Below are 55,360 nucleotides of genomic sequence, written 5' to 3' on the forward strand. Positions count from 1 at the left end.
CAACCGCTCGATCTCGATCTGCCCGAGCGGCGCATCGAGCTGACCCCCGACGGGCGCGTGAAATCGGTGAATTTCCGCGAGCGCTATGACGCGCATAAGCTCATCGAAGAGATGATGATCCTCGCCAATGTCGCGGCGGCCGAAGAGCTGATCAAGCTGCGCCGCCCGCTTCTGTTCCGCGTCCATGAAGAGCCCTCGCTCGCCAAGATCGACGCTTTGCGCGAAGTGGCCGAGGCCTCGGGCTTTACGCTCGCCAAGGGGCAGGTTTTGCAAACGCGGCACCTGAACCGCTTGCTTGAACAGGCGCAGGGCACGGATTTCGACGAGCTGATCAACATCAGCGCGCTTCGCTCGATGACGCAGGCCTATTACTCGCCCGAGGGCTTGGGCCATTTCGGTCTGGCGCTCAAGAACTACGCGCATTTCACCTCGCCGATCCGGCGCTATTCCGACCTGATCGTGCATCGTGCGCTGATTGCCGGGCACCATTGGGGCAAGGATGGCCTATCGCCCGAGGATGTCGAAAACCTCTCGACCACGGCCGAGCATATCAGCGAGACCGAGCGCCGCTCGATGGCGGCGGAGCGCGATACGACCGACCGTTATCTCGCGGCCTATCTGTCGGATCGGATCGGTTCGGAATTCGCGGGGCGGATCAGCGGCGTGCAGCGCTTCGGCGCTTTCGTCAAGCTGGACGAGACCGGCGCCGACGGGCTGCTGCCGATCCGCGAGATCGGCAATGAATATTTCATCTATGACGCCGACAGTCAGACGCTGATGGGCTCGGAAACCGGGATGGAGGTCTCTGTCGGCCAGCGCGTGACGGTGCGGCTGAAAGAGGCGGTTCCGGTCACCGGCGGCCTGATGCTCGAACTGATCGAGCTTGAGGGCAACAGCGTGACCCATGGCCCGAAGGCGCGCGGCAAACGCGGCCCGCGCAAGCTGGCGGTTCAGGCGCGGTTGAAAGAGATCAAGCGTGCCAAGAAGCGCAAACGCGCCCGGGTCTGATCGCCCCAGCTGACAGCTCAAAGGGCGGCTTTCGGGCCGCCTTTTTCATGGCTCGGCTGATCGTGCTTACGCAGATGCACTGCAAAAGGAAAAGGCGGGGACCAGCCCCGCCTTTCCTGTCTGTCACAACGGCTCGGCTCAGCCGATGGCTGCGGCCTTCACATCCTCGTCGATCTTGTCGGCATATTGCGCGAAGTTGTCGCTGAACATGCCAACCAGCTTTTTCGCCTGCGCGTCATAGGCGGCTTTGTCCGCCCAGGTCTCGCGCGGGTTCAGAAGCTGGCTGTCAACGCCCGGAACCGAGACCGGAACCTCGAAGCCGAAATTCGGGTCCTTGCGGAATTCGACCGTGTTGAGCGACCCATCAAGCGCCGCCGCCAGAAGCGCGCGGGTCGCCTTGATCGGCATTCGCGTGCCGGTGCCGAAGGCGCCGCCGGTCCAGCCGGTGTTGACGAGCCAGCAATGCGCGCCCGATTCCGCGATGCGCTTTTGCAGCAGCTTGCCATATTCCTCGGGACGACGCGGCATGAAGGGCGCGCCGAAGCATGTCGAGAAGGTCGGCGTCGGCTCGACGATGCCGACTTCCGTGCCCGGGGTCTTCGAGGTGAAGCCCGAGAGGAAGTGATACATCGCCTGTGCCGGGGTCAGACGCGCGATCGGCGGCAGGACGCCATAGGCATCGCAGGTCAGCATGATGACGTTTTTCGGCTGGCCGCCAAGGCTGTCTTCCGACGCATTCGAGACATAATCGAGCGGATAGGCCGCGCGCATGTTGTCGGTGATCGAATTGTCGGCGAAATCAAGCTCGAGCGTGTCCGGATCATAGACCATGTTTTCGATCACGGTGCCGAACATGCTGGTCGTGGCATAGATATCGGGCTCATGCACCGGCGACAGGTTGATCGTCTTGGCGTAGCAGCCGCCTTCGAAGTTGAAGACGCCGTCATTCGACCAGCCATGCTCATCATCGCCGATCAGCGTGCGCGAGGGATCCGCCGAGAGCGTGGTCTTGCCGGTCCCCGAGAGGCCGAAGAAGATCGCGACATCGTTCTTGTCGCCATGGGCGTGGTTGGCCGAGCAATGCATCGGCATGACGCCTTTTTCGGGCAGCAGATAGTTCAGAAGCGTGAAGACGCCCTTCTTGTTCTCGCCCGAATATTGGGTGTTGCCGATCAGGATCAGCTTCTTGTCGAAGTTGATCGCGATCACGGTTTCAGACCGGCAGCCATGACGCTCGGGATCGGCCTTGAAGCTCGGGCAGTTCACGATGGTGAACTGGGGCAGGAAGTTTTCCAGCTCGGCCGCTTCGGGGCGACGCAGCAGATGGCGGATGAAGAGGTTGTGCCAGGCGAGCTCGCTGACGACGCGAACATCCAGACGCAGGGCCGGATCGGCGCCGCCGAAGAGATCCTGGACGAAATAGTCGCGGCCCTTCATATGCTCGAGCATGTCGGCATAGAGGCGGTCAAAGGCCTCGGGCGCCATCGGCTTGTTGTTGTCCCACCAGATCGAATTCTCGACCGAGGGCGTGCGGACCACGAATTTGTCCTTGGGAGAGCGGCCGGTATGTGCGCCGGTGGTGACCAGAAATGCCCCGCCAAGACCCAGCTTGCCCTCGCCGCGCTCGACCGCAGCGTTGATCAGCGCAGGTTCCAGCAGGTTATAATAGACATTGCCGAGCCCCGTGATCCCCTGGTCTTCGAGACGGCAGTTCGGATTTACGCGCGGTGTGGCCATAGTCATTGCTCCTGCATGTATGAGACCGACCAAAGTCGGGCCTTGCCGGGGATATAACATGGCATTTCGATGAAGGAAGGGCGCAGTTTGGGCAGTTAGCGCAACCACAGGTGTTTAGCGCAATCATTTTCATTAAGATTTACTGAAGGTGGTCTTCAGGAATGCCGAAGCGAAAAAATCGCGGAATACCACTGTATGCAAAGGACTGATTCGCCGAGATGAACCTTCATGCCTCTGCCGTGGCCTTCGAGAAAAAGGCCGTGCTGATCCTTGGCCCCTCGGGGTCGGGCAAGTCGACTTTGGCGCTGGGGCTGATCGCTCTTGGCGGTCAGCTGGTCGCCGATGACCGCTGCCTGCTCTCACTGCGCGGGGGCGCGCTGTTTGCCGAGGCACCCGAGACGCTTTCGGGCAAGATCGAGGCGCGGGGCTTTGGCATCCTTGCCGCGACGCCCGCCGAGGCCACGGAAGTCACACTTGCCGTCGATCTTGCCGCAAATGAGACGGAGAGGTTGCCTCCCTTCCGCGAAACCGCTTTGCTCGGCGTGACCCTGCCTCTTGTGCTCGGCCCGCTGCGACCGGGGTTCGAGGCGGCGGTCCGGCAATATCTGATGGCGGGACGCCTTTTGTAACTGTGAGCAGGGATGATTGATCAAAGTGACACGGCGCAACGTCTGGTGCTGATCACCGGGCCTTCGGGGGCCGGGCGATCGACCGCGATCAATGTGCTCGAAGATCTCGGCTACGAGGCGATCGACAACCTGCCGCTGACCCTGATCCCGCGCCTTCTCGACGGCCCGGCGCGGCCGGTGCCTCTGGCCTTGGGGCTCGATGTCCGCAACCGCGATTTCTCGGCGGCGGGGCTGATCGAGCTGATCGACCGGCTGACCCGACGGCCCGATTACCTGCTCGAAGTGCTTTATCTCGACTGCTCGACCGAGGTGCTGCTGCGCCGCTACAGCGAAACCCGGCGGCGTCATCCGCTGTCGAGCGACGGCGATCCGGTCACCGGCATTCTGGCCGAGCGCGATCTGTTGGCGCCGGTGCGCGCGCGCGCCGATGTGCTGCTCGACACGACCGAGCTCTCGCCCCATGATCTCAAGGCCGAGCTGTCTTTGTGGTTCGAGACCGAGCCGGGCAAGCGGCTGACGGTCTCGGTCCAGTCCTTTTCCTATAAGCGGGGCGTGCCGCGTGGGGTCGACATGATGTTCGACTGCCGCTTCCTCGACAATCCGCATTGGGTTCCCGCTTTGCGTGCAAAGGATGGCCGCGATCCCGAGGTCCAACATTTCGTCATGTCTGATTCGCGCTATGCGGAATTCTTTACCCGCGTGCGGGATCTTGTGCTTTTTACCCTGCCTGCCCATCTGAAAGAGGGTAAGGCACACCTCGCTATCGGCTTTGGATGTACCGGAGGGCAACACCGTTCCGTCACTTTGGCAGAGAAGATGGCCGATTCACTTGCAGAAGCTGGCTGGCAGGTGTCTAAACGTCATAGGGAACTTGAACGCCGGGAACCGGCGCAGGCACCTGTGGACGAGAGCGTCCGCGATGTGTCCGCGAAAGGGTGATCGGCTATCGATGCGTGGTAGGTCGAGTTGATCGGAATTGTCATCGTGGGCCATGGTGGCCTTGCGCGTGAATATCTTCTTGCGGTTGAGCATGTGGTCGGACCGCAAAGCGGCATTCGCGCGGTTACAATCGAAGAGGACCATGACCGCGGCCAGAAACAGGCCGAGATCTGTGCCGCCGCCGATGCGGTCGATACAGGCGACGGCGTGGTGGTGGTGACAGACCTGTTCGGGGGCTCGCCCTCGAACCTGTCGCTTCTGGCCTGTACGGCCAAAAATCGGGCGATCCTTTACGGCGCGAACCTTCCGCTGCTCGTCAAGCTCGCCAAATCCCGACACATGCCCTTGGCCGATGCGCTCTCCGCCGCCAAAGATGCAGGTCGCAAATACATCAACAGCTATAATGTCGATCCAGCCGAAGTCGTGCCGATCAACAGCCGGGCGGTCTCATGACCGGGGCCGTCACCCAAACTCTCCAGATCATCAATGAAAAAGGTCTCCACGCCCGCGCCAGCGCGAAGTTTGTGGAAACGGTCGAGCGTTTTGATGCCGATGTCACCGTCGAGAAAGACGGGATGGAAGTCTCTGGCGATTCGATCATGGGCCTTCTGATGCTGGCCGCGCCGCGCGGCAGCTCGATCACGGTGACCACCGAAGGGCCGCAAGCGGCAGAGCTCGGGCAGGCACTGGCCAGCCTTGTCGGCGATTATTTCGGCGAAGGCATGTAAGGCCGGGCGGTGGCGCGCGGCAGCTATCATCACGGCAATCTGAAACAGGCTCTGGTCGAGGCCGCGACGGAGGTTGTCGCGCATCGCGGCCCCTTGGCCTTCACCCTGTCGGAGGTCGCGCGTTCGGCGGGCGTCTCGGCGGCGGCGGTTTATCGGCATTTCTCGGGGCGCGACGAGCTTCTGGCCGAGGTCGCCCGGCAGGGCTTCGTCATCTTCTGCGACCGCCTGCGCGCCGCGCGTGACTCGGTCCCGGCAGAGAGCGAGCATCTGGCCCTTGAAAAGCTGTGGCGGGTCGGGACGACCTATCTCGAGATGGCTACCGAAAATCAGGGCTTTTACCGCGCCATGTATGCCTCGGGGCTCGATCACGGCACTTACACGGCCATGGCCGCGGCGGCCGAGGGCGCCTATAGCCTGCTGTTTCTGACCGTGCGCGAGGTTCTGGCCACCTTGCCCGAGGCCCGCAGGCCCGATCCGATCATGGTCTCGAACCATCTCTGGGCGCTCACCCATGGCGTGATCGAGCTCTTCAGCGGCGCGACGAGCTTTGGCCTCGGCCTCGAGGCGATGACCGCGCTGTTGTATCAGGGTGGGCTAACCTATCTGCGCGGCCTTGGCATCTCGGACCTGCCCGAGCTGCAAGCGCCGTCCGCCTAGCAAACGAGCCTCGGCAGGATCTCTGGACCGGGACAGCAAAAGAGCCCCGAAAGGGGCTCTGATGGGATCAATCGGGGCAGGGGCTCAGCGGCGCGGGCGCGGATCGGCGACCAGACGCCCGGGCTTGTTGCCGTTGAGACGCGGTGCGGGCTCGCCATAGCCATCCTCCAGCAGATCGGTCTCGGCGAAATCGGTCGACGCGCCTTGCGCCGCGCGCAGCTTGGGCATCCCGCGACCGCTGAAGACACCACTGCGCGCCTGAGCTGCCGCGTCTTGCTCGGGGGCGAGATCGTCATAGGCGGCGCGGGACGGGTTGCGATCCTCGGCGTAAAGCTCGTCCTCATAGCGGTCATCGGCCAGCGGCTCGACCATCTGGCGCGGCTGGGCATAGCGCGGCTCGGCAACACGCGGTTCCGAGACCCGGGGTTCGGCCATGCGCGGCTCGGCCACGCGAGGTTCAGTAACACGCGGCTCGGCAACACGAGGCTCTGCAACACGCAGTTCAGACAAACGCTGCTCAGCGCGGCGCAGGCCCGACTGGGCGGCCGGTTGCGCGGCGGGCTGGGTCTGGGCGCGCACCGAAGCCGCAAAGCGCGAGATCCGGCGCGGCTGGCTTTCTTCGTCGAGCGGGGCCTCTTCGACCTCGCTCGGACGCGCACGGGGCAGATCTTCGGCGCTGCGGGTTGCGACCAGCGGCTTGGCCGCACGGCCGCCGCTTTCCAAAAGCCGCACCATCCGCCGCGAGTTCAGCCGGATGTCGATCGCGAGATAGGCGATCCCCGCGACCGCAAACAGCAGAACGAACCCACCAAGCAACAGCAGAAGCGCGCGCAACAGCACCTCCGGATTGCCCTGAGCCTCCAGCGCCATCCGACCGGACAAGGCCAGAATCGCCAAACCTGTCAGCACCACCAGAACGTTCATCGCGCGTTCCAGCGAGGTGATGAAGAACTGCCTCATGTTTTGCCCCTTAGTAGCTATACTCCGCATAAATGCGGGTCAGGTCCTTTGACCATTCGCCATTATACTTATGAAGCAGTTCATCGGCCGGAACGCGGCCGCTGTCCACGCTTTCCAGCAGGGGATTAAGGAAATGTGATTCATCGGCGCCATTGGCGTCCAGGCGCGCGCGCGCCGTCAGACCGGCCTGCGAAATCCCCACGACCTCGCGCGCGAGATCGCGCATCTTGATGCCCCCGGCCTCTGCCTCCAGCGCCAGCCGCGACGCACCGCGACGCAGCCCCTCGCGGGTTTCGGCGTCCCAGCCCTTGACCAGATCCCAAGCGGCATCCAGCGCCGATTGATCGTAGAGCAACCCGACCCAGAAGGCGGGCAGTGCATTCAACCGCGCCTCAGAGCCGCCGTCCGCGCCGCGCATCTCGATGAACTTCTTGACGCGGGCCTCGGGGAAGACGGTGGTGAGATGGTCGGCCCAATCCGACAGCGTCGGGATCTCGCCCGGCAGCGCCGGCAGTTTGCCCTTGAGGAAGTCGCGGAAGCTCTGGCCGAGCGCGTTGATATATTGGCCGTCGCGGTAGACGAAATACATCGGCACATCGAGGACGTAATCGACCCAACGCTCATAGCCCATGCCGTCCTCGAAGGCGAAGGGCAGCATCCCGGTGCGGGCATCATCAAGGTTTTGCCAGATATTCGCGCGCCAGCTTTTCATGCCGTTGAGCTTGCCGTCGAGGAAGGGCGAATTGGCAAACAGCGCGGTGGCAACGGGCTGCAGGGCCAAAGCGACGCGCAGCTTCTGGACCATATCGGCTTCCGAGCCGAAATCGAGGTTCACCTGAACCGTGCAGGTCCGATACATCATGTCCTGACCCATCGTGCCGACGCGGGTCATGTAATCGGTCATCAGCCGGTAACGGCCCTTCGGCATCATCGGCATCTGATCGAGCCGCCAGATCGGCGCGGCGCCGAGCCCAAGATAGCCAATGCCACGCGGCGTGGCGATCTCGGCCACTTCGGCCAGATGCTGCGACAGCTCGGCGGCGCTTTCGTGGATGGTCTCCAGCGGCGCCCCCGACAGCTCCAGCTGCCCGCCGGGCTCAAGGCTCACATTGGCGCCATTCCGGGTCAGGCCGATCAGCGCGCCCGCCTCAAGCACCGGCTCCCAGCCGAAGCGTTGCTCGAGCCCTTCGAGCATCGCCTTGACCGAGCGCTCGCCCTCATAGGGCAGCGGCAACAGATCGTCGGTGGTATAGCCGAATTTCTCGTGCTCGGTGCCAATCCGCCAGCTCTCACGCGGCTTCTCGCCCGAGGCGATATATTGGGAAAGCTGTTCGGGATGCTCGATCGGGCCGCCGCCCTGTTGAGGAATGGACATCGGTGGCCTTTCATTTGCCTTCTAGCGCTCACAGGTGGCAACTCGTCGCGGTCAAGTCAAGCGGGCGCGATCAGGTCTCGACCAAACTGTCTGAACTGTCACATCGCTGGCGCGCAAAGCGGCGGAAATCCGACCCATATCGACCCCGGGCAGCGAGGCGAAGGCATCGGCAAGCTGCGCCGCACCTGCCGCATCGACCGGAATGAGCAAAGCCTGACCGTCCAGCGACTTCAGCCGCCAATGCGGCCGCCCGGCCAGCGACAGCAGGCGGATCTCGCTCAGATCGCGCAGCGGCAGCTCGCCGCCAAGGGCGCGGGCCGCGAAATAGCGGATCGCCCCCTCATCGACCTCGACCAGCCCCGGAGCGCCGATCTCGCGCTGAAAGCGCATCTGGCGCCGCGCGGTCACCCCCCAGATCGCCGCCAAAACGATGATCAACCCGCCGAGCGGCTGAAAGAAATAGCCGCCCTTGAGAAAGATCCAAAGCCCGAAAAGCCCAAAGGCGGTCGCGGCCAAAACCTCACGCCAGGGCTGAAGCTGCCGTAAAAGATCGGGCCGGATCATGCGAAATCCAGAACCATATCGCGGTGAGGCAGGCCCGCATCGAGATATTCCGGCCCATAGGCAGAGAACCCGAGCCGCTCGTAAAAGCCGATCGCATGGCTCTGCGCGCCAAGTTTGGCGCGCTTCACGCCGGGCATGGCCCGCAATTCCGCCAAAGCGCCCCGGATCAGGGCCGCGCCCAAACCCGCGCCGCGCCATTCGCGCAAAACCGCCACGCGCCCGATCTTGCCGGTCTCGCCCTCGATCAGCAGACGCGCAGTGCCGACCGCGCGGCCCTCGGCCCGGACCAGCAGATGGATCGCCGCGCCGTCGCGCCCGTCGATCTCCTCTTCAACCGAGATCGCCTGCTCTTCGACGAAAACCTTGTGGCGCAGCGCCTGACATAACGCGAGATCTTGCGTTTTCTCTATCACGAAAAATACCCATCGAGGACGGAACGGTAAATCCGGGCGAGTTGGCGCACCTGCTCGGCAGGTACACGCTCGTCCACCTCATGCATGAAACGACCCACCAGCCCATATTCAAGGACCGGGCAATGATTTTGGATGAAGCGCGCATCCGAAGTGCCGCCGCTGGTCGAGAGTTTCGGGGTGATCCCGGTTTCGCGCGCGACGACGGCGCGGACCAGATCGACGAAGGGGCCGGGCTCGGTGACGAAGCTCGTGCCCGAGCAATCGGCCTCCAGCGTGAAGCTCACGCCGGTCTCGGCCTCGATGGTCGCGGCCAGATCGGTCAAGCGGGTCACAAGACTTGCCTCAGAATGGGCATCGTTGAAGCGGATGTTCAACAGCGCGGTCGCACGCTCGGGCACGATATTGGTTGTCTTGTTGCCGGTGTCGATCGAGGTCACCTGCAGGCCCGAGGGCTCGAAATGCGCGGTGCCCTGATCGAGCGGCTCGGCGGTCAGCACGCCGAGGTAACGGATCAGCGCATGAAGCGGGTTCTTCGTCAGATGCGGATAGGCGGCATGGCCCTGCACGCCCTTGGCGGTGATCTTGAAATTGATCGAGCCGCGCCGGCCAATCTTCATCATCTCGCCCATTTTCGTCGGGTTCGAGGGCTCGCCGACGATGCAGACCGACATCTGTTCGCCCTGGGCCTTCATCCAATCCAACAGCGCGACCGTGCCATCCTTGCTCGGGCCTTCTTCATCGCCGGTGATGGTTAGGATCAGCGCGCCGTCGCCGGGCAGATCCTTGGCCATGTCGATTGCGGCGGCGGTAAAGGCTGCGACGCCCGATTTCATATCGGTGGCGCCACGCCCCCAGATCACGCCATCGACCTCGACGCCCGAGAAGGGCGGATGGGTCCAGCTTGCCTCATTGCCCGGCGGCACGACATCGGTATGGCCGTTGAAGCCAAAGGTCCGCGCCGCGCCCTTGGCACCTTTGCGCGCGAAGAGATTGGGCGTGCCATTGCGATCGACGCGGTGGGTCTCGAACCCGGCTGCGCGCAAAAGCCCCTCCAGCAAGACCAGCGCGCCGCCTTCCTCTGGCGTGACCGAGGGGCAGCGGATCAGTTGGGCGGTGAGGTCTGCGGCATCGATGTTCATGGCGGGCTCTGATTGGGACTGATTTTCCAAAGCGATACACTTTGGCTGGCCGCCTTTCCATCCCGCCAGCGGGTGGCGGCAAAAGCGCCTCATGCGAAAGTCATATTAATGCTAAAATGGCAATCGCGGCGCATGATAGTTGCGCCGCATTGTCGGACAGGCTAGGAATTGCTGCAACGCCGCAAGGGGTGGCCGCAACGGATGGCCGTAAGGGATGCCGCAAGGGATGACTGACATGAACGAGATTTCCGCCGATACGCTCGCCCAAGCTCGACTGGTTCTGCCCGAGATCGAGGCGCTGCAAGCCAAGGCCACCGCTGCATTGCAAAAAGTGGTCGCGCCCTCGGGCAAGCCCGATGCCGGGCTGATCGAAGAGCATCAGCATGCCGCTCATGCGCTCTCTTGGCTCGCGACCTATGTCGAATCGATTCGCCAGCTCGCCGCCTGGGCCGGGCGTCTGGACGAGCAGGGCACGCTCGGGCGGATGGAAAAGCTGATCCTCCAGATCGGCACGGCTGAATATCTGACCCAGATCGCGGGCGGCATCCCGATGAGCCAGACCGAATTCGCGCGTCTGTCGGATATGGGCGTCGAGTGGCAGCCCTCGGATCAGGCGCGGCGGCTAATGAAGGGCAATACGCCCGAGGCGCGGGCCGAGCTGGTCAAGCTCATGCAGGGCAACCACGGCCGCGCGACCTTCGGCGCAACCGGGCTCGACGAGGATCTGGAAATGATCCGCGACCAGTTCCGCCGCTATGCCGAAGAGCGCGTCGTGCCGAATGCCCATGAATGGCACCTGAAGGATGAGCTCATCCCGATGGAGATCATTCAGGAACTGGCCGAGCTCGGCGTCTTTGGCCTGACCATCCCCGAGGAATACGGCGGGCTCGGGCTCTCCAAAGCGTCGATGGTGGTCGTGTCTGAGGAGCTTTCGCGCGGCTATATCGGCGTGGGCTCGCTTGGCACGCGTTCGGAGATTGCGGCGGAACTGATCATCTGCGGCGGCACCGAAGCGCAGAAGGCGAAATGGCTGCCCGCGCTCGCCTCGGGGGAGATCCTTCCGACGGCGGTCTTTACCGAACCCAACACCGGCTCGGATCTCGGCAGCCTGCGCACCCGCGCGGTGCGCACCGATGAAGGCTGGGAGGTCACCGGCAACAAGACCTGGATCACCCATGCCGCGCGCACCCATGTGATGACGCTGCTCGCGCGGACCGATCCCAATACGACCGATTATCGCGGCCTCTCGATGTTCCTCGCCGAAAAGACGCCGGGCACCGATGAGAAACCTTTCCCGACCCCCGGCATGACCGGCGGCGAGATCGAGGTTCTGGGCTATCGCGGGATGAAGGAATACGAGCTTGGTTTTGACGGCTTCAAGATCAAGACCGAGAACCTGCTGGGCGGTGTTCCGGGGCAGGGCTTCAAGCAGCTGATGCAGACCTTCGAATCGGCCCGCATCCAGACGGCGGCCCGCGCGATCGGCGTGGCGCAATCGGCGCTGGAAATCGGGATGCGCTATGCGATCGACCGCAAGCAGTTCGGCAAATCGCTGATCGACTTCCCGCGCGTCGCCGACAAATTGGCGATGATGGCTGTCGAAATTATGATCGCGCGGCAATTGACCTATTACTCGGCGTGGCAGAAAGACCACGATCGCCGCTGCGACCTCGAAGCCGGGATGGCCAAGCTTCTGGGCGCGCGCGTGGCTTGGGCTTCGGCCGATAACGCCTTGCAAATCCACGGAGGAAACGGTTTCGCGCTGGAATATACCATCAGCCGTGTGCTCTGCGACGCGCGGATTCTGAACATTTTCGAGGGCGCTGCCGAGATTCAGGCTCAGGTGATTGCGCGCAGATTGTTGGGATAACTGGATTCTTCGGCACTTTCATGTGAACCTGCGCCACCCCCGCGGCGTTGCCGCAAGATCCAGACCTAACGGAGCCTAAAATGAGCCGCTTTCACGCTTTTTCTGCTGCCGCCGCAGCGCTTCTGAGCCTTGCCGCCTGTGAGCCTACCGCGAAAGGTGGTGTGGGCGCGGGGACGGCGGGCGCTGTGCCGACGGGGGACTTCGTTCTGGTGGGCATCGGCGCGGATGCCGTGCCGACCCGCGACGTGCTGCTGACGATTGGCAAGGATGGTTCGCTCTCGGGGCAGGGGCCGTGCAACAGCTATAGTGCGGCGCAAACCGCCGCGCCGCCGGCCTTTGCGATCAGCGGTGTGAACTCGACGCGCATGGCTTGCCCGGCGCATAAGGGTCTGGAAGGCCGCTACTTCCAAGCGCTCGAAAGCGCGACCGGGATCGAATACGCTGGCCGCGTGCTGAAGATCACCGGCCCGACCTATCTGACCTTCGAGCCGGGCCGCCCGGCCAGCATGGTCGCGGCGGGTCAATCGGCGGTCAACACCACCGCCGCTGCGGTCGATGCCGCAACCGGCGCCGCGCGCTAAGGTCTTCGCGCCAAATCTGTGACCCTTGCTTCGGGCTGAAATCTCGGCCCGAAGACCACCTAGAGTTCGGCGCGCAGCAGCCGGGCAATCAACCTGTCCCTCGCCGGGGGCAGGTTTCGCGCTGCATGGGCCTCGGCGAGCTGGGCTCGCAGGAAATGGCCGGTGATCGCGAAAGCATCCACCATCCCGCCATTGCCGGTGCCGCCCAAAAGCGAGGGCAGGGGCAGCAGTTTCGCCGCCCAGTCGCCCGCCCCCGCGCGACTGACCGCACGCCCGGTTTTGGGGCTGACATAGGCCAAACCCTCGCGGCTGCCGGTCACCGCACATCGGGTCAGATCAAGCCCGAACCCCATCTCATCAAGCAATTGCAGCTCCCAGCCGAGATAGGCATGGGCCCAATCCGCGCGGCTGCCCTGATCCATCCGATCCAAAAGCGCCTCGCTCGAGTCATGCAGACGCGGATGCGGATCGCGCTCGGGCAAGGCAAAGGCCAGAAGCGCGGTCACCGCATTGACCCCGGCCAGAGCATCGCCATCCGCCAAAAGCCCGGGCCGCATCCGTTGGGGTTCTGCCGCGAAAGTGCCAAGCTGCCCTTCGATCCGCGCCCGCCAGCGCAGCGAAAGGATGCTGCCCGGCTGGATCATCGCGGCGCGTTTGGCGCTGGCGCCGCCCGGTAGCGCCCCCGAGATGATCCCGACCTCGCGCGCGAACGCGGTCAGGATCACTGCATGTTCGCCATGCTTGCGGGCCGAGAGAACCGTGGCGGCGCCCGACCATTCCATCAGTCGGGCAGGGTCAGCGCGCCGTCCTCGGAAAGCGGCCAGAAGGGGTTGGTGGCGATTTCCCAGACATGGCCGTCGGGATCGGCGAAATAGCCCGAATAGCCGCCCCAAAAGACCTTTTCGGGGCGTTTGAGCAAAGTCGCCCCGGCGGCCAGTGCGGCCTCGAAGACGGCGTCGGTCTCGCTGTCATCGGCGCAGTTTTGCGCCAGCGTCACCGCGCCCGTGCCAAGTGCGGCGCCCGGTCGGCCCTGATCTTCGGCCAGAGCCTCAAGCCCAAAGAGGCCCAGGACCGCGCCATTCATCTGATAGAAGGTGACGCCCTCGTTCGAGGAGGGATGCGGCGCCCAGCCCCAAGCGGCATAGAAGGCGCGCGCGCGCGGCAGGTCGCGGCTGCCAAGGGTGACAAGGGTGATGCGTTGGCGCGGGTGGCTCATGGGTCTTCCTCTGTCGCGGTCGAGAGCGGTCCCTCGCGCGAGATTTCAAAATAACGGGCACGGGGGCCGAAGGCCTCGAAAAGCTCGCGCCCGGTGCCGGTCAGAAAGCTTTGCGCGGGCAGGGCCGTGATCTCATCATATAGCGCGGCGCGGCGCGCGGCGTCGAGATGGGCCGCGACTTCATCCAGAAGCAGCACCGGCCCCTCGGCGCTGAGCGCGCGAGCATTGGCGAGGATCAGCGACAGCAAAAGCGCCTTCTGCTCGCCGGTCGAGGACAGCGCGGCGGGCATGTCCTGCGGCCCCCAATGCGCGCCAAGATCGGCGCGGTGCGGCCCGGTCAGACTGCGCCCCGCCGCCATATCACGACCGCGCATCGAGGCGAGGCGCTCGGCGATATTCACCGGATCGGGGTCATCGGCAAAGCCCTCGCCGGGCAGCAAGGTGAGGGTCGCGGCGGGAAAGGCGGTGGTGGCGCCTTGCTGCGACGCCATGATCTGGGCAATCGCCTCATGGCGGTTGCGGGTCAGCGCCGCGCCTGCCTCGGCCATCTGAGCCTCGATCGCGCGATACCAGCCCGCATCGGCGATCTGGTCGCGCAGCAGGCGATTGCGCTCTCGCATGGCCTTGTCATAGGTCAGCGCCTCATCGGCATGGGCGGGGATGAAGCTGAGCGTCACGCGGTCGAGAAAGCGCCGCCGCACCTCGGGCGCATCCGTCCAGAGCCGGTCCATCGCGGGCGTGAGCCAGATCACCCGCATCAGCCGTCCCAAAGCGACCTGCGGCGCGGGCTTGTCGTCGATCAGAACCTCGCGCGAGCCCATGGGTTTGGCGCCGGTCTGGATCTCGCTCTCGCCGATCCGCGCCCGGATGCGCCAGCCCGCATCCGGCCCCTGACGGGCCTGATCGCCGGGCAAAGCGCCGCGCAGCCCGCGCCCGGGCGAGAGCATGGAAATCGCTTCGAGAATATTCGTCTTGCCCGCGCCATTCAGCCCATGAAAGGCCATGGGCCGCACGTCGGGATCAAGCTCAAGCCGCGCCCAGCTGCGAAACTGGGCAAGCGTCAGGCGCGAAAGCCTCACACGCGCATCGGCATGACGACATAGACCGCGGAGGTGTCGCCGCCTTCGCGGATCAGCGCGGCATCGCCCGAGCCGTTGAAGAGGAAGACCGCATTCTCGCGCTCGATCTGGCTCGCGATCTCATGGAGATATTTCGCGTTGAAGCCGATTTCGAGCGGCTCATCGGCATAGGCCACCGAGAGCTCTTCCTCGGCCGCGCCCGAATCCGGGGCATTGACCGAAAGGACCAGCCGGTCCTCGTCGAGCGCAAGCTTCACGGCGCGCGACCGCTCGCTGGAAACCGTGGCGACGCGGTCGACCGCTTTGGCAAAATCACCGGCATCGACTTCGAGCTTGCGGGTGTTGCCCGAGGGAATGACGCGGGTGTAATCGGGGAAGGTCCCGTCGATGACTTTCGAGGTCAGCGTCAGCGTCGGCGTGGCAAAGCGCACTTTGGTTTCGCTGACCGAAACCGCGATTTCCGCCTCGTCATCGTCGAGAAGCTTGCGCAGTTCATTCACGGTCTTGCGCGGCACAATCACGCCCGGCAAAGCCTCGGCCCCTTCGGGCAGAGCCGCGTCGATCCGGGCCAGACGGTGACCGTCGGTCGCGACGCAGCGCAAAGCCGGGCCGGTTTCGGTCTGGGCGACATGCATATAGACGCCGTTCAGGTAATAACGGGTCTCTTCATTCGAGATCGCGAATTTCGACTTGTCGAAGAGCCGGCGCAGCGTCGGCGCGGGGGCCTTGAAATTCGCGGTATATTCGGTTGTCGACATCACCGGGAAATCTTCCTTGGGCAAGGTCGCGAGGCTGAAGCTCGACCGTCCGGCCTGCACCGAAAGACGCCCCGTGGCGCTTTCGAGGCTGATCGAGACCAGCGCGCCATCGGGCAGTTTGCGCGCGATGTCATTGAGCATCCCCGCCGAAACCGTGGTCGCGCCGGGGCGCTCGACCTGCGCGGGCGCGCGATCGACGACCTCGGTGTCAAGGTCGGTCGCGCGGAAGCTGACGCCATCCTCGGTCGTCTCGATCAGGACGTTGGCAAGGATCGGGATCGTATTGCGTCGCTCGACAACGGATTGCGCCTGCGAGACGGCTTTCACAAGAATGGCGCGCTCGATCGAGAATTTCATGGTCAGATCCCTGTCCGTCGGCCGTAGGTCGCGGCTCGTTTGTGGTGGGCTGCAATTTCGATGGAAAAGCGCCCGGGGTCAAGCTCCGGGGGCCGGTTTCCCTCAGGCTTCGAGCAGACGGCGCAGCATGTCGAGATCTTCGGCCACGCTGCGGTCCGAGCCGCGCAGCTCTTCGATCTTCTTCACGCCATGCATGATCGTCGTATGGTCGCGCCCGCCAAAGCGGCGCCCGATTTCGGGCAGGCTGCGCGAGGTCATCTGCTTGGCGAGATACATCGCGATCTGGCGCGGACGGGCGACGGTGCGCACGCGTTTCGGCCCGATCATATCCGAGAGGCGGATGTTATAGTGCTCGGCAACCTTGCGCTGAATTTCCTCGATCGAGACCTTGCGATCCGACGAGCGGAGGATGTCCGTCAGACATTCCTGCGTCATATCCAGCGTGATCTCGCGGCCCATCAGGCTTGCGAAGGCAAAGAGCCGTTGCAGCGCGCCTTCGAGAACGCGGACGTTCGAGGTGATGCGATGGGCGAGGAATTCGAGCACGCCCGGCGCCATGACCAGATCGGGCTGGGTGTTGCGGAACTGCTCGGTCTTCGATTGCAGGATCGAGAGGCGCAGCTCGTAATCGGTCGGATGCAGATCGACGATCAACCCGCAGGACAGGCGCGATTTGATCCGCTCTTCCATATCCTTGATCTCGCCCGGCGCACGGTCGGCGGAAATCACGATTTGCTTGCCCTGATCGACCAAGGCATTGAACGTGTGGAAGAATTCTTCCTGCGTCGAATCCTTGCCCGCGATGAATTGCACGTCATCGACCATCAGGACCGAGACGGTGCGGAACATTTCCTTGAAATCCATGATCGAGCGATCGCGAAGCGCCTGAACGAAGCGATACATGAATTGCTCGGCCGACAGGTACAGCACCCGCGACTCGGGTTGGCGGATTTGGATTTCGCGTGCAATCGCGTGCATGAGGTGGGTCTTGCCAAGACCGACACCGCCGTAAAGGAACAGCGGGTTGAAGGTCACCGGACCGCCTTCGGCGACACGGCGGGCGGCGGCATGGGCGAGCTCGTTCGGCTTGCCGACCACGAAATTGTCGAAGGTGAAGCGGCTGTCCAGCGGCGCTGCCAGATCATCCTCGCCCCGGATCGCGGCACGGGCCGGATTGGCGGGCCGGGCGGCGGGAGCAGGGGCGGCTGGGCGCTCGGCGGGCATGGCCGCGACCTCGAAGGAGAGGCGCTGCACAGGATTGCCCACGGTCTCCAGCGCCCGCATGATGTCGCTGCTGTAGTGGCGCGCGACCCAGTCCGACAGGAACCGCGTCGGGCAGGCAATCAGCGCAATATCCGTGTCCAGCCGGATGAGCTTTAGCGGCTCGATCCAGGTCGCAAAGCTGTCGGCTCCCACCGCTCTTTCGAGTTCCGCACGTGCTTGCCCCCAAATCCTGTCCATCTTGCCCCAATTCCATTCTCTCTGGCCCCGACCCCCGGTTCGGCGGGGGCGACGAATCACAATGGCACCAGAGGGGCATCGTTGCGGAACAGAAGGCCCTGACATTCACCCCAGGCTGGGGGAATGTTCGGGGCCGTCCTGCGGCCGAATGATGTTCAGACAGGAAACAAATCAAGCCGGTGGCAGCCGGCTTGCCGTGTTTCGCAACCAAAGCCCGTTGATCCGGTCTTTTGGCCTGTCCCGAGCCGGTGGCAGACCGGCGGCGGAACGATGTCCCCCAGGCGCGACGATGAATCGCAAGGGGCAAGCTAGCAACAAGGCCCCAAGGGTCGCAACTGATCTTCATGCTTGACAGCACTATTGCCTCTCCGAATCTCGGCAAGGCGTGACATTTAACTGACACTTGGAAAAACCTCCTGAAAACAAAAGCTTAACGGGATGTTCTGCGACAAGGCGTCAAAAAAGGGCACGCTCTGACGAGCGTACCCCCGAGATTCACAAACTGTTCCGAAGTGGTGGAACTTGGCCGCTTATGCGGCCGAAAGGGCTTTAACGCGAGCCGAAAGACGCGAGATCTTACGGGCAGCGGTGTTCTTGTGGACGATGCCTTTGGTCACGCCACGCATCAGCTCGGGCTGAGCGGCGCGCAGGGCGTCGCGGGCTGCGTCGGCATTACCGGTCAGCAGCGCTTCTTCAACTTTGCGCAGGAACGTGCGGATGCGCGAGGTGCGCGACTTGTTCACTGCGGTGCGGCGCGCGGTTTGGCGGGCGCGCTTCTGGGACTGGGGCGAGTTAGCCATGTCGATCTGGTTCCGATTTCGGTAGGTTGTGAATCTCTTGAAGCCGAGCTTCTACGTCCGGCTTTTGTGCAAGTCAACATCCGGGGGCCGGATTCTGCCCTGCGGCAGCGGCCTTTTCCCCGGATTTTCCGCCTATTTGTCGCGGAATTGCGGCTGGCGCTTCTCGAGGAAGGCGGCCATGCCCTCTTTCTGGTCCTCGGTGGCAAAGAGCGCGGCAAACGAGCGGCGCTCGAAGAGAATCCCCTCGGAGAGCGTGGTTTCATAGGCGCGGTTGACGCATTCCTTGGCGACCATGACCGAGAGGATCGACTTTTCAGAGATCTTCTTGGCGATGGCGAGAACCTCGGGAATCAGCTTGGGCGCAGGCACGACGCGGCTGACCAGTCCCGAGCGCTCGGCTTCGGCCGAATCCATGAAGCGGCCGGTCAGGATCATGTCCATCGCCTTGGATTTGCCGATGAACCGCGTCAGGCGCTGCGAGCCGCCGATGCCGGGAATCACCCCGAGATTGATCTCGGGCTGGCCGAATTTCGCCGTATCGGTGCAGATGATGAAATCGCAGGCCATGGCCAGTTCGCAGCCGCCGCCGAGGCAATAGCCCGAGACCGCTGCGATGATCGGCTTGCGCGTGCGCAGGATCTTGGCAATCTCGGCGCCAAAGAGATCCGAGGTGAAGACCTCGCCATAAGATTTCGTCGACATCTCCTTGATGTCGGCACCCGCGGCAAAGGCTTTTTCCGAGCCGGTCAGAACGATGCACCGCACCTTTTCATTGCGCTCGGCTTCCTCCATCGCTGAGCCGAGCTCGGTCAGCAGTTCGGAGTTCAGCGCATTGAGCGCCTCGGGGCGGTTGAGCCGGATCAGGGCGACATAGTCGTCGATCTCGACCGTCAGGGTCTGGTATGCCATCGGGACATTGCCTTTCCACAAAATGCCGGCCGGATTGCTCCGGCCGCTCGACAGCGGTCTGGCAGGACCGCAAAACTTCGCGCGAGTCCTAACAGCAGCGTGATAAATTGGCTAGCGCTGGCAAATCGGGCAGAAAAAGCTGGACCGGCCGGACTGGGTGATGCGTGCGATCACGCCGGTACAGCCGGGGGTCGGGCAGGGCTCGCCCTCGCGGCCATAGACGCGGAAGGCGTGCTGGAAATAGCCAAGCTCGCCCGTCGCCTGCCGGTGATCGCGCAAGGACGAGCCGCCTGCCGCAATCGCCTCGGTCAGCACATCCTTGATATGGCCGACCAGCGCCGCGACCTGCGGGGCCTTGAGCGCGCCCGACAGGGTGCGCGGGTCGATCCCGGCGCGATAGAGCGATTCGGAGACATAGATATTGCCCAACCCCGCCACGATACGCTGATCCAGAAGCGCCGCCTTGATCGGGGTCGAGCGCCCCGAAAGCGCAGCAGCCAGAACCGCGCCGGTGAATTCGTCGGTCAAAGGCTCGGGGCCGAGACCTGCGAACAGCGCCTCTTCCGCGCCGGGGCGGATCAGATCGACCATGCCGAATCGACGCGCATCATTGAAGGTGATGGTGGTGCCGAGGTCGTTTTCAAAGACGACATGATCGTGACGCGCGAGGATCGCATGATCGCGGTGGACATCGGCCATGCCGCGCCCCTCGACCACCATGCGGCCCGACATGCCCAGATGGACCAGCAACGTGCCGCGGTCTTGCAGATCGGCGAGCAGATATTTCGAGCGCCGCCGCAGCGTCAGCACCCGCGCACCTGTCAGCACCTGCACCAGATCCGGGGGCAGGGGGCGGCGCAGGTCGGGGCGGCGGGCCTCGGCGCGGGTGATGATGCGTCCCTCAAGATGGGGCAGAAGCCCGCGACGGACGGTTTCGACCTCTGGCAGTTCTGGCATTCTTTCCTCATTCGTCGCATGGTGCGGCGCGCAGTTCTCCATTAACTGGGCGCGAAAGCAGCGAACGGCAAGCAAGATGACCAAGAACGACCGCGAGAATGACCGCAAGGAAACCCATTTCGGTTTTCGCACCGTCGCCGAGGAAGACAAGGCCGGGCTGGTCCATGGCGTCTTCTCCAGCGTAGCCTCGCGCTATGATGTGATGAATGATGCGATGAGCATGGGCATTCATCGGCTGTGGAAGACCGCGCTGATGGATTGGCTGGCCCCGCGCGACGGCCAGAAACTGCTCGATGTCGCGGGTGGCACCGGCGATATTGCCTTCCGCTTCCTGCAACGCGCGCCCGGTGCCAGCGTCACCGTCTGCGATATGACCGAGAGCATGTTGGTCGAGGGCCGCAAACGCGCCGAGGCCGGGCGGCTCGCCGATCGGCTGTCTTGGGTCACGGGCGATGCGATGGCTCTGCCGTTCCCCGACAACAGCTTTGACCGCTACACGATCAGCTTTGGCATCCGCAACGTCACCCGGATCCCGGATGCGCTGAAGGAAGCCTACCGCGTCTTGCGGCCCGGCGGGCGGCTCGTCGTGCTCGAATTCAGCCAGATGCCGGTTCCGGCCTTGCAATGGGCCTATGATCGCTATTCCTTCAACGTCATCCCCGAGATGGGTCGGATGATCGCGGGCGACCGCGAGAGCTATCAATATCTCGTCGAATCGATCCGCAAATTTCCCGATCAGGACACGTTCGCCACGATGATCCGCGAGGCCGGTTTCGGGCGCGTGCAATGGCGCAACCTCTCGATGGGGATCGCCGCGCTGCACAGCGGCTGGAAGCTCTGATCCATGCGCGGACCGCATAATATCTGGCGCCTGATCCGAACGGGCGCGACCTTCGAGCGGACCGGCGCGATGAAAGTCGCCCTTGATGCGATGAACGCCCCGGCGAGCCTGCGCATTGCCGCGCGGGTTCTGGGCTGGCCTTTCGCCTGGCTTGGCTACAAGGGCGATCCGAACTTGCCGTCGCTGACGCGCGCGATCACCGCGCTTGGGCCGGCCTATATCAAATTCGGCCAGATCATGTCGACGCGGCCCGATGTCGTCGGCGTCGAGCTCGCCGATCAGCTGCGCATGTTGCAAGACAGCCTCCCGCCTTTCCCGACCGAGATCGCCAAAGAGACGATTCTGGCCGAGATCGGGATGCCGGTCTCGGAACTTTATGCCGAGTTTTCGGCCCCCGTGGCTGCGGCCTCGATCGCGCAGGTCCACCGCGCGCGCCGCGCCGACAATGGCCGCGAGGTCGCGGTGAAGGTGCTGCGTCCGGGCATTGAAGCCGCCTTCCGGCGCGACATCGACGCCTTCCATTTCGCCGCCAGCGTCATGGAGATGCTGCTGCCCGCAAGCCGTCGTCTGCGGCCGCGCGATGTCGTCAGCCATTTCGAATCGGTGGTCAATGGCGAGCTGGATTTGCGGCTTGAAGCGGCCTCTGCCTCGGAATTCGCGGAACATGTCGCCAAGGACAAGGGCATTTCCGTGCCGCTTCCCGCCTGGAGCATGACCGCGCGCCGCGTCCTGACCAGCGATTGGGCCGAGGGCCTGCCGATGGGCGATATCGCGGCCCTGCAAGCGGCGGGCCATGATACCGCGGCGATCGGCCAGCGCGTCCTGCAGATGTTTTTGACCCATGCCCTGCGCGACGGCTATTTCCACGGCGATATGCATCAGGGCAACCTCAAGGTCGCGCCCAATGGCGATATCATCGTCTATGATTTCGGCATCATGGGCGAGATCGACGCCTATGCCCGCCGGGTCTATGCCGAGATCCTGATCGGCTTCATCCGCCGCGATTACGATCTCGTCGCCCGCGTCCATTTCGAGGCAGGCTATGTCCCCGCCGACCGTGACCGCGACGAATTCGCGCGCGCGTTGCGGGCCGTCGGCGAGCCGATTTTCGGGGCGGATGCCAGCCGGATCTCGATGGCCAATCTTCTCGGCCATCTCTTCGAGGTGACCGAGCGTTTCGGGATGCAGACCCGCACCGAGCTGATCTTGCTGCAACGCACCATGGTCGTGGTCGAGGGCGTCGCGCGCTCGCTCGATCCGCAGATCAATATGTGGCAGGTCGCGCGTCCGGTGGTCGAGGCCTATGTGAAGGACAATCTCGGGCCGCGCGCCATGCTGCGCGACGGCATCCGCGTGGTGCAGGCTTTGGGGCGCTATGGCCCATTGATTCCCGAGGTGGTCGAGCGGCGTCTGGGCGAATTGCTGCGTGCGGGTCCGCAAGAGGCGCCGCGCGAAACTCTGCGCCCGAAACTCGCGCTTTTGCTTTCGGGGGCGGCGATTGCTCTCGCTGGAGTTGCGGTCGGGGTCTGGCTCGGCTGATTTCCAGCCCGACCGGCGCACTCTCATGCTGGCGGGGGTTGAGCGGATCTTGCCTTTGGCCTAACGATTTCCGAATGAAAATTCTCTATTTGGGCGATGTGATGGGCCGCGCCGGGCGCCGCGCCATCACCGAAGGGCTGGCCGGCCTGAAGCAAGAACTTCGGGTCGACTTCACGATAGTCAACGGCGAGAACGCCAGCGGCGGCATGGGGCTGACGGGCGGCCATGCCAAGCTGATTCTCGAGGCCGGAGCCGATTGCATCACGCTTGGCGATCATGCGTTCGATCAGAAAGAGATGCTCTCTTTCATCGAGACCGAGCCGCGCATCATTCGGCCGCTGAACTTTGCCAAAGAGGCGCCAGGCCGGGGCTTTCGCGTCTTCGAGGCGACACAGGGCCGCAAGATCCTGGTCACGCAGGCGCTGGGGCAGGTCTTTATGAAGCGGCCCTTCGACGATCCGTTCTCGGCACTCGATACGGTTCTGCGCGCCCATCCTTCGGGCGGGCTGGTGCAGGCGGCGGTGGTCGATATCCATGCCGAGGCGACCAGCGAGAAAATGGCGATCGGGCATTATTGCGACGGACGCGCCAGCCTTGTCGTCGGCACCCATACCCATGTCCCGACGGCGGATGCGCAGATCCTGCCGCGCGGCACGGGCTATCTGAGCGATGCGGGCATGTGCGGCGATTACGACAGCATCATCGGCATGGACAAAGCCGAGCCGATGCGTCGCTTCCTGACCGGCATGACGCGCGAGCGCTTCTCTCCGGCGGAGGGCGAGGCGACGCTGTGCGGTGTGCTGGTCACGACGAATGACCGCACCGGGCTTGCGACCTCGATCCAGCCGGTGCGGCGCGGCGGACGGTTGCAACAGGCTCCGGCGCTCTGATCGGGATCGGGCCGTTCGCGGCCCGCCATCCGCTTCTGGTCAGGCTTTGGCTTTGGGATCGGGCAGAAAGCCGCTGCGCACTGCAGCCTCGGCTTTGGCCGACAGCGTCTTGCGGCTTTCTCCGGCGACCGGGATCGGCGGATGCAAAATCACCGTGACCGCGCCCTGACGCGGTCGCGACAGCACCGCCAGCAGATGCGGCCCGAGCTCAAGATTGCCCCACCAGCCATAGAACCGCGGATCCTCGCCCGGCGGCGCTTGATAGCAGGCGGTGACGGGCTGGATCGCCAGATCGGGCGGCAGGGCCGGGTCGAGAAAGCCCTGAAAGAGCGTTGGTTTGAAGGGCAGGACGCGCTGGCTGTCGCTGCTCGTGCCCTCGGGAAAGAAGAGCAGGCGATGCCCGGCGCGGGTGCGCTCGGCGAATTCCTCGGCCTGCTGGCGCGCGAGTTTCGGATCGCGGGTCACGAAATGGGTATTGGTGACGCGGGTCAGGATATTGATCCCCGGCCAGCTCGCGACCTCGGATTTCGAGACGAAGAAGACCGGCATCGCGGCATTGAGCACAAGGATGTCGAGCCAGCTTGCATGGTTTGCGACCGCCGCGCCTGCGCCCTTCATCGGTCGGCCAACACGCCGCCAGCGCAGCCCCATGAAGAACAGACAGATCCGGCAGACGCCCTGCACCCAAGGGCCCGTCACGGGACGGCGCGGCCCGGTGAACAGCCGCTCGATCAGGCGCAGCGGCAGCAGAAACAGCACGCCCAGCACAAGCGTCAGGATGATCGGCAGGCCACGCAGCACGACCAGCGCCCAGCCAAGCGCCGAGGGGCGCGGCAAGGGCGCGGGCTGGTCGTCGCCCAACCAGGTTGCGGCGGTGCGGGGGGCCTCGCTCATCCCTGCGTGCGACCCTCGTAGAAGCGGCGATGTTTCACCGACATGGATTCCGTGTCCACGACCAAAAGCACGTCGGTGGTGTTGAATTCGTGGTCAAGGAAGGCACCTTCGCCCACCGTCCCGCCCAGACGCAGATAGGCCTTGAGCAAGGGTGGCAACGCCAGCATCGCGCTGCGTCGGTCCAAATCGGCGGCAGGCAAAAGATCCATGCTCTGATAACCCGAGGCCAGTGCGACCGGGCGCAGCCCTTCGGGCGCGAGATGGTTGTGATGCAGCCAGCTCAGCGGTTGCGCTAAGGCCTGCGCGTCAAGGCCGTGGAACGAGGCCACGCCGAACAGCAGCTCGATCTGGTTGCGCAGCACATAATCGGCCAGCGCATTCCACATCAAAAACATGCCCGAGCCGCCGCGATAATCGAGATCGACGCAGGAGCGGCCGAGCTCGAGCAGCGGACGCCCCGAGGCGCGTAGCGAGGACAGGTCATATTCGCTATCGCAGTAAAAGCGCCCGAAAGCCTCGGCCCGCGCCCCGGGCAGCAGCCGATAGACGCCGACGATATGTTCGAGATCGGCCTCCGAGCGGCGGCGGTCGATCAGCACGAGGTGATCGACGATCGGATCGAATTCATCGCGCTCAAAGCGGTTCGTGTGATCGACCATCAGCCCATCCGCGCCGAGCTCTTCGACGAAGACGCGGTAGCGCAGGCGTTGGGCGCCCAGAAGATCGGCCTCGGAGGTGGCAAGCCGGGTCTCGAAATACGAAGTGTCAGGCGTCATCGGCTTGTGGTCTTCCGGTCAGGGGTGAAAGCGCGGCGGCATTGGCGAGTGTGACATTTCAACCTCACAGATGTTTTCGTGTTGAAGTTGATAACATTCAAATTGACTATCCCGTGAGGTGAAATCACGCTTAAGTGATGGAATATCATGGGGTAAGCGAAATGAGGATGAGTGTGACGCGGCTACCGTCGATGACTCTTTTTCCAACATTTTCAAAATTTACCGTCACGCGATCTCCAACCCTCGATTGCACTTGCCCGATTCCCCAGTCAGGGGCAGCGGGATGCCGGACCAGCATGCCCGGTTCCAGTATCTCATTCATCTATCTGCCCCGTCCGTTTGATTTTCAAGATTTAGAGCGTAAAGGAGTATGAGACAATGTCAGCCGGGACGATCTGCAAACAGGCCGAAGAGGGTCTGTCGGAACATTTTGCAGCTCTTGTCGGTTCTCGCCTGTGTCACGATCTGATCTCTCCCCTCGGCGCTATTGGCAATGGGGTAGAGCTTTTGCAGCTGTCTGGTGAATTTCCGGGCATCGGCCAAAGCTCGGAGTTGCAGCTCATTTCGGAAAGCGTAGATGCGGCGCGAAACCGCATTAGCCTGTTCAGGATGGCTTTTGGCCACACCTCTTCGGAACAGCGCATTGGTCGCAACGAGCTTGCGAGCCTGCTTGAAACCTTTGACCGCAACGGTCGTATTCGAATCCGCTTCGAGGCTGAGGGCGATTTGCCGCGCACCGATGGCCGGCTTATTATGCTGGCGCTGATGTGCTTCGAGACGGCGATGCCTTGGGGAGGGCGTGTGCTGATCTGTCGCGCCGCCTCGGGGTGGCGGCTGGTCGCCGAGGCGACGCGGATCAAGACGGATCCCGCGCTCTGGGCCTGGCTCGATGGCGGAAAATCCCATGCTCTGCCCATGTTGCAGCCGCCTGATGTCCATTTCGGGCTCATGGCGAGCTTCGCCCATGAGGCGGGACGCAATCTGATGTGGGAGCTGGACGAGAACGGCGGAGAGATCTCGTTCTGAGCAAAAACCGCCCGGTTTTGCCCGGGCGGTTCCTGCGAAGGGATCAGGCGCGGATCGTGCCATCGCCGGTGACCAGATATTTGAAGCTGGTCAATTGCTCGGCACCGACCGGGCCGCGCGCATGCATCTTGCCGGTGGCGATGCCGATTTCCGCCCCCATGCCGAACTCGCCGCCATCCGCGAATTGCGTCGAGGCATTGCGCATCAGGATGGCGCTGTCGAGCCGCTTGAAGAAGCGGTCGCCGGTCGCATCATTCTCGGTCAGGATCGCCTCGGTGTGACCCGAGCCATAGCGGCGGATATGGTCGATCGCCTCATCGACGCCATCGACCAGTTTTGCCGCGATGATCATATCGAGATATTCGCGGCCGAAATCCTCGGGGCTGGCTTTCACCGTGCCGGGGATTTTCGCAAGCTCACCCTCGGCACGAACCTCGACACCGGCGGCCAGCAGATCCTCGATCAGCACGGCGCCATGTTTGGTGTAGAACTTCCAGTCGATCAGCAGGCATTCCGCCGAGCCGCAGATCCCGGTCCGCCGCGCCTTGGCATTGACGATCACGCGCCGCGCCTTTTCGAGATCGGCGTCGGCGTCCGCATAGACATGGCAGATGCCTTCGAGATGGGCAAAGACCGGCACGCGGGCCTCGGCCTGAACGCGTCCGACAAGTCCCTTGCCGCCGCGCGGCACGATCACGTCGATCAACCCCTGCGCGCGCAGCATCGCCCCCACCGCCGCACGGTCGCGGGTCGGGATCATCTGGATCGCGGCTTCGGGCAGTCCGGCCTGACGCAGGCCCTGCATCAGACAGGCATGAATTGCGGTCGCCGAGTTCAGGCTTTCCGAACCGCCGCGCAAGATCACGGCATTGCCGGATTTCAACGCCAACGCCGCCGCATCCGCCGTCACATTCGGGCGGCTTTCATAGATCACGCCGATGACGCCAAGCGGCGTCGCGACGCGCTGGATATGCAGCCCGTTCGGACGGTCCCATTCCGCCAGCACCTTGCCGACCGGATCGGGCTGTTCGGCCACCGCGCGCAGACCCTCGGCCATGGCGCGGATGCGCGCGGGGTCAAGCTTCAGACGGTCGATCATCGCTGGTGGCAGACCCTTTTCCTCGCCAAACACGAGATCCTCGGCATTTGCATCGAGAATCGCATCTTCGGCCGCTTTCAACGCATCCGCCGCCCCGATCAGGGCTGCATGTTTGCGCTCGGCGCTGGTTTCCGCCAGCACCGCCGCGGCCGCGCGCGCATCTGCACCAAGCTTGGCGATCAGCGCATCGGCATCGGACTGGGTCAGGTCATTCATCGTGGTTACTCCTATGGCCCCTGAAATAGGCGGGGCGCGCCGCGAAAGCCAGAGAAAAGGCAGCAGCAAAGGGGACCAGCGATGAGAGGGGAAGGTGCAGGATTCTGTTGCCAGGCTCCTGCGGGCCCCGCCTTACGCGGCTAAGCGCAAGGACTTAAGTTTCGATCTCTCGAACTGCTTACGCAGCCAGAGCGACCGGAGCACGGTTGTCGTTGGCAACTGTACAATTTGCACCGATGACGGTGGTAGCTCACCGAGACAAAGCTTACATCTTTAGACGTTCGTCGATCCTGTTTCGACCCCATTTGCCCCCAACGAGGGAGTTTTGGTGGAGTCGCCGGGTACCGCCCCCGGGTCCGATCCGCTTATTACATGCGCGTTTATGCCCATAGTCCGAGCAAGCCCGAACAGGTTGAATATAGGACGGAGTTTTCGCGGCTGCAAGATCGCCCGGCGGGATTTTGCGGGCGGGGAGGGCCCGCAGCGCGACACCGCGCCGGGAGAGCTCACGGCTGGGGCGGCAGATAGCGCTCAAGGAAGGCCAGCATCTCGTCCAAGGCCTGCTGCGTGGCTTTCTGGGTCTGCGACGGGTCCGAGCCCGAGAAATTATGCCCGACGCCTTTGATGATCGTCACCTCATGGTCGATCCCAGCCGAGGCCAGCGCACCCGCGAATTCAAGCGTTTGTGCCGGGGGCACGACCTTGTCGCTGTCGCCGGCCACTAGCTGCATCGGCGGGGCATCGAAGCTGAGGCTTTGCATGGCGCTGGCGGTGGCGATTTTCTCGGGATTACAGCCCTCGCCCATGCAACCCAGCAGCCGCCACTCGGGCGCGCCGGGATCTTCGCGCGACATGGCGCCCGCCAGCCGGGCCTGCGCGGTCAGGGTGGACATGTCATAAACGCCATACCAGCCAATCGCCGCCTGCACGCAATCATGGTTTGACACACGCGTGCCGGGGGCGGGCGTCGCATCGGTGCTGGCCTGAGGCGGCGGCGGTGGCAGCTCGGGCAGATATTGCCCGGTCGGTTGCAGCTCGCTGAGCCCGCAGGTGGTGGCGGCGACGGCGGCAAGCTGGCCGCCTGCCGAGAGGCCCCAGACCGCAAACCGCGCAGGGTCAACGCCGTAAAGGCCCGCTTTCGCGCGCAAAAACCGGATCGCCGCCTTGATGTCTTGCGCCTGAGCGGGCCATTTCGCCTCATTGCTCAGACGGTAATTGACCGCCGTGACGACATAGCCGCGCGCCGAAATTGCGGCGAGAAGCTCGGGGAAATCGGCAATCGGATTGCTGTAATGCGAATTCCCGCCAATCCAGCCGCCGCCGTGAATGAACATCAGCATGGGCCAGCCGGTCTTGGGCCGCGGCACCTCGGGCGGGGGCTGGTAGATATCCATCGTCAGCGGGCGGAACCCCTGCGGCGACCAGAAGGTCACATTGGGCAGCACCCGCACGCCATTCGGGAAATCGGCATGGATTTCGGGGAACATGTCGCGGCTGATGTCGGGCCCGCCGATCACGACCTGAGGGCGTGATTGCGCGACAGCGCCAAACGCGCTGAGGCAAAGAAGAGCCGCGGCGTAAAGGGCCAGCCGCCGGGCAGGGGTCTCGGGATGGGGCATCGGGCTCGTCGCGCGCGCAGGGTCGCGCAAAAGGGGCGGAAACGCAGGCCCCGCCACGTCAAAGTGGCGGGGTGCAGGGCGGGACGGGCTCAGAAGCCCGCCTTGATCTTTTCGAATTCGGCGAGCTGGCGCTGGCGCTGCTCGGGCGAGTTCGGCGTCTGGGCGAGGATCGGCGCGTCGATATCCGAGAGGCCCTCTTTCACCGCAGGCTCATCCTTGATCGTCTCCATGGCGACGGTCGAGGTATGGCCATAACCGATCGTGTCGAGCAGGCCTTTCGCCGAGCGCGGCTCGAGCCAGGCATTGATGAAATCATAGGCCTTTTCGCTTTTGCCGGTGCCGTTCTTCAGCTTCACATAGCCGCAGAAGAAGGTCGACGAGCCCTCTTTGGGGGCGCGCTGGAAGCCGACCGGATAATTGTCGTTTTGCAGATAGACGACGCCGTCATTCCACGACCAAGCGACATCGACCGCGCCCGAGGCCATGAGCTGCGCCTGCTCCGAGGGATCGGCCCAATAGGCGGCGACGTTCTTGTTGGCCTCGCGCAGCCAAGCGGCGGCCTTGTTGAACTGCTCGTCGGTGACATTGGTCCAATCGGTCGTGCCGGTCGCCAGATAGCCAAGCGCCCAGACATCATCCGAGCTGTTCGGCAGCGAGGTCCGGCCCTCGTATTTCGGGTTCACAAAGACCTGAAGCGTGCTCACATCCTCGGCCGGGACCTTGTCCTTGTTATAGGCGATCGCGGTCGCGCCCCAGTCGGTCGGGATATACCAGACGCCCTGATCGTCCTTGAACACTTTGGAATCGAGGAATTTCGGGTCGATGTCCTTGAAGGCCGGGATCTTCGACGTGTCCCAAGGCTCGATCAGCCCGGCATCGCGGTATTTCGAGACCATCTGGCTGCAGGGATGGGCGACATCGGCCTTGAAGCCCGAGGCGATCTTCTGGAAGGCCTCGTCATCCGCGCCATAGAAGGCGAAGGTCGGGGGCTGGCCGTATTTGTCGATATAGCCCTGGAAAATCACGGGCTCTTCGAAACCCGCCCAGTCAAAGACGGTCAATTCGGGATCTGCTGCGAATGCCGGTGCCGCGAGGGCAAAGAGCAGGGCAGTGGAGCGAAGGAAGGTCATGGGCGAGGGGCCTTTCAGAGCAAGGGATCGCCTCGAACGCTACCCCCCGCCATGACAGCTCGCAAGCCGGTTTCACGACCTTTGGGGTGACCTTTGGGTCAGCCCATGCGCAAGGCGCCGTCCAGCCGGATGACTTCGCCGTTGAGATAGGCGGTTTCGATGATCGTGCCGACAAGGCGGGCAAACTCGACCGGCTCGCCCATGCGGCGCGGATAGGGGATGTCGGCGGTCAGATCCTGCTGGACCGAGCCCGGCAGCCCCCGCATCGTCGGCGTGCCAAAGACGCCCGGCGCAATCGCGCAGACCCGGATGTTCTGGGCCGACAGATCGCGGGCGAGGGGCAGGGTCATGCCCGCTACAGCCGCTTTCGAGGCGGCATAGGCGACCTGGCCCTTCTGGCCCTCGTAAGCCGCGACCGAGGCGGTGTTGACGATCACGCCGCGCTCGCCGGTGTCGCGGTTCGGACGGTTCGCGGCCATCTCGGCGGCGGCAAGGCGCAGGGTGTTGAAGGTGCCGACCAGATTGACCTCGATCGTGCGGCGAAAGACCGCGAGATCATGGGCCGCGCCTTGGCTGACCGTTTTGGCGGCGGTCATAATCCCGGCGCAATTGATGCAGACATTGATCTGGCCCATCGCCGCGCGCGCGCCGCGCATCGCCGCCAGCGTGCTGTCTTCTTGCGTGACATCGGTCTCGAAAAAGGCCGCACCGATGATCTCGGCGAAATCGGCGCCGCGCGCATCACGATCAAGGATCGCGACCCGCGCTCCCGATTTGCGCAGATATTCGGCCGTGGCCGCGCCAAGGCCGGATGCGCCACCGGTGACGATGGCGCAAGTTTCGGACAATCGCATCGATTTCCCCTTGATCCGCTTTCCTGATCCGGCGGCGAACCGGCTGACGCGCAGTAAAGCCGCGCGGGCCGCGAGGTGCAACCCGATAGGGGAGCGGAAGGAATGCGCGGCCCGCAAGGCAGATCCGCGCGGTGCGCCTTGGCAGGGCGGGAGGCCTTGAGGGCAGGGCGTCAGTCGAGCAGCTTTTCCGGGCCGCCGCAGATGCTGCGGTCGGGCTGGCCGATGACTTCGGGGTCCTTGCCCTTGTAGTCGATCGCATGCAGCACCGACTGGATCGCGGCGATGCGGGCGCGGCGCTTGTCATTCGAGAGAATGACGGTCCAAGGCGCAAGCCCGGTATGGCTGCGGGTCAGCGTGTCGCGGATGGCGCGGGTGTAATCGCCCCATTTGCCAAGCCCCTGCACGTCGATCGAGCTAAGTTTCCATTGCTTGAGCGGCTCGCGCTCGCGGTCGAGGAAGCGGCGCAATTGCTCGCCGCGCCCGACCTCGAGCCAGAGCTTCACCAGCACGATCCCGTCCGAGACCAGCATATCCTCGTAATGGGGCAGCTGTCGGAAGAAGAGATCGCGCTGATGCTCGGTCGAGAAGCCGAAGACGCGCTCGATGATGCCGCGGTTATACCAGCTGCGGTCGAAGAGCACGATCTCGCCCCCCGCCGGCAGCCATTCGGTATAGCGCTGGAAATACCATTGCGTCGCCTCGCGCTCTGACGGTTTGGGCAGAGCCGCGATATAGGCGGCGCGCGGGTTGAGGTTCTCGCGCACCCGCTCGATCGTGCTGCCCTTGCCCGCCGCATCGCGGCCCTCGAAAACCACGGCAAGGCGCTTTCCGGTCGCGACGAGATCATACATCATCTTCGCGAGCTCTTGCTGGAGCACCTCCATCCGGGCGTCATAGTCCTTGGAGGACATGACCTCGCGATAGGGGTAGGACGGGTCGATGATGTCTTTCGGCCCCGCCTTCTCGATCAGCTTGCGCAGGGCTTTCGGCGCGTCTTTCTCGAAGTAATCGGTGATCTGGCCAACATAGGGCACAGCGTCGTTCTTGGGGGCCTTCTGCATCTCTATCCCTGTCCTTTCCCGATATCATTCATGTCGAATGGGGTGGTCTGGTAGATCTCGTTGATCCAGTTGCCGTAAAGCAGATGTGCATGGCTGCGCCAGCGGTTGGTCGGCGTCCGGCTTGGATCATCCTCTGGATAGTAATTCACCGGGACCTCAATCGGTTTCCCGGAACCGACATCGCGGTCATATTCGTCTTTGAGCGTCGTGCTGTCATATTCAAAATGGTTGAAGACATAGAGTGCGCGATGGCCGGCATCCTCGACCAGACAGGGTCCGGTTTGCTTCGAGGCAATCAGCGTGCTCAGCGCCGGGCGGGTGTCGATGTCGGATTGACGAACCTCGGTCCAGCGGCTGACCGGGACCAGCACATCATCGGAAAAGCCGCGCAGATAATGGCTCGCAGGGGCAAGGTTGTCGTGGCGGAAACAGCCGAAGGCCTTTTCGGTCAGCATATGTTTCGGGAGCCCGTGGAAATGCCAAGCCATCGCCATGCCTCCCCAGCAGACGCCGAAGGTCGAATGAACATGGCTTTGCGTCCATTCAAAGACGCGGGTCAGCTCTTCCCAATAGGTCACATCCTCGAAGGCCAGATGCTCGATCGGCGCGCCGGTGATGATGAGCCCGTCGAACTTTGTCCCCGCCGCCTCGACCTCGGCAAAGGTGCGGTAAAAGGCCTCCATATGATCGGCGCCGGTGTTTTTCGATTCGTGATCGGTCATGCGGATCAGTTGGAAATCCAGCTGGAGCGGCGTCGCGCCGATCAGCCGGGCGAACTGGTTTTCCGTCTGGATCTTCTTCGGCATCAGATTGAGCAGGCCGATCCGCAAGGGCCGGATATCCTGCATCGCGGCCCGCCCCGGCGACATGACCATGACGCCCTCATCCGACAGGATGCGGTAGGCGGGCAGGTCTTCATGGAGCGTGATCGGCATCAGCTTTCCTTTCGATCAATGGCTCGGGCGATCAATTGGGCAAGATCGTCTGGGGTGTGGATTTCGGCGACTTCCTCGGCCAGAAGCGTGACCCCGCGCCGCGCCATCGCCTCGTAGCGGGGCTGGCGATGGGCAAGCGCGCGGGCATAGGTCCAGCGGATGAAGTCATCGGGATTGACCTCTTCCTCGGTCAGCCCGTGTTCAAGGCGGTATTCGGTCCAGGCGCGGTCGAGGAATTCGGGCTGGTAATACATCGGCTTCGGCGCGCGGTCGAAACGGCGGACGAGCTCGGCGGTATGCGCCTCAGAGCCCCTGATCCAGACCATCAGGAGATTGCTCTCCAGCGTATCGAGCACCTGATCCCTCTCGGCCCAGGGATCGACGACCTCGCAGATCGAGCCGCCCGAATCGCAGACGAAATGCGGGATGTTGTAGATGTCGAGCGCGCGGCGGATGAAATGGGGCGTATCGAGCAGGGCCGAGATCTCGGCGCTGCGATGCTCGTTCTGGCGGCGCATATATTCGGCAAAGGGCAGGCCGCCCTTGGTCACGCTGCCGGGCTTGCCCAGATAGGTGGACAGCGGCGCGAGATTTTCAAAGGCGATGTTCGAGCCGATATAGACCGAATCCGACAACAGGAGCTCGCGCAGGAAGGGAACCTTCATCGCCTCGCGCTTGAAGTTGTCGGCGATCAGCTCGCCCATATAGCGCGTGCCGATGCGGTAATCGACCGAGTAGTGAAACCAGCTTCCCGCTCCGCGCAGCATCGTCGCGAGATAGGTCTTGCCGAGGCCAGACATGCCAAAAAACAGCACTCGCTTTTGCTGTGCCGCCAGCCAGTCCTTGCCGGTCCGGTAGATCATGCCTGCCCCCTCTGACGCGCCTTTCGAAGATCGTCAGATAGTTAGTCGCGGGGAGGGGAAAGGGAAAGGGGGCGGCGCACAGGCTGGCTTTGCATGTCTGATCTGCACGGCCCGATTGCGCCGTCCGTCTTGCACTGCGGCGCCGGGCCGGGGATGTTGGGCCATTCCGAAGGACGACCATGACCCGCATCAACTGTATCCCACCCGAAGAGCTGACTGGCCCGCATCTTGTCGCCGAATACCGCGAGCTGCCGCGCATCTTCACGCTGGTGCGTGCAGCCATCGCGCGCGGCGAGCGCCCAAGCGATCCGCGCAATCCACGCGACTATCGGCTGGGCGCGGGCCATGTCCGCTTTTTCTATCCCCGGCTTGGCTATCTGGCGCAGCGTCAGGCGGCGCTGGTGGCCGAGATGCTGCGTCGCGGCTATGCGCCGGGCTTTACCGAGACCGCGCATCTCCTCGACGGGATCGCCCCCGAATGGTGTCAGGATTGGGAGCCGACCGCCCCGGCGCAGGCGCTCAACCGCGCGCGCATTGCCGAGCGACTGGCCAAGCCGAAAGAGCCCGCGCCGTCGGCCTAGGGACTCGGGTGTCTCGGGCTCGGCGCGTGGGTGAAGGTTTCATGTGAAACTCATCCTCCGCTTGTCGCAAATGGCTTTGCTCCGGCGCCGCGCTTGCCCGAAAAGGACGTGCGATCAGAACCTTGCGTCATATTCTTGCGGGGCTTGGCGTAATTGTCCATTTCCCCAGTAGCGCGACGCCGATTTTCGCGCTATCGTTCACGACAGACCCGGAAAACGGGCAAGGCAGAGGCAGTGACGGCGGTATTTCCATGACCGAAATGGTCTTTGGGGCCACGCCCGTACGGGCAGGGGATCCCATTCTTCCGCGTTGGTGGCGCACCGTTGATCGGTGGTCACTCGCATGCGTGCTCGGGCTCTTCGCCATGGGGCTGCTTCTCGGGCTGGCCGCTTCGGTGCCGCTGGCCGAGAAAAACAACCTGCCGCAATTCTATTATGTGACGCGTCAGGCGGTCTTCGGCTTCGGCGCGCTGGTGGCGATGCTGATCGTCTCGATGATGTCGCCGCGTCAGGTCCGCCGCTGGGGCGTTCTGGGCTTTGCGGTGGCCTTCCTCGCGCTGTTCCTGCTGCCGGTGATCGGCACGGATTTCGGCAAGGGCGCGGTGCGCTGGCTGCGCCTGCCGGGCGGGCTGTCGATCCAGCCCTCGGAATTTCTCAAGCCCTGCTTCATCGCCATCTGCGCATGGTGCATCGCGGCCTCGGATGAGCTGGGCGGCCCCCCCGGTAAGATCATTTCGGCGATGATCGCGATTGTCGTGGTGATGATGCTGGCGCTGCAACCGGACTTCGGTCAGGCGACGCTGACGCTGCTCGCGTGGTGCGCAATGTATTTCATCGCTGGCGCGCCGCTGATCCTGCTCTTCAGCGTCTTTGGCATCACCATCATGGGCGGCATCTTCGCCTATGGCGCCTCCGAGCACTTCGCGCGCCGCATAGACGGCTTCCTTGCCGCCGAAGTCGATCCGCGCACCCAGATCGGCTATGCCACCAATGCGATTCAGGAAGGTGGCTTCTTCGGCGTGGGCGTCGGTGAAGGCACAGTGAAATGGTCGCTGCCCGATGCGCATACCGACTTCATCATCGCGGTCGCAGCCGAGGAATACGGCCTGATCATGGTGCTCGCGATCCTGTTTCTGTACGGAACCATCGTTGTGCGCTCGCTCAACCGCCTGCGCCGCGAGCGTGATCCGTTTGCGCGCATCGCGGGCACGGGTCTGGCCTGCGCCTTCGGGATTCAGGCGCTGATCAATATGGGCGTTGCGGTCCGGCTTTTGCCCGCAAAGGGCATGACCTTGCCTTTCGTGAGCTATGGCGGCTCCTCCGTGATCGCCTCGGGCATCGCGCTCGGGATGCTGCTCGCGCTGACGCGCTCGCGTCCGCAGGGCGAAATCGGCGACGTACTGGGTCGGGGACACTGACATGACCGCACCTTTGTGCCTGATCGCTGCCGGGGGAACCGGCGGCCATATGTTTCCCGCTCAGGCCCTGTCCGAAGAGCTGCTCAAGCGCGGCTGGCGGGTGAAGCTCTCGACCGATGAGCGCGGCGCGCGCTATGCCGGAGCCTTTCCGGCCGCCGTCCCGCGCGAGATCGTGGCCTCGGCGACGACGGCGCGCGGGGGCGCTCTGGCCAAGCTCGGCGTGCCCTTCCGCATCGCGAGCGGCGTTTTGGCGGCGCGGCGCGCGATGAAGGCCGACCGGCCCGCGGTGGTCGTGGGCTTTGGCGGCTATCCGACCATTCCCGCCATGTCGGCGGCGCTGACGCTTGGCATTCCGCGGATGATCCATGAGGCGAATGGCGTCATGGGCCGGGTCAACCGCGCCTTTGCCACCCGCGTCGATCTCGTCGCTTGCGGCATCTGGCCGACCGATCTGCCCAAAGGGGCCAAGGGCATCTACACCGGCAACCCGATCCGCGCGGCGGTCGAGGCCTATGTCGGCGCGCCCTATCAGGCGCCGCGCGCGGATACGCCGCTTCATGTGCTGGTGATCGGCGGCTCGCAGGGGGCGCGCGTGCTCTCGAAGGTCGTGCCCGAGGCGATTGCGGGCCTGCCGCCCGAGATCTGCGCCCGGCTGAGCCTGTCGCATCAGGCTCGCGCCGAGGATGCCGATGAGGTCAGCGCGACCTATCGCGCCGCCAGGATCGCGGCCGATGTTCAGCCCTTCTTTGCCGATGTCCCAGAGCGCCTTGCCGCCTGCCAATTGGTGATCTCGCGCTCGGGGGCCTCGTCCGTCGCCGATATCGCCGCGATCGGGCGCCCCTCGATCCTGATCCCCTTCGCCGCTGCCACCGGAGACCACCAGACCGCCAATTCGCGGGCTTTGGCCGAGGCGGGCGCGGCGGTGGTCTTGCCGGAATCAGTGCTTGACGTCGAAAGCCTGAGGCGCGACATCCGCGCGATCCTTTCGGATGAGGCGCGCGCCACCCAGATGGCCAGCCGTGCCTTGTCCCTTGGTCGCCCCGATGCGGCGACCCGCCTTGCAGATCTAGTAGTGGAACTGAACCGATGAATGCAGCGACGAAACTTCCCGGCGAACTCGGGGCGATCCATTTCATCGGAATCGGCGGGATCGGCATGTCGGGCATTGCCGAAGTGCTGATCACGCTTGGCTATCAGGTGCAGGGCTCGGATGCGAAACGCTCGAAGATCACAGACCGGCTCGAACAGCTGGGCGCGACGATCTTTGAAGGCCAGCGCGCGGAAAACATTGGCGAAGCCAGCGTCGTCGTGATCTCGACCGCGATCAAGAAGGGCAATCCCGAGCTGGAAGAGGCGCGCAGCCGCAAGCTGCCGGTGGTGCGCCGCGCCGAGATGCTGGCCGAGCTGATGCGGCTGAAGTCGAACGTCGCCATTGCGGGCACGCATGGCAAGACCACGACGACGACCATGGTCGCGACGCTGCTCGATGCGGGCGGCTTTGATCCGACCGTGATCAACGGCGGCGTCATCCATGCTTACGGCTCGAATGCGCGCGCCGGGGCGGGCGAATGGATGGTGGTCGAGGCCGACGAATCGGATGGCTCGTTCAACCGTTTGCCCGCGACTATCGCGATTGTGACCAATATCGACCCCGAGCATATGGAGCATTGGGGCTCGTTCGATGCCTTGCGCAAAGGCTTTCTCGATTTCGTCTCGAACATCCCCTTCTACGGTCTGGCGGTCTGCTGCACCGATCACGCCGAGGTGCAGGCTCTGGTCGGCAAGCTGACCGACCGCCGCGTCACCACCTTCGGCTTCAACGCGCAGGCCGATGTCCGCGCGATCAATCTGCATTATGAAAACGGCATCGCGCATTTCGATATCGCGTTGCAGGGCGAGGCCGGTCTCAATGACGGCGAGACCCCGGTGATCGAGGGCTGCACCCTGCCGATGCCGGGCGATCACAACGTCTCGAATGCGCTCTCGGCGGTTGCGGTGGCGCGCCATCTCGGCATGAAACGCGCCCAGATCCGCGAGGCTTTGGCGAAATTCGCCGGGGTGGGGCGCCGCTTCACCCGCGTGGGCGAGATCGACGGCGTCACCATCATCGACGATTATGGCCATCACCCGGTCGAGATCGCGGCGGTGCTGAAAGCCGCGCGGCAGGCGACCAAGGGCCGCGTTATCGCGGTGCACCAGCCCCATCGCTACACCCGGCTGTCGCATCTCTTCGAAGATTTCTGCACCTGCTTCAACGAGGCCGATGTCGTCGCGATTGCCGAGGTCTATGCGGCGGGGGAAGAGCCGATTGCCGGGGCGACCCGCGACGATCTGGTCGCTGGTCTGATCGCGCATGGCCATCGCCATGCCCGCGCCGTGCTGGACGAAGAAGATCTCGCCCGGCTGGTGCGCGAACAGGCGCGGCCCGGCGATATGGTGGTCTGCCTTGGTGCGGGCACGATTTCGACCTGGGCCAACAATCTGCCCGCGCGGCTGCAAGGGCAGGCCGCGTGACCGGGCTTGCCGCCCAGGCCTATGCGGCCGAGGCCGCCTGGCTGATGGCGGTGCTTTGGGCGATTGCCGCAAGTCTCGTGCCCTTCCTGCGCCTGCATTGGCGCCTGACCGCCTTCTGGGTCGTGGTCGGCTTTGGCGTCCCAGCCTTGGGCTGGCTGACCTTCGTTTGCGGGCCGGGGGCGGGGGGGCTGGTCTTCCTGCTCGGGCTTGGCGTTCTGGTCTGGCAGCCCTTCGCGCGCTGGCGGCGCTATAAATCCCATCAGAAAGCGGCACCGCCGCAACGGGCTGCATGAGCCAGCTGGTCGCGCCGATCGCGGTCAGCCTTGTCTTTTTCGCGCTCCAGACCGGCAGGCTGTTCGCCGCCGCGATCCGGGACGGCGACCGCCCGGTCTGGCTGACGATCCTGCTGGCCTTCGGGCTGCATCTCATCCTGCTCTGGTTTGCGGGCGCCATGGCGATGTCGGGCTATCCCGGCGTCATCCTGCTGACCGGCGTCTTTCTGGTGCTGGCCATTGGCGCCGGTCTTGGCCTGATCTTTGGCGCGCTGATCGGGCTTGTCACGCGGCGACGGGCCTAGGCGCGCCATGGATGTCCTTGTCCCCGTTCTCACGTTTCTGATCCTGCCGGGCCTCTGCCTTGGCATTGCCGCAGCTTTGCGCAATCTGGTGGGCGTGATCGTCAGCCTTGGCGCGACGGCGGCGATCTCGGTCTGGATCGTGGTGAGTTATCTGGCCGAGACCAACTATCTGCGCGGGCTGTGGCTCTGGGGGCTGATGGTGCTTTTGGGCGTCGCGGCGCTCTCGGGCCTGATTGGCTGGAGCGTCAGCCATCTGCGGGCTGGCAAAAAGGCGCGCAAAGGCCCGTGAAAGCCGGGGGAAGTGGCCTTCCAGCCTGCGCGTTTCGCTTCTGATCGCTGCGCTTGCGTGTTAGGAGCAGCCCATGACCGAGCTTGACCCAACCCCGATCCCCAGCGCCCGCGGCACTCTGAGCCAGGCGCGTTCTTTGTCCGATCTGACCTGGCTGCGCGTCGGCGGTCCGGCGGATTGGTTGTTCCAACCGGCGGATGCCGCTGATCTGGCCGCGTTTCTGGCCGCGCTCCATCACGCGCTTCCGGTCTTTCCGATTGGCGTCGGCTCGAATCTGATCGTGCGCGACGGCGGGTTGCGCGGGGTGGTCATTCGTCTGGGGCGCGGCTTCAACACGATCTCGACCGAGGGCGATCTGGTCGTCGCGGGCGCGGCGGCTCTGGATGCCCATGTCGCGCGCAAGGCCGCGGATCAGGGGCTCGACCTCACCTTCTTGCGCACGATCCCCGGTGCCATCGGCGGCGCGGTGCGGATGAATGCGGGCTGCTATGGCGCCTATGTCGCCGATCATCTGGTCTCGGCCCGCGCGATCACCCGCGACGGGCGCGCGGTCGAGCTGTCGCCGCAGGATTTCGCCTTCGCCTATCGCCATTCCGAGCTGCCCGAGGGCTGGGTGCTGACCGAAGCGACCTTCCGCGCCGAGCGCGGCGATCCCGCCGCCCTTCATGCCAAGATGGAAGAGCAGCTGGCGCGGCGCGATGCCAGCCAGCCGACCAAGGACCGCACGGCGGGCTCGACCTTCCGCAACCCGGCGGGATTCTCTTCGACCGGGCGCGCCGATGATTCCCACGAGCTCAAGGCCTGGTCGCTGATCGAGGCGGCGGGGCTGCGCGGCTATCGGCTGGGCGATGCGATGATGAGCGAGAAGCACCCGAATTTTCTGATCAACGCGGGCAATGCCACCGCCGCCGAGCTGGAGAATCTTGGCGAATTCGTGCGTCAGAAGGTGCGCGAAAGCTCGGGCCATGACCTGCAATGGGAGGTCATCCGCATCGGTGAGCCAAGCCCCGCCCGCTAGGTGAATTCGCACGAATTAGGCCTTTTGTGCCAATTGGTTTGACGCTACACTTGCCGCAAGGGCGCGGGATCGCAGACGAACTGCGGCAGATGCCCGAACGAGGACAGAACCCTGAAAATACAGGGTTGAAAGGCAAGACGTGGCGGGCGAGTCGAGCAGGACAGCCCCGACAGTCGCAGTCCTGATGGGAGGGCCCTCCGCCGAGCGCGAGGTGTCCTTGTCGTCCGGGCGGGAATGCGCCAAGGCGCTGCGGCAGGCGGGCTATGAGGTCACCGAGATTGACGCGGGCAAGGATCTGCCTGCGCGCCTGGCCGAGGTCCGGCCCGATATCTGCTTCAATGCCCTGCACGGTCGTTTTGGCGAGGATGGCTGCATTCAGGGCCTGCTCGATTGGCTGGGCTATCGCTATACCCATTCCGGCGTGCTCGCCTCGGCTTTGGCCATGGACAAGACCCGCGCGAAAGAGGCCTTTCGCGTCGCGGGCCTGCCGGTCACCGACAGCGTCATTGCCGACCGCGACGAGGTGAAGGCGCGTCACGTGATGCAGCCGCCCTATGTCGTCAAACCGAATTCCGAAGGCTCGTCGGTCGGCGTCTATATCGTCACCGATGGCGCGAATGGTCCGCCGCAGCTGTCCGACGAGATGCCCGCCCGCGTCATGGTCGAGACCTATCTGCCCGGACGCGAGCTGACCACCGCCGTCATGGGCGACCGCGCGCTTGGCGTGACCGAGATCGTCACCGACGGCTGGTATGATTATCACGCGAAATATGCGCCCGGTGGCTCGCGCCATGTCGTGCCCGCCGAGATCCCCGCCGAGATCGCCGCCGCCTGCGCAGATTACGCCATCCGCGCCCATCGCGCGCTTGGCTGCAAGGGCCTGTCGCGCACCGATTTCCGCTGGGACGAGACGCGCGGGCTCGACGGGCTGGTGCTGCTCGAGCTGAACAACCAGCCCGGTATGACGCCGACCTCGCTTGCGCCCGAGCAGGCGGCGAAAGTCGGTATCTCCTTCCCCGAGCTCTGCGACTGGATCGTCAAGGAGGCGCTATGTTCGGAATGAATTCCGATGCGAAACCCGCTTCGGGTTTCAGCGGTCAGCCGACGCCGAACCGGCGGGTGCCCTCGCGCCCGGCGCCGCAGGCTCAGGCCGCGCGCCGCGATCCGGCGCCTTCGCGTCTGGCCTATCGCCTGCACCGGCTCTGGCTCACGCCTTTCGTGCGCCGCCTGACCCATGTCGGCCTGCCGCTGTTCCTCCTGCTCGTGACTGTCGGTATCTGGATGTCGGATGAGACCCGGCGCTCGGATCTTTCGGGCTGGGTCAATGGCATGATCGAGAAGGTCCAGAACCGCGAAGAGTTCATGGTCCATGACATGCGCATCGAAGGCGCCTCGCCGGTGGTCGACAAGGGCCTGCGCGCGATGTTGCCGGTCCAGCTTCCGGCCTCGAGCTTTGATATCGACCTCGAGGCGCTGCGCGCGCGCGTGCTGAAGCTCGATGCCGTTGAATCGGTCGAGCTGCGGATCGAGCCCGGTGGCGTGCTCTCTGCCGTTGTGACCGAGCGCGTGCCGGTCGTGCTTTGGCGTCATGCCCGCGGGATCGAGCTTCTGGACAAGACCGGCCACCGCGTCGCTTCGGCGACCTCGCGCGAGGTCCGCAAGGATCTGCCGATGATCGCGGGCGAGGGGGCGGACAAAGCCGCGCCCGAGGCGCTGCTGCTTCTGGATGCGGCCGGGCCGATCCTGCCGCGGCTGCGCGGGCTGGAGCGGATTGGCGAGCGGCGCTGGGATCTGGTCCTTGACCGGGGTCAGCGCATCCTTCTGCCCGCCGAGGCGCCTTTGGCGGCGCTGGAGCGGTTGATTGCCATCGACAAGGCCGAGGATGTGCTGGGGCGTGACGTTGTTCGCGTCGATATGCGCGCCGAAGGCCGCCCGACCGTGCAGATCGGACTGACCGCGCAAAATGCGATCCATCGCGCGCGCGGCGAGCCTGAAATCGGGCCGGACGGCAAGCCGATTGACCCCGAAGAGAAAGACAAGATCGCCAAGGACGGCACCAATTCGGGCGGCGGCACCAAAGCCAAGGCTCAGGCGCCCGCAGCTTCGGCGAAGACGACCCCATCGGCGAAGGCTGCGCCTCCGGCGAAGAAGACGGCTGCAAGCGGAAAGAAACAGAACGGCTGAACGCATCGGGAAGGGAGCGGGCGGAATGAAGGAACTGTATCAGGGCCAGCGGGCAATGCGGAACATGCGCCGTCAGGCGATGCAACGTGGCGTCATCGCCGTGCTCGATATCGGCAGTTCGAAAATCGCCTGCCTCATCCTTCAATTCGACGGTCCCGGCCAGTTTCGCGAAACGGACGGCGTCGGCCCGATGGCGGGGCAGTCGAATTTCCGCGTGATCGGCGCGGCCACCACCCGCTCGCGCGGGGTGCGCTTCGGCGAGATCGAGACCATGGCCGAGACCGAACGCGCGATCCGCACCGTGGTGCAATCGGCGCAGAAGATTGCCGGGGTTCGGGTCGATCATGTGATCGCCTGCCTGTCGGGCGCGCGCCCGTCGTCTTACGGGCTTGCGGGCGAAATCATCATCAACAACGGCAAAATCTCTGAACAGGATGTCGCCATGGCGCTGGCCTCTTGCGAGGCGCCCGATTTCGGGCGCGGGCGCGAGGTGCTGCATGCCCAGCCGGTGAATTTCGCGGTCGATGGCCGTTCGGGGCTGATGGACCCGCGCGAGCAGGCGGGCACGCGTCTGGCTTGCGACATGCATGTGCTGACCATTGACGGAGATGCGGCGGGCAATCTCGTCCATTGCATCCGGCGTTGCGATCTGGAACTCGCGGGCGTGGCCTCGGCCTCTTATGTCGCGGGGCTCGCCTCGCTGGTCGAGGATGAGCAAGAGCTCGGCTCGGCCTGTATTGATCTCGGCGGTGGCGTGACCGGGGTCTCGGTCTTCATCCGCAAGCATATGATCTTTGCCGATGCCGCGCGTCTGGGCGGCGATCTCATCACCATGGACATCGCCAAGGGCCTGCGCGTGCCGATGCAGGTCGCCGAGCGCATCAAGACGCTGCATGGCGGGCTGGAGGCCACCGGCCGCGATGACCGCGAGATGATCGAGCTTGGCGGCTCGACCGGCGATTGGGAGACCGACCGGCGCACCGTGAGCCGCGCCGATCTGATCGGGATCATGCGTCCGCGCGTCGAAGAGATCCTCGAAGAGGTCCGCGCCATTCTGGACGCTTCGGGCTTCGACCATCTGCCGAGCAAGCAGATCGTTCTGACCGGTGGCGGCAGCCAGATCCCGGGGCTGGATACTCTGGCGAGCCGGATGCTCGGCCAGAATGTGCGCATCGGCCGACCTTTGCGCATTCAGGGTCTCGCCCATTCCGCGACCGCGCCGGGCTTTGCCTCAGCCATCGGGCTGGCGCTTCTGACCGCCCATCCGCAGGACGAATGGTGGGATTTCGAAATGCCTGCCGAGAGTTACCCGGCGCGCAGCCTGCGGCGCGCCTATCGCTGGTTCCGCGCCAACTGGTAGGGCCGCGAATCCGCCAGAGAGGGGTGGTGAGCCGCTGCGCCACCACATGAGGGGGAATGGGCGATATACCGCCGAATCTTCTCGTTGCTTACGCCATATTTTGTAGGGTAACTGTGTTTTTCGGGTGACGCTTCTCCTGATTGAAGGTAGGCTAATCACTGAAAACGGGGGATTCGTCCGGGCGGCCCGAAAGTCCGGCGCAACAGTTAAAGGCAGGCGAGCAATGAATCTCAATCTGATGCTGAACGACGATCAGGAACTTCGGCCGCGTATCACCGTCTTCGGCGTTGGCGGTGCGGGGGGTAACGCCGTCAACAACATGATCGAGAAAGAGCTGGAGGGCGTCGAATTCGTCGTCGCCAACACCGATGCTCAGGCGCTGCAACAGTCGCGTGCCGAACAGCGGGTTCAGCTTGGCCCGAAAGTCACCGAAGGGCTCGGTGCCGGCGCGAAACCCTCGATCGGCGCCAAAGCCGCAGAAGAGACCATTGAAGATATCGTCGATCACCTGATGGGCGCACATATGTGCTTCATCACGGCGGGCATGGGCGGCGGGACCGGCACGGGCGCCGCGCCGATCATCGCGCAGGCCGCGCGCGAAATGGGCATCCTCACCGTTGGCGTCGTGACGAAGCCCTTCCAGTTCGAAGGCTCGAAGCGGATGCGTCAAGCCGATGAAGGCATCGAGAACCTGCAGAAGGTCGTCGATACGCTGATCATCATCCCCAACCAGAACCTGTTCCGTCTCGCCAACGAAAAGACCACCTTCTCCGAAGCCTTCGCGATGGCCGATGACGTGCTCTATCAGGGCGTCAAAGGCGTGACCGACCTCATGGTTCGTCCGGGCCTCATCAACCTCGACTTCGCCGACGTGCGCGCGGTGATGGACGAGATGGGCAAAGCGATGATGGGCACCGGCGAAGCCTCGGGCGAGAATCGTGCGGTTCAGGCGGCCGAGAAAGCCATAGCGAACCCGTTGCTCGACGAAATCAGCCTGCACGGCGCCAAGGGTGTTCTTATCAACATCACCGGCGGCTACGACCTCACCCTGTTCGAGATGGACGAAGCGGCCGAGAAAATCCGCGAGAAAGTCGATCCCGAAGCCAATATCATCGTGGGCTCGACCCTCGATCCGACCCTCGACGGCGTCATCCGCGTCTCGGTCGTTGCGACCGGCATTGATGCAGCCGCCGCCGCTGCGCATGAGCAGCCCCGCCGCGGTCTGCGCGAGCCGCTGACCCAGACCCCGACGGTGGCACAGAAAGCCGCTCCGGTGATCGCAGAGGACGACGATCTGCCGCCGCCGCGTCGCAGCGCGCCGGAAGTGTCGGAAGCCCCGGCTCCACGTCAGCAGCAGGTCAGCGACTACGGCCATGAGGCTGTCAGCGAAGAGCACATGCCCGCTCCGGCCTATCAGCCGAGCCCGGCCCGCCGTCCGGCTGCCGATCCGCTGACCGGCGATGCCGCCGAATTCACCGTGCCGCGTCGCGCCGCTGCCACCCCCGGTACGCCCTCGCCCGAGGTGCTTGACCGGATGCGCCGCGCCGTGTCGCAGCACCCGTCCGAGAAAGCCGCGCAGCAGGCGCGTGCCGCAGCTCAGCAACCCGCCCCCGATGCGTCGCAATCGCAGCGCCCGGGCCGCATGGCCGGTCTTGGCCGCATGATCGAGCGCATGGCCGGTGGTCACGGCGACCAGCCGCAAAAGCCCGCCGCAAGCTCGATCGCCGAGCGTGTGAGCGAGCGTGTGGCTCATCGCCAGAAATCGGGCTTCGACGCCGGTTTCGAAGATCTGGCGAGCCCTGATCACGGCGATGACCGGGTCGAAATTCCGGCTTTCCTGCGTCGTCAGGCCAATTGATCCGATCACGAAATCGGGACTAAGTGAAAGCAAAACGGGTCGCGCTGCGGCCCGTTTTCTTTTTGAAAACAATAGGATCGGTTCTGGCTGCGGAACTCCGCTCACATTCACGGCCGATTGTTACATCGAGTCATAATTCGTTAATTGAGACCTGCAGCCATCGTGCCTAACTGGGACCATGCCAAAGGGTGAGATTCCCCCAAGGCAGGGAAAACAGAAAGATACGACGGTCCAAGATGCAAAAGACAATCGCACGCAAAGCCCAGTTTCGCGGTGTCGGTCTTCACTCCGGTGAGCCCGTTCTGCTGACGATCCTGCCTGCGCCGGTCAATCACGGCATCGTTTTCGTCCGCACCGATCTGGGGCGGGCGCGGATCCCGGCACGCTGGGATCTGGTCAAGCCGTCGCAGCTCTGCACCCTGCTGGAAAATGAGGACGGCGTCAGCGTCTCGACGGTCGAGCATGTCATGGCAGCGCTTGCCGGAACCGGGCTGACCAATGCCGTGGTCGAGATCTCGGGCCCCGAAGTGCCGATTCTCGACGGCTCCTCGGCTCCCTTCGTGCGCGGCATCGGCGACGCTGGTATCCGCGAACAGGACGCCGTGCTGCGCGCCATCCGCGTGCTGCGCCCGGTCGAGGTCCAGCATGGCGAGGGCTTCGCCCGTCTGTCCCCGGCCGACAGCCTCGAGATCAATTTCGACATCGATTTCACCGATGCCGCGATTGGGCATCAGGAAAAGCGGCTGAATATGGCCAATGGCGCTTTCGTGCGCGAGCTGATGGACAGCCGCACCTTCTGCCGCCTGCAAGATGTCGAGGCGATGCAGAAATCGGGTCTGGCGCTTGGCGGCACCTTTATGAACGCGGTTGTGATCGACGGCGACAAAGTGCTCTCGCCCGGCGGTCTGCGCCACGAGGACGAGGCCGTGCGCCACAAGATGCTGGACGCCATGGGCGATTTGGCGCTGGCCGGTGCGCCGCTTCTGGCGCGCTACACGGGCCACCGGGCCGGTCATGCGATGACCAACAAGCTTTTGCGTGCGCTTTTTGCGGCGCCGGATGCGTGGGAATGGGTCACTTTGGACAAGCGCCAGCAAAAGCGTTTGCCCGGCGCGGGCGTGATCCCGAAACTGGCCCAAATGGGCGAGCTGGCCGTCGCGTGAGCGGCGGCCTCTCCGATCATTGGCCTTGGCGGGAAAACACCGAGCCATGCGTATTTTCGCATTTTGCGCAGCCAGATTTTCTGTGCTAGGAGAACGACGCTGAGGCTTCGGCCAGCGGCGTAGTTGATGGATTCTGACAGGCGGGATGTAATGGCAGGTTTCAGAACGGCGGGTAGCTTTGTGGCAATGGCGCTCTCCGTAGGCCTGCTCACTGCCTGCTCTGGCGATCGCGGCTCGAACAAGAACGAATCGCTTGAGAACTTCACCGCTGAAGAGATCTACAAACGCGGCGAATACGAGCTTGAGAACAACACCAAGCCGAAAGAGGCCGTCCATTACTTCGGCGAGGTCGAGCGGCTTTATCCCTATTCCGACTGGGCCAAGCGCGCGTTGATCATGCAGGCCTACAGCTATCACAAGGCCCGCGAATACGAAGACGCCCGCGGCGCAGCGCAGCGCTTCATCGACACCTATCCGGGCGATGAAGATGCGGCCTATGCGAAATATCTGCTGGCGCTCAGCTATTACGACCAGATCGACGATGTCGGCCGCGATCAGGGCCTGACCTTCCAGGCGCTGAAATCGCTGCGCGAGGTGATCGAGGAATATCCCGACACCGAATATGCGCGCTCGGCGATCCTGAAATTCGATCTCGCCTTCGACCATCTTGCGGCGAAGGAAATGGAGATCGGGCGCTATTACCTCAAGCGCGGCCATTACACCGCCGCAATCAACCGCTTCCGCGTCATCGTCGAGGAATATCAGACCACGACCCAGACGCCCGAAGCGCTGATGCGTCTGGTCGAGGCCTATCTCGCCCTTGGCATGACCAATGAGGCGCAGACCGCCGGTGCGATCTTGGGCCACAACTTCCAGTCCTCGCCCTTCTATCAGGACGCCTACAAGCAATTGCAGGGGCAGGGGCTTGCACCCGAAGCCAAGGGCGACAGCTGGCTGACGAAGGTCTATCGTCAGGTCATTCAAGGGAAGTGGCTGTAAGGCGGCGCTCCGGCGCGGCCCACAGGTGGAATCATGCTGCGTTCGCTCGACATCCGCGATGTCCTTCTGATCGACCGGCTGGAACTTGAGTTCCATCCGGGTCTCAATGTGCTGACCGGGGAAACCGGCGCAGGCAAATCCATCCTGCTCGACTGTCTGGGCTTCGTGCTGGGCTGGCGCGGGCGCGCCGATCTGGTGCGCGCGGGCGCGGCTCAGGGCGAAGTCACCGCCGTGTTCGACCTGCCGCCTGGCCATCGCGCCCGCACGGTGCTGTCGGACGCGGGGATCCCCGCCGACGACGAGCTGATCCTGCGCCGGGTCAACAATGCCGATGGGCGCAAGACTGGCTGGATCAACGACCGCCGCGCCTCGGGCGAGGTCTTGCGCGCGCTCTCGGAAACCCTGGTCGAGCTGCATGGTCAGCACGATGATCGCGGCCTTCTGAACCCGCGCGGCCATCGCCTGCTGCTCGATTCCTTCGCCGGGATTGACCTTGGCGCGGCACGTCTGGCCTGGGGCGCGCGTCGCCAAGCCGCGCAGGCGCTTGAAGCCGCCGAGGCGCGTCTGGCCGCCGCCCGTTGCGAGGAAGAGTTCCTGCGTCATGCCGTGGCCGAACTCGACAAGCTTGATCCCAAACCCGGCGAAGAGGCTGAACTCGATATCCGCCGCCGCTCGATGCAGGGCGCGGAAAAGATCCGCAGCGATGTCAGCCGCGCACTGCAGGCGCTTGGCCCCGATGGGGCAGAGCGGGCGATGGTCGATGCCAGCCGCTGGCTCGACGAGGCTGCAGAGCGCGCCGAGGGCCGCCTTGAGGCGCCCTCTGCGGCGCTGCAACGTGCGCTGATCGAGCTTGGCGAGGCGGTCTCGGGCGTCGAGGCTGCGCTCGATTCGATGGATTTCGACCCGCGTGATCTCGAACTCACCGAAGAGCGGCTGTTTGCCTTGCGGGCCTTGGCGCGCAAACATGACATTCTGGCCGATGATCTCGCGGGGCTCGCTGATGAGCTGCGCCGCCGTCTCGCCGCGCTCGATCAGGGCGAGGGCGATCTGGCGCGTCTGCAAGAGGCGCTTTCGGTCGCCGAGGCGCGCTATGAGGCCGAGGCCGACAAGCTGACCGCGCTGCGCCGCAAGAACGCCAAAGAGCTCGACCGCGCCATGGCCGCCGAGCTTGCGCCGCTGAAGATGGAGCGCGCGGTTTTCGAGACCCGCGTCGAAGCCGGTGAGGCCGGGCCTGAAGGGCGCGACGCGGTGGCCTTCACCGTCGCAACCAACCCAGGCGCGCCCTCGGGGCCGCTTGACCGGATCGCCTCAGGCGGCGAGCTCTCGCGCTTCCTGCTGGCACTCAAAGTCTGTCTGGCGCGCGGCAATGACGCGCTCGTGCTGATTTTCGACGAGATCGACCGTGGCGTCGGCGGCGCGACCGCTGACGCGGTGGGCCGCCGTCTGGCCAAGCTGGCCGAAGGCGCGCAGGTTCTGGTCGTGACCCATTCGCCGCAGGTCGCGGCTCTGGGCAGCCATCATTTCCGCGTCGCGAAATCCGTGGCCAAAGGCATGACCACCTCGCGCGTGATGGCGCTCTCTGCGGAGGAGCGGGTCGAGGAAGTCGCGCGCATGTTGGCTGGCGAAGAGATCACCCCGGCGGCCAAGGAAGCCGCGAAGGCGCTGCTCGGCGTCTGATTCTGCGCGATCTTTGAGGGGCCGCGTTTTCCGGGCGTCAGTTCATCGGACCGTCCGGGACCAAGCCACGGCTCAGTCGAGAATCGCCTCGACATAGCGCAGCACCGATTGAATGCGCATGGATTCCAGATCGTAACGCACCAGACGCCCGTCGATGATGCCATATTGGCTGCCGCGTGGCGCCGCGCCGATCCCGTAAAGACCGGGCCGCGTGATCACATGGACATTCGCGGCATCGACCTTGTCGCCGATCCGAAACCCGCGCGCGCCGGAATTGGTCGCGGTGGCGCAGGGCGCTTTCGATTTGCGCATATCGGGCGGGCATTCCCCGGGGCGGAAGATCGGCGTGCGATGCCGCTCGGCCGCGCCGCTGTCGGCAAATGCAGGAGCCGTGCCCGCGACCGGGGTTTTGTGCAAGATCGCGCTCGGAGGGGCGCTCTTCGTCGGCAAGGTTTTTGCGGCGAGTTGGCTGGCACTCGCCCCGGTTTCAGCCGCGACAGTGCTATTGCCGCCAGTGACGGTCTCTGCGGAATGCGAGAAAAACGGCAAGGCCATCAGGGCGGCCGCCGCGAAAGACATCACTGGAAAACGAATTCTCATTTCAATCGACTGCCATGTGTTGCAAGGCGTTGCAGGAAGAACGGCAAGCCTGCGCGAAGGTTTCCCGCGAAAGGGCGCTCTCGGCGAAACCGTTGCGGAAATCACACACGATGGCGCTTCTCGAACCGGGGCAGCATGGCGGAAAAATCGCGTCCCCGGCCGTCCTCTTCCTCGACGAATGTGCCGTAAAGCAGGGCCGCCAGTTTGCCCATCGGCGTATCAGCATCGACTTCGCGCGCGGCTTGCTGCGAGAGCCGCAAATCCTTCAGCATCAGTTCTGCTGCAAATCCAGGGGTATAGCCGTTGTCGGCCGGCGAGGTCGGCCCGATCCCCGGGGCCGGGCAATAGCTGTTCATCGACCAGCTCGAGCCCGAGGAGGTCGAAACCACATCAAACATCTTGCCTCGATCGAGCCCCAACTTGTCGGCCAAAGCAAAGGCTTCGCAGGTCGCGATCATCGTCACGCCGAGGATCATATTATTGCAAATTTTAGCGGATTGGCCCGCCCCCGATTCGCCGCAAAGCACCCATTTCTGACCCATGATTTCGAAGAGCGGCAGCACCGCATCAAAGGCCGTCTGAGGCCCGCCGATCATAAAGGTCAGCGTCCCGGCTGCCGCTCCGGTGATCCCGCCCGAGACCGGCGCATCCAACGCTTGAAGCCCCGCAGCCTCGGCCTGAAGCGCAACCGCCCGCGCCGTGGCGACATCGACCGTCGAGCAATCGCAAAAGATCGCACCGGGTCTCATCAGCGGGATGATTTCAGCCGCGACGGCGCGCAGGATCTCGCCATTCGGCAGCATGGTGATGACGACATCGGCCTCCGTGACGGCATCGCGCGCCGTCTCGGCGCGCAGGATGGCATCGGGCATCGGCGCGACCGGGTCGAGGCCGCGCACCTGATGACCCGACCGGGCAAGATTGGCCGCCATCGGCGCGCCCATATGGCCGAGCCCGATAAATCCGATCTTCATCTCTGCTCCTCCCAGATCAGTTCCTTGGCCCCGAGCGGGGCCAGCACCGCGCGCACTTGCTCTGGCCCGGCCTCCGCGCGCCACTGCGGATTGCGGTCCTTGTCGATAATCTGGGCGCGCACGCCCTCCAGAAAATCGGTCATCGCGGTCGCGCGCGCGGTATAGCGATATTCGCGGCTAAGCGAGTCCTGCATCCGCTGATCCGCCCGCGCCGCCCGAACCATGGCCAGCGTCGCGGCCATCGACAAAGGCGAGTTCCGCCGCAGCGCCGCCAGCGCCTCAAGATCACCCGAGGCTTCAAGCGCCGCCATGATATCGGCGAGCGTCCGTCCGCCGAAAGCCGAGAGATCGCGATCGGCCAAAGGCGGATGCGGCCGCGGATGACCCTTGAGCCCGGCGACCTCTCCGCAGCTGGCCAGCCGGTCGATCAGCGCGGGCCATTCGGCCTCGGGGATATAGAAATCGGCAAAACCCGCATGGATGGCATCGCCCGCGCCCATCCGCGCGCCGGTCAGGCCAAGATATTCGCCAATCCGGCCCGGCGCCCGACCCAGAAGCCAACTGCCGCCGACATCGGGAACCAGCCCGATCCCGGTCTCGGGCATGGCCATCTGCGTGCTGTCGCCGACGACGCGATGGGCGGCATGACCGCCAACACCGACCCCGCCCCCCATGACGAATCCCTGCATGAAGGCGACGACCGGCTTCGGATAATCGGCGAGCATGGCATTCATGCGATATTCATCGGCAAAGAAGCGCTCGCCCAAAGCGTGATCGCCGACACGCCCCGCCTGATAAACCGCGGCAATATCTCCGCCTGCGCAAAAGGCGCGCGCGCCTTCGGCATCAATGATGACAAGGCGAACCTCGGGATCATCCCGCCAGCGCGTCAGTGCCTCGAGGATCGCCAGCGCCATATCATGGCTAAGCGCATTCAGCGCCTGCGGCCGAGTGAAGGTGATGCGGCCCGCATGACGGTCCTTGCGGATCGAGAGATCGTTCATCTCAGCCCCTTTCTGCCCAAAGAGCGTGGCGAAGGATCTGCCACCTGATTTCAGTCCTGTCCTCATCGATCCGCCATTGCCCAAGCTCTGCATCAGCGCTCTGCGCAATCGACTGGATCCACTTCGCTAAAGTGACGCGGAAGATCGGGGCGTGCCAGACCGAACGCTCGATTGGGCGCCAGAAGTTTCATCCTGATGGAAAAAATCAATAGCGGCGCGGCTCCGACGAGCAGTGGATTGCCGGACTCCATGTCACGATCTAAATGACGAAGCATAGGAGATCAGCCCCGCATTATCGGGAAAGACGATCGCGCCCGACCGCTTCTAGACCGCGACCCGCGACAGAGCCACGTCGCATGGCCGTGTTACTCCGGGGCCTGTGAAACGTGGCCAAAAAAGGCAAAGGGGCGTGTCCGCCCCTTTGAAGGGGGTATTTAAATGATGAAGAAAGCGCATTTCTCTATCACTCAAATACCCATGCGGCGGCGCGGTCAGTCGAGAGCTTTGAAGTTGAGGCTCGCACCGTCTTTGATGCCCGAGAACCAGCGTGCCGTGACGGTTTTCGTCTTCGTGTAGAAGCGGAAAGCGTCGGGGCCGTATTGGTTGAGATCGCCAAAGGCCGATTTTTTCCAGCCGCCGAAGGTGTAGTAGCTCAGCGGGACCGGGATCGGGAAGTTGATGCCGACCATGCCGACATTGACGCGGCTCGCGAAGTCGCGGGCGGTGTCGCCATCGGCGGTGAAGATTGCCGTGCCATTGCCGTAGTCATTGTCGATGACGAGGTTGAGGGCGTCCTCATAGGTCACGGCGCGGACGGTCGAGAGGACCGGGCCGAAGATCTCTTCTTTGTAGATGTCCATCTCGGGGGTGACATTGTCAAAGAGCGAGGGGCCGACGAAGAAGCCGTTTTCATAGCCCTGGATCTTCAGGTCGCGACCATCGACGACGAGTTTCGCGCCTTGCTCGACGCCTTTGTTGACCAGCCCGTCGATGCGGGATTTGGCCGCGGCGGTGATGACCGGGCCGAAGTCCACATCATCGCCTGCGGTATAGGGGCCGACCTTGAGTTTCTCGATGCGCGGGATCAGGCGCTCGATCAGGGCATCGGCGGTTTTTTGGCCCACGGGGACCGCGACCGAGATCGCCATGCAGCGCTCGCCTGCCGCGCCGAAGCCTGCGCCGACCAGCGCATCCGCCGCCTTGTCGAGATCGGCATCGGGCATGATTAGCATGTGGTTTTTCGCGCCGCCGAAGCATTGCGCGCGTTTGCCGTTGGTCGCCGCGCGGCCATAGATATATTGCGCGATCGGGGTCGAGCCGACGAAGCCCACCGCCTGAATGGTCGGGTGGTCGAGGATGGCGTCGACGGCCTCTTTATCACCGTTCACGACCTGCAGGACGCCATCGGGCAGGCCCGCTTCCTGTGCGAGTTTCGCCAGCAGGAGCGAGGTCGAGGGCACGCGCTCGGAGGGTTTCAGGATCATCGCATTGCCCGCCGAGATCGCCGGGCCCATTTTCCACAGCGGGATCATCGCGGGGAAGTTGAAGGGGGTGATGCCTGCGACGACGCCAAGCGGTTGGCGCATCGAGTAAAGATCAATCCCCGGGCCGGCGCTGTCGGTATATTCGCCTTTGAGAAGGGCGGGCGCGCCCATGCAGACCTCGATCACCTCGAGCCCGCGCTGCACATCGCCGCGCGCATCGGGCAGGGTCTTGCCGTGCTCGCGGCTGACGGCTTCGGCCAGCGCATCCATATTGTCATTGATGAGCTGGCCGAATTTCATCATCACGCGTGCGCGGCGCTGGGGGTTGGTTGCGCCCCAGACGGCCTGGGCTTTCTCGGCGCTGCGGATCGCCGCATCGAGCTCGGCCGGGGTCGCCAGCGGCACGCGGGCGATGACCTCGCCGGTCGCCGGGTTCATGACATCGCTGAAGCGGCCCGAAGTCCCTTTGACTTCCTTGCCATCGATCCAGTGATAAAGCTCTTGCATCTTGTCCTCCCGGTGAATGCGGCTGTGATCTTGCGCCATCATATCCTTGCAGCATTGCTGGAAAAAGCCGAAGGATGGCAAAAGCGTTTTGCGTTTTTGCAAAGGTAAGCGGCGATGGATTGGGATGACATGCGCATTTTTCTGGCCGTTGCCCGGGGCGAAACCCTCTCGGCGGCTGGGCGCAGATTGGGGGTCGATGCCTCGACGGTCGGGCGGCGGATTGCGCGGCTGGAGCAGGCCTTGGGCGCGAATCTTTTCCTGAAGGCGCCGCAGGGCTATGAGTTGGCACCTGAAGGGCTGCGGCTTTTGCCCCATGCCGAAGCCGCCGAGATTGCGCTGACGGGCGCGGCCGAGGCCTTGCGCGGGCAGGATGAGCTGACTGGCCAATTCCGCATCGGCGCGCCGGATGGCTGCGCGAATTACCTGTTGCCGCAGGTCTGCGCGAAGATTTCCGAGGACCATCCCGGGCTCGAGATCCAGATCGTTGCCCAGCCGCGGCTCTTCAACCTGACCCGGCGCGAAGCGGATCTGGCGGTTGGGGTTTCTCCGCCCCAGACCGGGCGGTTGACGGTGCAGAAGCTGACCGATTACCGCCTGCATCTCGCGGGCAGCCGCGACTATCTGGCGGCGCATCCGCCGATCCGGGGCCGGGCGGATCTGAAGTCCCATCGCATGATCGGCTATATTCCCGACATGATCTTCGACCCCGAGCTTGATTATCTGGCCGAGACTGGGGTCGAGCGGGTCGCGCTTTCGTCGAATGCGGTCTCGGTCCAGTTGCAGGCGATCCGGGCGGGGGCCGGGCTGGGGATCGTCCATGATTTCGCGATCCCCTTTGCACCGGGGGTTGAGCGCGTGCTGACCGATGAGATCTCGCTCACCCGCAGCTTCTGGCTGATCCGCCATGCCGATGACCGCCATTCGGCGCGCATGACCCGGCTCGCCGAAGCCTTGGCCAGCGGGTTGCGCGCCGAAGTGGCACGGCTTGAGGCAAAGGTTTCGCCCTAAGTCCCAGAGGTTGAAGAGCAGACTTGACGGAAGGCGGTCTTACGAGGACGCTTAAGCCATAGCCTTGCGACTAACTTTGTTGATTTAGCCACGAAGGAGGATTCAGAATGCTCGTCAATCAAATCCTGTCGATGAAAGCGACCGCCGAAATCATAACGATTCGCCCGGATGCGACGGTGGCCGAGGCCGCCAAGCTGCTTTCAGACCGCCGCATTGGCGCCGTTGTGGTAAGCGAAGATGGCACGACCGCACATGGCATTCTGTC

57 protein-coding genes and 1 other RNA gene (2 of these 58 running past the window's edge) are annotated in these 55,360 nt (G+C 64.1%); 29 read left to right on the plus strand and 29 right to left on the minus strand.

Annotated elements, in window-relative coordinates; all coding sequences use genetic code 11:
• Positions 1-1,008: the 3' portion of a ribonuclease R gene (gene rnr / locus JCM7686_RS03015; protein WP_020949392.1), read on the plus strand. 1,236 nt of this gene lie to the left of the window's left edge; only the last 1,008 of its 2,244 coding nucleotides appear in the window; its start codon lies beyond the left edge, outside the window; the stop codon is at positions 1,006-1,008.
• Positions 1,009-1,146: 138 nt separating this feature from the next.
• On the opposite strand, the gene JCM7686_RS03020 is transcribed toward rnr, so the two are convergent.
• Positions 1,147-2,745: a phosphoenolpyruvate carboxykinase gene (locus JCM7686_RS03020; RefSeq protein WP_020949393.1), complete on the minus strand. Its 1,599-nt coding sequence runs from the start codon at positions 2,743-2,745 to the stop codon at positions 1,147-1,149.
• A 218-nt stretch (positions 2,746-2,963) separates the two neighbouring features.
• Between JCM7686_RS03020 and JCM7686_RS03025 the strand changes: the two genes are divergently transcribed.
• From JCM7686_RS03025 to JCM7686_RS03045, 5 genes are read left to right on the plus strand one after another with little or no spacing between them, the layout of a single operon-like run.
• Positions 2,964-3,374 (plus strand): HPr kinase/phosphorylase, encoded by a 411-nt coding sequence (locus JCM7686_RS03025; protein ID WP_020949394.1) that lies wholly within the window; start codon positions 2,964-2,966, stop codon positions 3,372-3,374.
• A 12-nt stretch (positions 3,375-3,386) separates the two neighbouring features.
• A complete protein-coding gene (gene rapZ / locus JCM7686_RS03030; protein ID WP_020949395.1) occupies positions 3,387-4,313 on the plus strand; it encodes an RNase adapter RapZ in 927 nt (308 codons plus the stop codon).
• Between the two features lie 27 nt (positions 4,314-4,340).
• Positions 4,341-4,766 (plus strand): PTS sugar transporter subunit IIA, encoded by a 426-nt coding sequence (locus JCM7686_RS03035; protein ID WP_020949396.1) that lies wholly within the window; start codon positions 4,341-4,343, stop codon positions 4,764-4,766.
• Entirely contained in the window at positions 4,763-5,041 is a 279-nt protein-coding gene (locus JCM7686_RS03040; protein ID WP_020949397.1) for an HPr family phosphocarrier protein, read from the plus strand. Before JCM7686_RS03035 ends, JCM7686_RS03040 begins: the two co-directional genes overlap by 4 nt.
• A 9-nt stretch (positions 5,042-5,050) precedes the next feature.
• Complete coding sequence (locus JCM7686_RS03045) at positions 5,051-5,698, plus strand: TetR/AcrR family transcriptional regulator (RefSeq protein ID WP_020949398.1); 648 nt, start codon at positions 5,051-5,053, stop codon at positions 5,696-5,698.
• A gap of 84 nt (positions 5,699-5,782) precedes the next feature.
• Here the strand turns inward: JCM7686_RS03045 and JCM7686_RS03050 are convergent, their stop codons facing one another.
• Genes JCM7686_RS03050 through dapE form a run of 5 tightly spaced genes read right to left on the minus strand, consistent with a single transcriptional unit; the run spans position 5,783 to position 10,149 of the window.
• Positions 5,783-6,658, minus strand: coding sequence for a flagellar biosynthesis protein FlhF (locus JCM7686_RS03050; protein ID WP_020949399.1), 876 nt, complete (start codon positions 6,656-6,658; stop codon positions 5,783-5,785).
• A 10-nt stretch (positions 6,659-6,668) separates the two neighbouring features.
• Positions 6,669-8,033: a glutamate--cysteine ligase gene (locus JCM7686_RS03055; RefSeq protein ID WP_020949400.1), complete on the minus strand. Its 1,365-nt coding sequence runs from the start codon at positions 8,031-8,033 to the stop codon at positions 6,669-6,671.
• A gap of 51 nt (positions 8,034-8,084) precedes the next feature.
• Entirely contained in the window at positions 8,085-8,597 is a 513-nt protein-coding gene (locus tag JCM7686_RS03060) for a hypothetical protein (RefSeq protein ID WP_020949401.1), read from the minus strand.
• Positions 8,594-9,010 carry a GNAT family N-acetyltransferase gene (locus JCM7686_RS03065; RefSeq protein ID WP_020949402.1) on the minus strand — a complete coding sequence of 139 codons (417 nt, stop codon included), beginning with the start codon at positions 9,008-9,010 and terminating at the stop codon, positions 8,594-8,596. The genes JCM7686_RS03060 and JCM7686_RS03065 overlap by 4 nt, the downstream gene beginning before the upstream one ends.
• Positions 9,007-10,149 carry a succinyl-diaminopimelate desuccinylase gene (dapE, locus tag JCM7686_RS03070; RefSeq protein ID WP_041527088.1) on the minus strand — a complete coding sequence of 381 codons (1,143 nt, stop codon included), beginning with the start codon at positions 10,147-10,149 and terminating at the stop codon, positions 9,007-9,009. Before dapE ends, JCM7686_RS03065 begins: the two co-directional genes overlap by 4 nt.
• Positions 10,150-10,384: 235 nt before the next feature.
• Here dapE and JCM7686_RS03075 point away from each other — a divergent pair, with 235 nt between their 5' ends.
• Both JCM7686_RS03075 and JCM7686_RS03080 read left to right on the plus strand, forming a co-directional pair.
• A complete protein-coding gene (locus JCM7686_RS03075; protein ID WP_407946432.1) occupies positions 10,385-12,019 on the plus strand; it encodes an acyl-CoA dehydrogenase family protein in 1,635 nt (544 codons plus the stop codon).
• An 80-nt stretch (positions 12,020-12,099) separates the two neighbouring features.
• Positions 12,100-12,600 carry an META domain-containing protein gene (locus JCM7686_RS03080; protein ID WP_020949405.1) on the plus strand — a complete coding sequence of 167 codons (501 nt, stop codon included), beginning with the start codon at positions 12,100-12,102 and terminating at the stop codon, positions 12,598-12,600.
• Between the two features lie 59 nt (positions 12,601-12,659).
• Here the strand turns inward: JCM7686_RS03080 and recO are convergent, their stop codons facing one another.
• The 8 genes from recO to mutM all read right to left on the minus strand — a co-directional run bounded on the left by recO (position 12,660) and on the right by mutM (position 20,137).
• Positions 12,660-13,385 (minus strand): DNA repair protein RecO, encoded by a 726-nt coding sequence (gene recO, locus JCM7686_RS03085; protein WP_407946435.1) that lies wholly within the window; start codon positions 13,383-13,385, stop codon positions 12,660-12,662.
• Positions 13,382-13,816: a VOC family protein gene (locus tag JCM7686_RS03090; RefSeq protein ID WP_020949407.1), complete on the minus strand. Its 435-nt coding sequence runs from the start codon at positions 13,814-13,816 to the stop codon at positions 13,382-13,384. Before JCM7686_RS03090 ends, recO begins: the two co-directional genes overlap by 4 nt.
• Positions 13,813-14,895 carry a DNA replication/repair protein RecF gene (recF, locus tag JCM7686_RS03095; RefSeq protein ID WP_020949408.1) on the minus strand — a complete coding sequence of 361 codons (1,083 nt, stop codon included), beginning with the start codon at positions 14,893-14,895 and terminating at the stop codon, positions 13,813-13,815. The genes JCM7686_RS03090 and recF overlap by 4 nt, the downstream gene beginning before the upstream one ends.
• Positions 14,892-16,010 (minus strand): DNA polymerase III subunit beta, encoded by a 1,119-nt coding sequence (gene dnaN / locus JCM7686_RS03100; RefSeq protein ID WP_020949409.1) that lies wholly within the window; start codon positions 16,008-16,010, stop codon positions 14,892-14,894. Before dnaN ends, recF begins: the two co-directional genes overlap by 4 nt.
• A gap of 102 nt (positions 16,011-16,112) precedes the next feature.
• Positions 16,113-17,471 (minus strand): chromosomal replication initiator protein DnaA, encoded by a 1,359-nt coding sequence (dnaA, locus tag JCM7686_RS03105; RefSeq protein WP_020949410.1) that lies wholly within the window; start codon positions 17,469-17,471, stop codon positions 16,113-16,115.
• Positions 17,472-18,001: 530 nt separating this feature from the next.
• Positions 18,002-18,271: a 30S ribosomal protein S20 gene (gene rpsT / locus JCM7686_RS03110; RefSeq protein WP_020949411.1), complete on the minus strand. Its 270-nt coding sequence runs from the start codon at positions 18,269-18,271 to the stop codon at positions 18,002-18,004.
• A gap of 132 nt (positions 18,272-18,403) precedes the next feature.
• Entirely contained in the window at positions 18,404-19,180 is a 777-nt protein-coding gene (locus JCM7686_RS03115; RefSeq protein WP_020949412.1) for an enoyl-CoA hydratase, read from the minus strand.
• A 111-nt stretch (positions 19,181-19,291) separates the two neighbouring features.
• On the minus strand, positions 19,292-20,137 hold the full coding sequence (gene mutM / locus JCM7686_RS03120; RefSeq protein ID WP_041527089.1) for a bifunctional DNA-formamidopyrimidine glycosylase/DNA-(apurinic or apyrimidinic site) lyase: 846 nt from the start codon (positions 20,135-20,137) through the stop codon (positions 19,292-19,294).
• 76 nt (positions 20,138-20,213) lie between these two features.
• Between mutM and ubiE the strand changes: the two genes are divergently transcribed.
• From ubiE to JCM7686_RS03135, 3 genes are all read left to right on the plus strand, one after another.
• Positions 20,214-20,978: a bifunctional demethylmenaquinone methyltransferase/2-methoxy-6-polyprenyl-1,4-benzoquinol methylase UbiE gene (gene ubiE, locus JCM7686_RS03125; protein WP_020949413.1), complete on the plus strand. Its 765-nt coding sequence runs from the start codon at positions 20,214-20,216 to the stop codon at positions 20,976-20,978.
• 3 nt (positions 20,979-20,981) lie between these two features.
• Positions 20,982-22,517, plus strand: coding sequence for a 2-polyprenylphenol 6-hydroxylase (gene ubiB, locus JCM7686_RS03130; RefSeq protein WP_020949415.1), 1,536 nt, complete (start codon positions 20,982-20,984; stop codon positions 22,515-22,517).
• A 74-nt stretch (positions 22,518-22,591) separates the two neighbouring features.
• Positions 22,592-23,407, plus strand: coding sequence for a TIGR00282 family metallophosphoesterase (locus JCM7686_RS03135; protein WP_020949416.1), 816 nt, complete (start codon positions 22,592-22,594; stop codon positions 23,405-23,407).
• Positions 23,408-23,446: 39 nt separating this feature from the next.
• On the opposite strand, the gene JCM7686_RS03140 is transcribed toward JCM7686_RS03135, so the two are convergent.
• The 3 genes from JCM7686_RS03140 to JCM7686_RS23825 form a co-directional block, all read right to left on the minus strand.
• The gene (locus tag JCM7686_RS03140) at positions 23,447-24,301 is read right to left on the minus strand and encodes a lysophospholipid acyltransferase family protein (RefSeq protein WP_020949417.1); all 855 of its coding nucleotides are present in this window, start codon (positions 24,299-24,301) and stop codon (positions 23,447-23,449) included.
• Positions 24,298-25,077, minus strand: a complete 780-nt coding sequence (locus JCM7686_RS03145; protein WP_020949418.1) for a GNAT family N-acetyltransferase — start codon at positions 25,075-25,077, stop codon at positions 24,298-24,300. The genes JCM7686_RS03140 and JCM7686_RS03145 overlap by 4 nt, the downstream gene beginning before the upstream one ends.
• A 145-nt stretch (positions 25,078-25,222) precedes the next feature.
• Complete coding sequence (locus tag JCM7686_RS23825; RefSeq protein ID WP_084621019.1) at positions 25,223-25,399, minus strand: DUF3553 domain-containing protein; 177 nt, start codon at positions 25,397-25,399, stop codon at positions 25,223-25,225.
• A gap of 56 nt (positions 25,400-25,455) precedes the next feature.
• Between JCM7686_RS23825 and JCM7686_RS03150 the strand changes: the two genes are divergently transcribed.
• Positions 25,456-26,103, plus strand: a complete 648-nt coding sequence (locus tag JCM7686_RS03150) for a histidine phosphotransferase family protein (protein WP_020949419.1) — start codon at positions 25,456-25,458, stop codon at positions 26,101-26,103.
• A 43-nt stretch (positions 26,104-26,146) separates the two neighbouring features.
• Here the strand turns inward: JCM7686_RS03150 and JCM7686_RS03155 are convergent, their stop codons facing one another.
• The 8 genes from JCM7686_RS03155 to JCM7686_RS03185 form a co-directional block, all read right to left on the minus strand.
• A complete protein-coding gene (locus JCM7686_RS03155; protein ID WP_020949420.1) occupies positions 26,147-27,418 on the minus strand; it encodes a glutamate-5-semialdehyde dehydrogenase in 1,272 nt (423 codons plus the stop codon).
• Positions 27,419-27,511: 93 nt separating this feature from the next.
• Positions 27,512-27,866, minus strand: a transfer-messenger RNA (tmRNA) gene (gene ssrA, locus JCM7686_RS23830).
• A gap of 58 nt (positions 27,867-27,924) precedes the next feature.
• The gene (locus JCM7686_RS03160) at positions 27,925-29,037 is read right to left on the minus strand and encodes an alpha/beta hydrolase (RefSeq protein WP_020949421.1); all 1,113 of its coding nucleotides are present in this window, start codon (positions 29,035-29,037) and stop codon (positions 27,925-27,927) included.
• A gap of 89 nt (positions 29,038-29,126) precedes the next feature.
• Complete coding sequence (locus JCM7686_RS03165; protein ID WP_020949422.1) at positions 29,127-30,167, minus strand: ABC transporter substrate-binding protein; 1,041 nt, start codon at positions 30,165-30,167, stop codon at positions 29,127-29,129.
• Between the two features lie 98 nt (positions 30,168-30,265).
• Positions 30,266-31,021 carry an SDR family NAD(P)-dependent oxidoreductase gene (locus JCM7686_RS03170; RefSeq protein WP_020949423.1) on the minus strand — a complete coding sequence of 252 codons (756 nt, stop codon included), beginning with the start codon at positions 31,019-31,021 and terminating at the stop codon, positions 30,266-30,268.
• A 170-nt stretch (positions 31,022-31,191) separates the two neighbouring features.
• A complete protein-coding gene (gene ppk2, locus JCM7686_RS03175; RefSeq protein WP_020949424.1) occupies positions 31,192-32,082 on the minus strand; it encodes a polyphosphate kinase 2 in 891 nt (296 codons plus the stop codon).
• Positions 32,083-32,084: 2 nt separating this feature from the next.
• Positions 32,085-33,017, minus strand: a complete 933-nt coding sequence (locus JCM7686_RS03180) for a homoserine O-succinyltransferase (RefSeq protein WP_020949425.1) — start codon at positions 33,015-33,017, stop codon at positions 32,085-32,087.
• A complete protein-coding gene (locus JCM7686_RS03185; protein WP_020949426.1) occupies positions 33,017-33,880 on the minus strand; it encodes a hypothetical protein in 864 nt (287 codons plus the stop codon). The genes JCM7686_RS03180 and JCM7686_RS03185 overlap by 1 nt, the downstream gene beginning before the upstream one ends.
• Before the next feature lie 179 nt (positions 33,881-34,059).
• Between JCM7686_RS03185 and JCM7686_RS03190 the strand changes: the two genes are divergently transcribed.
• From JCM7686_RS03190 to recN, 15 genes are all read left to right on the plus strand, one after another.
• Entirely contained in the window at positions 34,060-34,461 is a 402-nt protein-coding gene (locus tag JCM7686_RS03190; RefSeq protein ID WP_020949427.1) for a pyrimidine dimer DNA glycosylase/endonuclease V, read from the plus strand.
• 251 nt (positions 34,462-34,712) lie between these two features.
• Positions 34,713-35,879 (plus strand): peptidoglycan glycosyltransferase FtsW, encoded by a 1,167-nt coding sequence (locus JCM7686_RS03195; protein ID WP_020949428.1) that lies wholly within the window; start codon positions 34,713-34,715, stop codon positions 35,877-35,879.
• A gap of 1 nt (position 35,880) precedes the next feature.
• Positions 35,881-36,969 (plus strand): UDP-N-acetylglucosamine--N-acetylmuramyl-(pentapeptide) pyrophosphoryl-undecaprenol N-acetylglucosamine transferase, encoded by a 1,089-nt coding sequence (locus JCM7686_RS03200; protein ID WP_020949429.1) that lies wholly within the window; start codon positions 35,881-35,883, stop codon positions 36,967-36,969.
• Entirely contained in the window at positions 36,966-38,393 is a 1,428-nt protein-coding gene (gene murC / locus JCM7686_RS03205; RefSeq protein ID WP_020949430.1) for a UDP-N-acetylmuramate--L-alanine ligase, read from the plus strand. Before JCM7686_RS03200 ends, murC begins: the two co-directional genes overlap by 4 nt.
• On the plus strand, positions 38,390-38,686 hold the full coding sequence (locus JCM7686_RS03210; RefSeq protein WP_020949431.1) for a DUF2484 family protein: 297 nt from the start codon (positions 38,390-38,392) through the stop codon (positions 38,684-38,686). Before murC ends, JCM7686_RS03210 begins: the two co-directional genes overlap by 4 nt.
• Positions 38,683-38,970: a hypothetical protein gene (locus JCM7686_RS03215; RefSeq protein WP_020949432.1), complete on the plus strand. Its 288-nt coding sequence runs from the start codon at positions 38,683-38,685 to the stop codon at positions 38,968-38,970. Before JCM7686_RS03210 ends, JCM7686_RS03215 begins: the two co-directional genes overlap by 4 nt.
• A 7-nt stretch (positions 38,971-38,977) precedes the next feature.
• Entirely contained in the window at positions 38,978-39,259 is a 282-nt protein-coding gene (locus JCM7686_RS03220) for a hypothetical protein (RefSeq protein WP_020949433.1), read from the plus strand.
• A 73-nt stretch (positions 39,260-39,332) separates the two neighbouring features.
• Positions 39,333-40,277: a UDP-N-acetylmuramate dehydrogenase gene (gene murB / locus JCM7686_RS03225; protein ID WP_020949434.1), complete on the plus strand. Its 945-nt coding sequence runs from the start codon at positions 39,333-39,335 to the stop codon at positions 40,275-40,277.
• Positions 40,278-40,416: 139 nt separating this feature from the next.
• Positions 40,417-41,340 (plus strand): D-alanine--D-alanine ligase, encoded by a 924-nt coding sequence (locus JCM7686_RS03230; RefSeq protein WP_084621020.1) that lies wholly within the window; start codon positions 40,417-40,419, stop codon positions 41,338-41,340.
• Positions 41,328-42,461, plus strand: a complete 1,134-nt coding sequence (locus JCM7686_RS03235; protein ID WP_020949436.1) for a cell division protein FtsQ/DivIB — start codon at positions 41,328-41,330, stop codon at positions 42,459-42,461. The genes JCM7686_RS03230 and JCM7686_RS03235 overlap by 13 nt, the downstream gene beginning before the upstream one ends.
• Positions 42,462-42,486: 25 nt before the next feature.
• Positions 42,487-43,821 carry a cell division protein FtsA gene (gene ftsA / locus JCM7686_RS03240; RefSeq protein ID WP_020949437.1) on the plus strand — a complete coding sequence of 445 codons (1,335 nt, stop codon included), beginning with the start codon at positions 42,487-42,489 and terminating at the stop codon, positions 43,819-43,821.
• 223 nt (positions 43,822-44,044) lie between these two features.
• Positions 44,045-45,679, plus strand: coding sequence for a cell division protein FtsZ (gene ftsZ / locus JCM7686_RS03245; RefSeq protein WP_020949438.1), 1,635 nt, complete (start codon positions 44,045-44,047; stop codon positions 45,677-45,679).
• A gap of 236 nt (positions 45,680-45,915) precedes the next feature.
• Entirely contained in the window at positions 45,916-46,842 is a 927-nt protein-coding gene (lpxC, locus tag JCM7686_RS03250; protein ID WP_041527090.1) for a UDP-3-O-acyl-N-acetylglucosamine deacetylase, read from the plus strand.
• A gap of 150 nt (positions 46,843-46,992) precedes the next feature.
• Positions 46,993-47,841, plus strand: a complete 849-nt coding sequence (locus tag JCM7686_RS03255; RefSeq protein WP_020949440.1) for an outer membrane protein assembly factor BamD — start codon at positions 46,993-46,995, stop codon at positions 47,839-47,841.
• 33 nt (positions 47,842-47,874) lie between these two features.
• Positions 47,875-49,518 (plus strand): DNA repair protein RecN, encoded by a 1,644-nt coding sequence (gene recN / locus JCM7686_RS03260; RefSeq protein WP_020949441.1) that lies wholly within the window; start codon positions 47,875-47,877, stop codon positions 49,516-49,518.
• A gap of 72 nt (positions 49,519-49,590) precedes the next feature.
• On the opposite strand, the gene JCM7686_RS23280 is transcribed toward recN, so the two are convergent.
• The 4 genes from JCM7686_RS23280 to JCM7686_RS03280 form a co-directional block, all read right to left on the minus strand.
• The gene (locus tag JCM7686_RS23280; RefSeq protein WP_020949442.1) at positions 49,591-50,118 is read right to left on the minus strand and encodes a hypothetical protein; all 528 of its coding nucleotides are present in this window, start codon (positions 50,116-50,118) and stop codon (positions 49,591-49,593) included.
• A 101-nt stretch (positions 50,119-50,219) separates the two neighbouring features.
• A complete protein-coding gene (mmsB, locus tag JCM7686_RS03270) occupies positions 50,220-51,092 on the minus strand; it encodes a 3-hydroxyisobutyrate dehydrogenase (protein WP_020949443.1) in 873 nt (290 codons plus the stop codon).
• Positions 51,089-52,096 (minus strand): enoyl-CoA hydratase/isomerase family protein, encoded by a 1,008-nt coding sequence (locus JCM7686_RS03275; RefSeq protein WP_020949444.1) that lies wholly within the window; start codon positions 52,094-52,096, stop codon positions 51,089-51,091. Before JCM7686_RS03275 ends, mmsB begins: the two co-directional genes overlap by 4 nt.
• Before the next feature lie 491 nt (positions 52,097-52,587).
• Positions 52,588-54,087, minus strand: a complete 1,500-nt coding sequence (locus JCM7686_RS03280; protein ID WP_041527553.1) for a CoA-acylating methylmalonate-semialdehyde dehydrogenase — start codon at positions 54,085-54,087, stop codon at positions 52,588-52,590.
• A gap of 114 nt (positions 54,088-54,201) precedes the next feature.
• On the opposite strand from JCM7686_RS03280, the gene JCM7686_RS03285 reads away from it, so the two are divergent.
• Positions 54,202-55,095 carry a LysR family transcriptional regulator gene (locus JCM7686_RS03285; RefSeq protein WP_020949446.1) on the plus strand — a complete coding sequence of 298 codons (894 nt, stop codon included), beginning with the start codon at positions 54,202-54,204 and terminating at the stop codon, positions 55,093-55,095.
• A gap of 107 nt (positions 55,096-55,202) precedes the next feature.
• Positions 55,203-55,360, plus strand: the beginning of a protein-coding gene (locus JCM7686_RS03290) for a CBS domain-containing protein (protein ID WP_020949447.1). It continues 280 nt past the right edge of the window; 158 of the gene's 438 nt are visible here — the first part of the coding sequence; the start codon lies at positions 55,203-55,205; its stop codon lies beyond the right edge, outside the window.

This window comes from Paracoccus aminophilus JCM 7686 (assembly GCF_000444995.1).
GTDB classification, from domain to species: Bacteria; Pseudomonadota; Alphaproteobacteria; order Rhodobacterales; family Rhodobacteraceae; genus Paracoccus; species Paracoccus aminophilus.

Coding starts and splice junctions, on each gene's coding strand:
- JCM7686_RS03195 (WP_020949428.1), top strand. CDS start 34,713: ATGACCGAAATGGTCTTTGGGGCCACGCCCGTACGGGCAGGGGATCCC.
- murB (WP_020949434.1), top strand. CDS start 39,333: ATGACCGAGCTTGACCCAACCCCGATCCCCAGCGCCCGCGGCACTCTG.
- lpxC (WP_041527090.1), top strand. CDS start 45,916: ATGCAAAAGACAATCGCACGCAAAGCCCAGTTTCGCGGTGTCGGTCTT.
- JCM7686_RS03180 (WP_020949425.1), bottom strand. CDS start 33,017: ATGCCGATCACGCTCCATGAAGACCTGCCCGCCTACCGCATCCTGTCG.
- JCM7686_RS03055 (WP_020949400.1), bottom strand. CDS start 8,033: ATGTCCATTCCTCAACAGGGCGGCGGCCCGATCGAGCATCCCGAACAG.
- JCM7686_RS03155 (WP_020949420.1), bottom strand. CDS start 27,418: ATGAATGACCTGACCCAGTCCGATGCCGATGCGCTGATCGCCAAGCTT.
- rpsT (WP_020949411.1), bottom strand. CDS start 18,271: ATGGCTAACTCGCCCCAGTCCCAGAAGCGCGCCCGCCAAACCGCGCGC.
- JCM7686_RS03200 (WP_020949429.1), top strand. CDS start 35,881: ATGACCGCACCTTTGTGCCTGATCGCTGCCGGGGGAACCGGCGGCCAT.
- JCM7686_RS03145 (WP_020949418.1), bottom strand. CDS start 25,077: ATGACGCCTGACACTTCGTATTTCGAGACCCGGCTTGCCACCTCCGAG.
- JCM7686_RS23825 (WP_084621019.1), bottom strand. CDS start 25,399: ATGAATGAGATACTGGAACCGGGCATGCTGGTCCGGCATCCCGCTGCC.
- JCM7686_RS03025 (WP_020949394.1), top strand. CDS start 2,964: ATGAACCTTCATGCCTCTGCCGTGGCCTTCGAGAAAAAGGCCGTGCTG.
- ubiE (WP_020949413.1), top strand. CDS start 20,214: ATGACCAAGAACGACCGCGAGAATGACCGCAAGGAAACCCATTTCGGT.
- JCM7686_RS03280 (WP_041527553.1), bottom strand. CDS start 54,087: ATGCAAGAGCTTTATCACTGGATCGATGGCAAGGAAGTCAAAGGGACT.
- JCM7686_RS03275 (WP_020949444.1), bottom strand. CDS start 52,096: ATGAACGATCTCTCGATCCGCAAGGACCGTCATGCGGGCCGCATCACC.
- ppk2 (WP_020949424.1), bottom strand. CDS start 32,082: ATGCAGAAGGCCCCCAAGAACGACGCTGTGCCCTATGTTGGCCAGATC.
- rapZ (WP_020949395.1), top strand. CDS start 3,387: ATGATTGATCAAAGTGACACGGCGCAACGTCTGGTGCTGATCACCGGG.
- dnaN (WP_020949409.1), bottom strand. CDS start 16,010: ATGAAATTCTCGATCGAGCGCGCCATTCTTGTGAAAGCCGTCTCGCAG.
- JCM7686_RS03170 (WP_020949423.1), bottom strand. CDS start 31,021: ATGCGATTGTCCGAAACTTGCGCCATCGTCACCGGTGGCGCATCCGGC.
- JCM7686_RS03080 (WP_020949405.1), top strand. CDS start 12,100: ATGAGCCGCTTTCACGCTTTTTCTGCTGCCGCCGCAGCGCTTCTGAGC.
- JCM7686_RS03060 (WP_020949401.1), bottom strand. CDS start 8,597: ATGATCCGGCCCGATCTTTTACGGCAGCTTCAGCCCTGGCGTGAGGTT.
- JCM7686_RS03190 (WP_020949427.1), top strand. CDS start 34,060: ATGACCCGCATCAACTGTATCCCACCCGAAGAGCTGACTGGCCCGCAT.
- JCM7686_RS03215 (WP_020949432.1), top strand. CDS start 38,683: ATGAGCCAGCTGGTCGCGCCGATCGCGGTCAGCCTTGTCTTTTTCGCG.
- JCM7686_RS03255 (WP_020949440.1), top strand. CDS start 46,993: ATGGCAGGTTTCAGAACGGCGGGTAGCTTTGTGGCAATGGCGCTCTCC.
- JCM7686_RS03115 (WP_020949412.1), bottom strand. CDS start 19,180: ATGGCATACCAGACCCTGACGGTCGAGATCGACGACTATGTCGCCCTG.
- mmsB (WP_020949443.1), bottom strand. CDS start 51,092: ATGAAGATCGGATTTATCGGGCTCGGCCATATGGGCGCGCCGATGGCG.
- dnaA (WP_020949410.1), bottom strand. CDS start 17,471: ATGGACAGGATTTGGGGGCAAGCACGTGCGGAACTCGAAAGAGCGGTG.
- JCM7686_RS03040 (WP_020949397.1), top strand. CDS start 4,763: ATGACCGGGGCCGTCACCCAAACTCTCCAGATCATCAATGAAAAAGGT.
- JCM7686_RS03185 (WP_020949426.1), bottom strand. CDS start 33,880: ATGATCTACCGGACCGGCAAGGACTGGCTGGCGGCACAGCAAAAGCGA.
- murC (WP_020949430.1), top strand. CDS start 36,966: ATGAATGCAGCGACGAAACTTCCCGGCGAACTCGGGGCGATCCATTTC.
- JCM7686_RS03075 (WP_407946432.1), top strand. CDS start 10,385: ATGAACGAGATTTCCGCCGATACGCTCGCCCAAGCTCGACTGGTTCTG.
- JCM7686_RS03285 (WP_020949446.1), top strand. CDS start 54,202: ATGGATTGGGATGACATGCGCATTTTTCTGGCCGTTGCCCGGGGCGAA.
- JCM7686_RS03050 (WP_020949399.1), bottom strand. CDS start 6,658: ATGAGGCAGTTCTTCATCACCTCGCTGGAACGCGCGATGAACGTTCTG.
- JCM7686_RS03235 (WP_020949436.1), top strand. CDS start 41,328: ATGTTCGGAATGAATTCCGATGCGAAACCCGCTTCGGGTTTCAGCGGT.
- JCM7686_RS03140 (WP_020949417.1), bottom strand. CDS start 24,301: ATGAGCGAGGCCCCCCGCACCGCCGCAACCTGGTTGGGCGACGACCAG.
- recN (WP_020949441.1), top strand. CDS start 47,875: ATGCTGCGTTCGCTCGACATCCGCGATGTCCTTCTGATCGACCGGCTG.
- ftsZ (WP_020949438.1), top strand. CDS start 44,045: ATGAATCTCAATCTGATGCTGAACGACGATCAGGAACTTCGGCCGCGT.
- JCM7686_RS23280 (WP_020949442.1), bottom strand. CDS start 50,118: ATGAGAATTCGTTTTCCAGTGATGTCTTTCGCGGCGGCCGCCCTGATG.
- JCM7686_RS03220 (WP_020949433.1), top strand. CDS start 38,978: ATGGATGTCCTTGTCCCCGTTCTCACGTTTCTGATCCTGCCGGGCCTC.
- mutM (WP_041527089.1), bottom strand. CDS start 20,137: ATGCCAGAACTGCCAGAGGTCGAAACCGTCCGTCGCGGGCTTCTGCCC.
- JCM7686_RS03090 (WP_020949407.1), bottom strand. CDS start 13,816: ATGAGCCACCCGCGCCAACGCATCACCCTTGTCACCCTTGGCAGCCGC.
- ftsA (WP_020949437.1), top strand. CDS start 42,487: ATGAAGGAACTGTATCAGGGCCAGCGGGCAATGCGGAACATGCGCCGT.
- JCM7686_RS03160 (WP_020949421.1), bottom strand. CDS start 29,037: ATGCCCCATCCCGAGACCCCTGCCCGGCGGCTGGCCCTTTACGCCGCG.
- JCM7686_RS03135 (WP_020949416.1), top strand. CDS start 22,592: ATGAAAATTCTCTATTTGGGCGATGTGATGGGCCGCGCCGGGCGCCGC.
- JCM7686_RS03020 (WP_020949393.1), bottom strand. CDS start 2,745: ATGGCCACACCGCGCGTAAATCCGAACTGCCGTCTCGAAGACCAGGGG.
- JCM7686_RS03165 (WP_020949422.1), bottom strand. CDS start 30,167: ATGACCTTCCTTCGCTCCACTGCCCTGCTCTTTGCCCTCGCGGCACCG.
- dapE (WP_041527088.1), bottom strand. CDS start 10,149: ATGAACATCGATGCCGCAGACCTCACCGCCCAACTGATCCGCTGCCCC.
- JCM7686_RS03150 (WP_020949419.1), top strand. CDS start 25,456: ATGTCAGCCGGGACGATCTGCAAACAGGCCGAAGAGGGTCTGTCGGAA.
- ubiB (WP_020949415.1), top strand. CDS start 20,982: ATGCGCGGACCGCATAATATCTGGCGCCTGATCCGAACGGGCGCGACC.